This is a genomic window from Sandaracinobacter sp. T42 (genome assembly GCF_059115405.1).
In genome coordinates, this window is sequence record NZ_CM181101.1 from 1,194,003 (window position 1) to 1,247,993 (window position 53,991).

Below are 53,991 nucleotides of genomic sequence, written 5' to 3' on the forward strand. Positions count from 1 at the left end.
AAGCCCGCCGTGATCACGGTCGGCGCCTTCCATGCCGGGTCCAAGCACAACATCATCTCGGATCGCGCCGAGCTTTCCATCACGGTACGCGCCGATGATCTGGAAACCCGCAACCAGCTGATCGACGGCATCAAGCGGATCGCCGTTCAGACCGGCCGCAAATGGGGCCTGCCCGAAGACAAGCTGCCCGTCGTCACCGTGCGGGAGGATGAGCGCGCGCTGCCGAACATCAACGATCCGGAACTCACGCGCCGCCTTCAGAGCGCGTTCGCCACAGCCTATGGCGACAAGATCTTCACCAGGACGCCACGCGAAGGCATGGGGGCGGAAGATTTCCCTTATCTCGTCGGCCCGGGGGTTAAGGGCGTCTATTACAATGTGGGCGGCACCCCGCAGGCCGCGATCGACGCCGAAAAGGCCGGCGGCCCCGCCGTTCCCAGCCACCACAGCCCGCTGTTCAAGGTGGATGGGGAAGCAGCCGTGAAGCTGGGTGCGCAGACGATGACGATCGCCGTTCTGGATCTCGCCGCGAAGCCTGCCCGATAGCGCGGGATGCCGGGCGCTAGGCCGGTCCGCAGCGGCCGGCGCCCGGCCCCTTCACGAAGCGCCCCGGCGTCGCGCCGGTCGGCTCGCCGTCCTTCAGCACCTGCGTGCCGTTCACCCATACATGCGAAACGCCCGTCGCATATTGCTGGGGTTTCGCAAACGTCGCGTGGTCGCGGATCGTGGCCGGATCGAACACCACCATGTCAGCGAACCCGCCCGGCGCCAGCGTGCCCCGGCCTTCGAGCTTCAGCCGCGCGGCGGGCAGGCCCGACAGCCGGTGAATGGCGCTTTCCAGGCTGTCCACCTTCCGATCCCGCACATAATGGCCCAGGAAGCGGGCGACATTGCCATAGGCGCGCGGATGGTCGGAGCTTTCGAGGAACACCCCCTCGATCGCGGGCGCCCCGGCATCCGATCCCAGCGTCACCCAGGGCAGGGCGGCAAAGGCCTCCACATTCTCGTCCGACATCAGGAAATAGACCGTGTCCACCCGGCTTTCATCCTCGATCACCAGGTCGATGATCGTGTCTACCGGGCTGGTGCCGCGCATCGCGGACACCTCGGCCAGCGTCTTGCCGATCAGCGGCCGCAGTTTCGGGTTGCGGAAGCCGATGAACAACACGCGTGAGGCATCGCCGGCGGAGCGATACAGATTCTCCCATCCTTGCGGTTCGGCGCGCATTTCAGCCAGCACCTTCGCCCGGATCGCCGGGTCCTTCAGCCGCTTCACCCATTCCGCGTCGCCGCCGGCCTGCACCCAGGTCGGCATGCTGGCGTCAAGCCCGGTCGCGCCGGCGGGATAGACATACATGTTGGCGCGGATATCCAGCCCCTCGGCCTTCGCCGCCGCGATCTTCGCCAGAATGGCGTCGCGCTTGTCCCAGTTCGCCCGGCCCGAGAGTTTCAGATGGTAGATTTCCGCCGGGCCGCCGCTTTCGCGGGCGATGCGGATCAGCTCGTCCAGCGCCTTTTCGATATTTGCCCCTTCGGATCGCATATGGCTGATGTAGCCGCCGCCGCAGCGCGCGGATTCCGTGGCCAGCGCCACCAGTTCGGGCGTCTGCGCATATCCGCCGGGCGCATAGATCAGGCTTGAGCCGACACCCAGCGCGCCTTCGTTCATCGCCTGCCGCACAAGGGCGCGCATGCGCGTCAGCTGTTCGGGCGTGGGCTGGACATCGCCTTCGCCCAGTTCGTGGATGCGCACAGTCGTCGCCCCCACGAAGCTCGCGACATTGGGGGCGATTCCCCGCGCTTCCAGATGCGCCAGATATTCGCCCAATGTCGTCCAGGGCACGTCGAACTTCAGGCTGGATTGCTGGCCGATCATCGCCTGCCGCATGGGATCCGTCAGCGGGCCCATGGTCCAGCCTTCGCCCATCACCTGCAAGGTCACGCCCTGCTTCAGGTCTGAAAGGCCCCGCCCGTCCACCAGCAGCGATTCGGTCGCCCAGCTCAGCATGTTCACGAAGCCCGGCGCCACGGCCTTGCCGGAGGCGTCCACCGTGCGGACCGCGGCCGGCGGGGCGCCCTTGCCGATCGCGGAGATCCGGTCTCCGTCCACGGCGACCCAGCCCCTGAAGCCGGGCGCACCGGTGCCATCGTAGACGGTGCCGTTGGCGATCACCAGATCATGCGCCGCAAGCGCCGGGCCCGAAACGGCCAATGCCGCAAACGCAAGTCCGAACCGCATCCACATCCCCTTCGTCGCCACATCAGGCGCGGATGCTACACGCGCGGCCGCCGGGGGCAAGTCAGTCCCACAACCGCAGGATCAGGCTCTGGCTGGCGGTGGCGATCAGTTCGCCCGTCTGCGCGAAGATGTGCATGCGGCCATGGGCAAAGCCGTTCGCAACGCCGTGGATCTGCACGTCGCACAGCAGCCAGTCCGTTTCGACCCGGCGGTGGAAGCGAATGGAATTGTCCAGGCTGTTGCCGCCCGCATCGCGGCCCAGCGCAGGGCCCACGCCGCTGGGCACATAATCCGCCACCACCGCGACGAAGGCGGTGTCGATCGGGTGCCCTGGCCCCAGCACGGCCGGGTTGGGCCGCGCCCACATAACCACCCGCCCGTCCTCGGCCAGATGGCCGCCGGCCCGGGGTCCGTGCATGGAGCCCTTTGCAATGCGGAATTCCACCCGGCTGTGGATGTCGTCGGGATGGCGGGCCTCCCACAGCTGGCGCGGGCGGCAATCCTCCGGCGGGGCGACGCGCGGCGCCAGCGTCCACTGGCCCCGCTCGGGCAGGTCGCGCAGCCCCAGCGCGGCAGAGACGTTCAGCACCTCGCGTCCGCCCGCGGTTGCGGAAACCCGCGCCTGGCTCACCTGGTTGCCGCGCACCCGCTCGTCCACGGTGAAGGTCACCGTCTCCCCGGGCCGGGCATAGCTTTCATACTGGGCCGTCGCCCACACGACAGGGCGGCCCGTCACCTGTTCCAGCGCGGTCAGGCTTGCCCCCAGCCCGACGCCGCCGAACATGAACAGCCTGTCGGCGGGTCCGACGGCGATCGGGGGGGTCACGTCCAGTTCGAATGCGGTGGGCCCCGCGGGCTTCAGATTGATCCACATGTGGCCGGATTAGCGCGGCCCGTGCTGCAATGCACCACCCGCTTCAGCCAGCCTCCTGCCAGTGCAGCGCCTGGTACAGCAGCAGCGTGCCCGCCATGGCGACATTCAGGCTGTCGGCCCGCCCGCGCATCGGCATGATCACCAGCTGGTCGCAGTCCGCCATCAGTGCTTCAGGCAGGCCCTGCGCCTCGTTCCCCACCATCAGCAGGGCCGGCGGCGCATAGCGGGCCTGCCGGTAATCCACCGCCCGTGCGTCCAGTGCTGCGCCCGTCAGCGTCGCGCCATGTCGGGCCTTCCATGCCAGGAATTCGGCGGTCGTCGCCGCCACGCACGGCACGGTGAAGAAGGCGCCCATGCTGGCACGCACCGCCTCGATGCTCGTCGGATCGGCGCTTTCGTCCAGCAGGATCAGCGCGCCCGTGCCCGTCGCGTCGCAGGCCCTCAGCAGCGTGCCCAGATTGCCAGGATCGCGCAGCCGCTCGGCCACAAGCGTCCGCGGTCCGGGCACAAGATCGGCAAGCGTCAGCGGACGCGGCCGATAGGCGGCCGCCACGGCCTGCGGATTGTCCTTCCCCGTCACGCCGGAGAGCAGGCCCGGCGTGGTTTCCACCACCTGCCCCCCCCCGGCCAGTGTCGCCTGCGCCAGACGCCGCACCAGCGGATGATCCCCCTTGCCGTGCGCGAACAGAAGCACCTTGGGAACCCAGCCGGCGTCCAACGCCTCGGTGCAGATGCGCAGGCCCTCGGCCAGGAACAGGCCCTCCGCGCGGCGGTACTTCTTTTCCCGCAGGCTGCGCATCCGCTTCAGCGTCGCATTCGACGCAGATGTGATCAGCGCGGCGTTCATAGCGGGGGCGCGTTGTAGCAGTGCCACAGGAACAGGGCCGCAGTGCCCCGGTGCGGCCGCCAGCCGTCCGCCAGTGCCCGCAGCGCCCGTTCCGACGGCCGCGCGCCGTCAAGGAACAGCCGGCCGGCCTGCACCTGCACGGCTAGGTCGCCGGCCGGGAACACATCGGCGCGGCCTTCCGCGAACAGCAGATAGATCTCGGCGGACCAGCGCCCGAGCCCCTTCACCGACGACAGCAGCAGGATCGCTGCCTCGTCGTCGGCCGGAAGCGCGTCGAGCGGCAGGCTGCCATCCAGCACATGCCCGGCCAGGCTGTGCACATAGCCGGCCTTCATCCGCGAAAGGCCGGCTGCGCGCAGATCTTCCGGGCTGGCGGCCATCATGCGGGCAGGATCGTGCAGATCGCCCACCTGCGTTTCCAGCTTGCGCCAGATGCTGCCGGCGGCGGCGGTTGAAACCTGCTGGCTCACGATCGCCCGCAACAGCGTCTCATAACCCGGGGGGCGGATGCGCGGCTCGGGCGGCCCATGGCGTTCGGCCGCCTCCGCGAAGCGTCGATCCGCCGCGGCCAGGTGGGCCATGCCCTCGGAAATCCTCTCAGCCGTCAGCCCCAAGAAACCTCTCCATTCCGTCCATGTCGCCGGCGCGTCGGCCGGGCCGTCTTGCACATGGAATGTCCCACGCTAATAGGCATGCAAACCGTGGGGGTCACGGACAAACCGGAGTACAGGCATGCCAACTCTCATCGTTGTCGATCGCAAGGGCAATGAACGGGCCGTCACGGGCGAAGCGGGCCTGTCGGTCATGGAAGTGATCCGCGACAACGGTTTCGACGAACTGCTGGCCCTGTGCGGCGGCTCCTGCTCGTGCGCGACCTGCCATGTCCATGTCGATGCGGACTGGATCGCCAAGGTCGGCCCCGCGCACGAGGACGAGACGGACCTTCTGGACAGCTCCGACCACCGAGAGCCCAATTCGCGCCTGTCGTGCCAGATCCAGTTCAGCGACGAACTGGACGGCCTGAAAGTGACGATCGCGCCCGAGGACTGAGGCCCGGCAACCGCACCGCGCCCTCTGCCCGTCAGCCCATCACGAAGGCGTTCAGCTTGTTCCCGTCCGGATCGCGGAAGTAACCGGCATAGAAGCTGTCGCCGCGCGGGCCGGGGGGGCCTTCGCAGGTTCCGCCGTTCGCCAGCGCGATCTCGTGCAGGCGGTGCACCTGCTCCTTGTCCCTCGCTTCCAGCGCCACCATCACGCCATTGCCGACCGTGGCCGGGTTGCCGTCGTACGGCTTGGTCAGCCCGATTCCGGCCCCGCCGTCGGGGATGCCCCAGGCGATGAAGCCGTCGAACTCCATCATGCGTGGAACACCCATCTCGGCCGCGAGCGCGTCATAGAATTTCGCAGCACGCTGCAGGTCGTTCGTGCCCAGCGTCACATATCCGATCATGGCGATTCTCCCCTCAGACGGATTGGAACATAAGACGAACGCGCGGGGCTGTCCATCATCGTTCCCGAAACCCGTCGAACCCCGGATCAATCCCCCTCAGCGCCCGTTCGGCGCCCGCCCGCGCGAACGCCAGCGTCACCGCCTTCCGCCGCGCGGGGGCAAGCTTCGCCGCACACGCCTCGCGCAGCCACAGCGCTTCGTGGCGGTCCGCCACCAGCAGGCCGCAGCTGTCCGGCGCGAAGCGTTCCGCCTCCAGCAGTTCCGCCAGGTGCGGCGGCACGGCCCAGGCGAACCGGTCGGCAAAATCCCGGTAATGGTGCCACTTCCGGTCCCCCAGCAGGTCGGCCGCGGAAACCTTGATCTCCACGATCAGGATTTCGCCGCGCCCGTTGATCGCCATGATGTCCGCCCGGCGCCCGTCCGCCAGGGTCACCTCGCACAGCGGGGACCAGCCTTGCAGCCACAGCAGCCGGCAGCTACCCCGGGCCACGTCAACGGCGGTGAGGGGAGTCACCAATGTCCGAAGCCTTTCATATCGGTTTCCTTCTCTGGCCCGGCCTGACCCAGCTCGACATGACGGGCCCGGCCCAGGTGCTGTCGCGCCTTCCCGGGGCGGTGCTGCACTATGCCTGGAAACGCATCGAGCCGATCCCCAGCGACTGCGGCCTGCCGCTGCTGCCCACCGTCACGCTCGCCGATTGCCCCAGGCTCGACATGCTCTGCGTGCCGGGCGGTGCGCCGGTCGTGCCCGTGATGCGCGACGAGGAGGTGCTGCAATGGCTGCGCGACCAGGCCGCCACGGCAGAGCTTGTCACCAGCGTCTGTACCGGCTCCCTCATCCTTGCCGCCGCCGGGCTGCTGCGGGGCTACCGGGCGGGCTGCTACTGGGCGTCGGGCCACCAGCTGCCGCTGTTCGGCGCGTCGTTCGAGGAATCGCGCGTGGTGGTCGATCGCAACCGCATCACGGCGGGCGGCGTCACCTCCGGAATCGATTTCGCCTTCCGCGTGGCCGAACAGCGGTTCGGCCGGGATGTGGCGGAATCGATCCAGCTTTCCATCGAATATGATCCCGAACCCCTTGCAGGCGGCACGCCGCGCACCGCCCGGCCAGAGATCACGGCCCGCGTCCGCGCGATGATGGCCGACAGACTGGCCCGGCGCGAGGCGGAGATTGCGGAGATCGCCAGCCACTTCCGGCCGGCGGATGGCTGATCGGTTCAACATGTTCTCATGATGTTCCGGCCCATGCGGATTGTCCAGCCCGGGGCGGGAACGTCGGCCGGCGTTGATCGGATCCGCCAATGAGACAGACTGATTCATCCGAATTGCAGTGGCGCAACATCGTCCCTACATTGCGCTGACTGGAAAGGTTCCCATGGCAGACAACAACAACCGCAAGCCGCCGTCGCCTCTCGTCCGCAATATCCTGATGTGGGCGGGCATCCTGCTTGCGCTGGTGCTGCTCGTGCAGCTGTTCCAGGGCCCTTCCGAACGCCGCGCCGCAGGGGAAGAGATCGCCTATTCCGAATTTCTCGCCAAGGTCGACGAAGGTCAGGTGAAGGAGGCCGCGATCGCCGGCCGCCAGATCACCGGCAAGCTTTCGAACGACCAGTCGTTCCGTACCTACAACCCCGGCGACATGCAGCTGATCGAACGGCTTCGCAGCAAGAATGTGAAGTTCGACGCCGTGCCGGAAGATCGCCCCAGCCTGTTGCAGCAGGTGATCGTGGGCGCGCTGCCGTTCCTGATCATGATCGGTATCTGGATCTTCTTCATGCGCCAGATGCAGAACGGCCAGGGCCGGGGCGCCATGGGGTTCGGCAAATCCCGCGCGAAGCTTCTCACCGAAAAGCATGGCCGCGTCACCTTCGATGATGTCGCCGGCATCGATGAAGCGCGCGAGGAACTGCAGGAAATCGTCGACTTCCTGAAGGATCCCTCCAAGTTCCACCGCCTGGGCGGCAAGATTCCGAAGGGCGCGCTGCTTGTGGGCCCGCCGGGCACCGGCAAGACGCTTCTGGCCCGCGCCATCGCGGGTGAGGCGAACGTGCCCTTCTTCACCATTTCCGGCTCCGACTTCGTGGAAATGTTCGTGGGCGTCGGCGCAAGCCGTGTGCGCGACATGTTCGAACAGGCGAAGAAGAACGCGCCCTGCATCATCTTCATCGATGAAATCGATGCGGTCGGCCGCCATCGCGGCGCCGGTCTGGGCGGCGGCAACGACGAGCGCGAGCAGACGCTGAACCAGCTGCTGGTCGAGATGGACGGTTTCGACGCTAATGAAGGCATCATCATCGTCGCCGCCACCAACCGGCCCGACGTGCTGGATCCGGCGCTGCTGCGGCCCGGCCGCTTCGATCGCCAGATCACCGTGGGCCGGCCGGATATCGAAGGTCGCATCCGCATCCTGCAGGTGCATATGCGCAAGGTCCCGCTTGCGCCCGACGTGGATGCCCGCACCATCGCGCGCGGCACCCCGGGCTTTTCCGGCGCCGATCTCGCCAACCTCGTGAACGAGGCGGCGCTGCTGGCCGCCCGCCGGTCCAAGCGCCTCGTCGGCATGGCCGAGTTCGAGGACGCCAAGGACAAGGTCATGATGGGCGTGGAGCGCAAATCCATGGTCATGACCGAGGACGAGAAGAAGCTGACCGCCTACCACGAGGCCGGGCATGCCGTCGTCAGTCTGCACGAGCCGGCGTCGGATCCGATCCACAAGGCCACCATCATCCCGCGCGGCCGCGCGCTGGGCATGGTGATGCGCCTGCCGGAACGCGACAGCTATTCCTTCCACCGAGACAAGATGTACGCCAACCTGTCCGTCGCCATGGGCGGCCGCGTGGCGGAGGAACTGATCTTCGGCCACGACAAGGTCACCTCGGGGGCAAGCGGCGACATCCAGATGGCGACCAACCTGGCCAAGGCGATGGTCACCCAGTGGGGCATGTCCGACAAGCTGGGTCCGCTGCTGTATGTGGAAAACCAGGAAGAAGTGTTCCTGGGCCATTCCGTCAGCCGGCAGCAGAATGTCAGCGAAAAGACCGCCGAGATGATCGACGCCGAAGTGAAGCGTCTGGTGATCGAAGGCTATGACAAGGCCAAGCAGATCCTGACCGACCATGCCGGCGAACTGGAAGCTGTCGCGCAGGCGCTGCTGGAATATGAAACGCTGACGGGTGACGAGATCCAGAAGGTGATCCGGGGCGAACAGATCGATCGCCCCGACGCCGCCGACAAGCTGCCCCCGCTGGGCGCAGGTGGCGTTTCCGGCCTTCCCAAGACCGGCCGCCGCCGCGGGTCGGGCCTGGGGGACATCGCGCCGCAGGCCTGATCGGCAGGCACCTGGGCCCGGGAACCGGGGGGCGCACACCCCCCGGGCTGTCACGGCGCCGTCTTCGGCCAGTGTGGTTCAGCCCCCGGCTCGCGCCGCAATCGCTTCGCCGGCTGCAAAGCCACTGGCCCAGGCCCAATGGAAATTATAGCCGCCCAGCCAGCCGGTCACGTCCACCGCTTCGCCGATGCAGTAGAGGCCCGGCATCCGCTTCGCTTCCATCGTGCGCTGGGATAGCCCGTCGGTCGCGATGCCGCCCACCGTCACTTCGGCCTTGGCGAACCCTTCCGTGCCGTTCGGGCGGAAGCGCCAGTCGGCCAGTTGTCGTTCCGCGCCCGCCAGCGCTGCATCCCTGGCGGCATGCAGTTCGCCGACTTCCAGCCTGTCCGCCAGCACATCCGCGAGCCGTTGCGGCAGAAGCCCGCCCAGCACGCTGCGCAGCGCCGCATTCGGCCGCGCCCGCTTGGCTTCCGCCAGCCAGCCCGGCGCTGCATCGGGCAGGAAATCGATGCCGATAGCCTCTCCCGGCTGCCAGTAAGAGGATATCTGCAGGATCGCCGGCCCGGAAAGACCGCGATGGGTGAACAGCGCCGCTTCCCGGAAGGCGGCCTTGCCGGCCCGCGCCACCACTTCGGTCGCCACGCCTGAAAGCTCGCGGAACAGGGCCTCTTCGGCGGGCAGCGTCAGCGGCACCAGCGCCGGGCGCGGCTGCACGATCTTCAGGCCGAACCGGCGGGCGATCCCATAGGCGAAATCGCTGGCGCCCAGCTTCGGAATGGATGGCCCGCCCGTCGCCAGAACCAGGGCCGGCGCCGTCAGTTCCCGCCCGCCCACGCGCACCCGGAACCGCCCGTCCGCATGCGCCACATCCGCAACTGGCTGGCCCAGGGCAAACGCCACGCCGCCCGCTGCGCATTCGTCCATCAGCATCGTCAGGATCTGCCGGGCGGATCCGTCGCAGAACAATTGCCCCAGCGTCTTTTCATGCCAGGCGATGCCGTACCGTTCGACCAGTTCCAGGAAATCCGCCGGCCGGTAACGCCCCAGCGCGCTTTTCGCGAAATGCGGGTTGGCGGAAAGATAGCGATCCGCGCCAGCGCCGATGTTGGTGAAGTTGCAGCGGCCCCCGCCGGAAATCAGGATCTTCCGCCCCGGTTCGGCGCCATGATCCACCAGCATCACCCGCGCGCCGCGCTGGCCGGCGGTCGCCGCGCACATCAGGCCTGCGGCGCCGCCGCCCAGGATGATCGCGTCAAGGTCCGCCAGATCGTGCATAGGCTGGCCCTAGCCGGTTGCCGCCTTCCGAAAAAGCGCTAGCTGCACGGTTGCGCCGGCCCCGGTAGGGCGGGGAAAGCAGGGAGACGCACGATGGAACTCGATCCCGTCATCGCCCAGATGCTGGAAATGGGCAAAGGCCAGCCGGCGCTGGAGACGCAGTCCGTGGCCGAGGCACGCGCGGGGATGGCCCAGCGCGTGGACCTGCTGCGCCCGTTCGCGCCGGATACGGTGGAGACGCGCGATCTTTCGATCCCCACGGCGGCCGGGCTGCTACCCCTCCGCATCTACACGCCGCAGGGCGCGCCGCATCCGCTGCCGACCCTGGTCTGGCTGCATGGCGGGGGCTGGGTGCTTGGCTCCATCGAAACGCACGACAATGTCTGCCGCTTCCTCAGCGCCCATGGTCCGCTGCTGGTGATCAGCGTGGATTATCGCCTCGCCCCCGAAGCAAAGGCCCCGGCCCAGCAGCAGGATGCGGCCGCCGCCCTTCACTGGGCGGCCGCCAATGCCGCAGCGCACGGGGGGGATCCGGCCCGTCTGATCGTTGGCGGCGACAGCGCCGGCGGAAACCTTGCCGCGCTCGCCGCGCTCGCCGCCCGGCAGGATGGCCCTCCGCTTGCCGGTCAGCTTCTGGTCTATCCCGTTACCGATTATCCGGCGGATGCCCATGAAAGCTATGCACTGAATGCGGATTTCGGCCTGACGCGCGAAGCGATGGAATGGTTCTGGGCGCACTGGCTGCCCGATACGTCCGCGCCGGATGCGACGACGGCGCCGCTTCGCGCGGCCGATCTGTCCGGCCTGCCGCCCGCTTATGTGATCACCGCCAGCCATGATGTGTTGCGCGATGAAGGCATGGCCTATGCTGGCCGGCTGCACGCCGCGGGTGTCGAAACCATCCACGATCATGTGGAAGGCACGATCCACGGCTTCTTCTCCATGGGCGGAATCGCCCCCGTCGCCACCGAAACCCTGAACCGCGCCGCCCGCTGGGCCGCATCAATGAAGGCTGTTGCATGAACATCGATCCCCGCACTCCCGTCCTCGTCGGCATCGCGCAGAGCGTCGACCGCACCTCCGAACCCGGGCAGGGCCTCTCCCCGCAGGACATGATGGCGGCCGTTTCCCGCGCGGCGATCGCGGACAGCGGCGCGACCGGCGCGGAAGCGGCGATCGACTGTGTCGCCGTTGTGCGCCTGTTCCAGGATTCCGGCTTCGGCGCGCCCTTCGGGCAGCAGAACAACCTGCCATGGAGCGTGGCCCGACGGATCGGCGCCGATCCGAAGCGGATGCTCTATGGCCCTGTCGGCGGCAACTCGCCGCAGATGCTGGTGAACCACTTTTCCCAGCTGATCACGCAGGGCGCGCATGATGTGGTGCTGCTGACGGGCTGCGAGCCGCTGCGCAGCCAGGCCCGTGCGCAAAAGGCAGGCCTGAAGCTGGACTGGGCAGAGGAAGCGCCCCAGCCCGCCGAACAATGGCCGGACAAGACGCGCTATGCCACCCCGCATGAAATGCAGCACGGCATCGCCCTGCCGGTGAACATCTACCCGTTGTTCGAAAACGCCCTAGGCGCCCATTACGGCCGCGATCCTGTCGCCCACCGCCGGGCCATCGGCGAACTGATGGCCCGCTTCACGCAGGTCGCGGCGAACAACCCCTATGCCCAGCTGCCAGTGGCGCGCACGGCGGAAGAGATCATCACGCCGGAAGGCGACAACCGCTACATCGGCTATCCCTATACCAAATATCTGAACGCCAACATGTTCGTGGATCAGGCCGCCGCCCTTCTGCTGATGAGCAGCGAGGCGGCCGACCGGCTGGGCGTGCCCGCCGGCAAGCGCGTCTATCTGCACGGCAATGCCGACACGCATGAAAAGATCCTGGTGCGCGAGCGGGTGAACTATCATTCGTCCCCCGCCATCCGGATCGGCGCGGCGCACGCGCTGAAGCAGGCGGGCATCACACCGGCCGATCTGGCGCACATGGACATCTACAGCTGCTTTTCCAGCGCCGTGGAGATCGCGGCGGATGAAATCGGAATCGCGCAGGATGATCCCCGCGGCCTCACGCTGACGGGCGGGCTTCCCTATTTCGGCGGCCCCGGCAACAATTACTCCATGCACGGCATTGCCGAAGTGGCAGCCCGTTGCCGGGCCAACCCCGGCAGCTATGGCCTGGTCTTCGCCAACGGCGGCTACCTCACGAAGCACAGCTTCGGCGTGTGGAGCACGACCCCCAAGGCGTTCGAACGCGCCGACCCCGCCGGCTATCAGGCGGACATCGACGCCATGCCCAGCCCCGGCTTCACGGAAAAGCCCGAAGGCGAAGGCACGATCGAAACCTTCACCGTCGTCCACATCAAGGGCGAACCGGCCTTTGCCCTGCTGATCGGCCGGCTGGATGATGGCACCCGCTTCCTCGCCCAGATCCACGAAAATCCGGGCAGCCTGATCGACGTGCCGGTTATCGGCCGCAAGGTGCGCGTGAAGCCGACGGATACGGTCAACATCGCCACCCTGATCTGATCCGGCCCGGCAGAAGGGGGCAGGGTTGCGCACGCATCCATGTTCCCTCTGCAAGGGCTTCGGCAGCACCGGGCCTGTTCAGTCGGCTCCGCTTCCCGGTTTCGCGGGCCTTGCGCCGTTGCTTTTGTCCATATTCTCCGGGCGCAGCGGCAAGTCCGGCAAGCCTGAACCGTCAAGGATTGTTCGCGAGCCCGGCGCGAAAGGCTTGATTAAGACGGGACATCTTGACGCCCGCCGGATTTGACGATCCTTGTTTCTGAATAACATTCAGGGAGCATGAGAAGGAAAATGACAGGCCGGACGTTTCTTGCTGCCATCTGCGTCGCATCCCTTGGGCTCGTGGCGGGTGCCGCAACAGCGCAGACGCAGACGGCGGAAGGCGCGCAGAAATTCCTTTCGGTTGTCATTCAGGGCGGAAATGCCCGCGCCTTTGTCGTGGGTGACTTGAAGGTGCGGCATTTGTGTACAAGCACCACGACCGGCGCCTGTAATGGCTTTCCGGTCGAGGAGACGAGGCGGTATGACTATAACGCCCACACAATCGAGCGAGGCGCCAGTGCCTGTCAGACACGCGCCACCTCCAAACCGGTGAATGTGGCTTACCATAACTCGACCGCCGGTAACATGGTGCATTCGTTCGAGGCTCTGCAGGAACCCGCCATTCTTGTTGCGGATGTGGATTGGGGCAAGGCCATCATCGAGAGAGGAACCTGGTGGCATCAGAAAGGCACCCTTGAGCATAGCAAGTGGCGTCCGGGCGTGCCGAACAGAGTGGCCGTGAGGTCCGGGGGCAAGGCCATCGTGTACGCAACGGAAGATCCGGAGCTACTCGACAGGATCGAATATGCGATGAAGTTCCTGAAACTTAGTTGCGACCTGACGAGGGACACGGGGTTCTGAAGATGAAAGCGCCTGGAAAGCCGACGAGCGCGATCCTGGGCCTGCTGGTCGGCGTAGCCGTCTCGGCATCCGGGCCCGCGGTGGCCGGGGCCGCCGAGGGCGGTGTGGCCGCACCGGCGGCCGTCACGCCACGCAAGCTTTCGGAAGAAGATCTGGCGAAGCTTCGCAAGAGCGTACAGGCCAGCAAGGCGCGCAGCATCGAACTGGCGCGTCAGGCCGAATTGAAACGGCAGGAAGACGCGCGGCGTCAAGAGGAAGCGCAGCGACAGTGGGTGGAATCGCAGCGCATTGCCGCGGCGCAGGAAGCCCAGCGACTGGAAGAAGAGGCGCTGGCAGAAGCCGAGTTCGAGGCCGAACGCGCGCAGAAGGCTGCGGCCTGGAATGCGCAGAAAGCCGCGAATGAACGCGCGCTGGCCAATTCGCTGTCCCGGTTGAACAACACCGTCGCCCGCGTCCAGGCGCAACAGGCCGAAGCCGTCGCGCGCCAGAGAGAGGAAGCCCAGTCCCGGGAACTGGCCGAGCGCCGGCGCCAGGTGGAACTGATCAACCAGGCCACCCAGCGTCAGGATGATGAAGCCCGGCGCCTGGCTGCGCAGCGTCAGCAATCGGAGCAGCAGCGGGCTGCTGCCGATGTGCAGCGCAAGCGCGACGAGCAGCTCCGTCAGCAGGCTGTCGCCGAGCGCGCGCGTCTGCAGCAGCAACGAGCTGCGCAGCAGGCACAGCAGGGCACGGCAACCGCACAGTCCGGAATCACGATTCAGAGCCGCCGCACTGACGAGGTGCCGCCGCCACGCGTGGAACCCGCAAAGCCTGCCGCAGCGCCGACCACCCCGCAGGCTTCGGGCGACCCGACGCGGGTCTTCCTGGGCAGAACCTGCGCTGCCGCCCATGCGGGCGCCGCGACATGGGTGGGCAATGGGTCATTCCAGGTTCAGTCCGAACAGATGGGAAGCGATGGCCTGTGCAGGGTGCTTATCCGCTACCGCAGCGGCAGCGGCACCGGCGTCCGGCAATGATGGCGCGCCGGATGCAGCGTGGCATCCGGGCTGGTGGAATATGGGCCGCAAGTCCTACACGGGTGAACGCCAAGGCATTGATTCCAAAGTGTAGGTCAATGTTCCACGTGGAACAACCAATATGGTAATTGGCTGACGCCGCCCGTTCGGCGCTTACTTCTTCGCGGCCCTCTCCGCTGCCTTCACCATTTCCACCAGCACCACCGCCTGTTCGTCGAACACGCGGAAGGCGTCGCTGAAAGCGGCGGCGGAAATGCCCGGCTTCACCATCGAGATGTCATGGGCCAGGATCGGGTCGCCTTCCTCGTCCAGGCTCAGCGTGGCGAAGCGCTTTTCCTGATTGAACGCGTTCACCTGCGCCAGCGTCAGCTTGTGGACCGTGCCGATCCCCACTTGCAGCCGGATGCCGAGACAGTCCGATCCGTCCTCCATGCAATCGAAGAACCAGATGCGGCCGGCATAGCCGCCGAAGCCGGTGGCGATCGTGGGGTCGCCTGCCTCGTCGGTTTCCAGCAGTCCGGGGCGACCCAGCTGGCGCACCACCTCGGCGATCTTTGCCGGCTGCGCCGCCGTCAGCAGCGCGGTTTCAGGCACTTCCGCCGCTGCCGGAACGGCCAGCAATGCACACAGGATCAGGCCCGCTTTTCCCATCCACCCCGCTCCGTCTGTTGCCAGTAGCTGCGCGTCAACCCTTCGCGGGCGGACAGCGCCTTCCAGTCCAGCCTTGCCCGCTCATGCGCGGGGGTGCCATCCTCGAACAGGTTCAGCACGCGGTCGAACCCGTCCATTCCGCCCGGAACACCCGCCTCAAGTGACAGCAGCAGACGCGCGCCGTTCACCGGCTCCACCGTTTCGGACAGCAGGATCGGCTGGTCGGCGTCCTGGGCGCCGCCGGCCATGCCGTGCGCCAGGAAGCTGTCCGGAATCAGCGTCCACAACGCCTTGTCCAGCGCAGCCAGCCTGTCGGACGCGCCGATCACCAGCAGCCGCTGCCCGCCTTCCAGCGCCTTGGCGGACAGGCGCACGGCCACGTCCGCCACAGGCGCGCGGGTGCAGTGATAGAAACCGATGTCCAGCGGCAAATCAGCCCTCGAAATGGTCGGAAACGAACTTGTCCACCAGTCGAACGCCGAAGCCCGTCGCCCCCTTGTCGTGCAGGGCGCCGGCCTTGGGCCGCCACACCGCGCCGGCGATGTCGATATGCGCCCACTCCACGCCTTCGTTGATGTAGCGCTGCAGGAACTGCGCCGCCGTGATCGAGCCGCCTTCGCGCGGGCCCAGATTCTTCATGTCGGCCACAGGGCTGTCGATGAACTGGTCATAGTGCCCGCCCGGTTCCGACAGCGGCTGGCGCCACACCAGATCGTTCACGGCCTTGCCGGCCCGATCCAGATTGCCCCACAAAGTGTCGGAATTGCTGAACACGCCCGCATAATGATGCGCCAGGCTGATGATGATCGCGCCGGTCAGCGTGGCGAAATCCAGGATCACCTTCGGCTTGTAGTTGGCCTGCGTCCAGGTGAGGCAGTCGTTCAGCACAAGCCGCCCCTCTGCGTCGGTGTTCAGCACCTCCACCGTCTGGCCGGAAAGGCTGGTGACGATGTCGCCGGGGCGCTGGGCGTTGCCGTCGGGCATGTTTTCCACCAGCCCGCACACGCCGACCACGCGCGCCTTCGCCTTGCGGCCCGCCAGCGCCACCATCATGCCGGCAACGGCGCCCGCGCCGCCCATGTCCCATTTCATGTCTTCCATGCCGGCGCCGGGCTTCAGCGAAATGCCGCCGGTATCGAAAGTCACGCCCTTGCCCACCAGCGCCAGCGGCGTGGCGTTCGCATCACCAGTGCCGTTCCATTCCATCGCCAGCAGCCGCGCCGGGCGGACGGAGCCCTGCGCGACCCCCAGCATGGAGCCCGCGCCCAGCTTCGCCAGATCCTTCTCGTCCAGCACCGTCACCTTCACGCCCAGCGGCTCCACCTTCGCCCGCACGCGGGCGACGAAGCTTTCCGGGTAGAGGATATTGCCCGGCTCCGTGACCAGTTCCTTCGTGAAGGCGACGCCTGCTGCCACGGCGGCGAGACGGTCCACGAGCGGCTTCGCGCTGTCTGCCACGCCGATCAGCGTGACGCCCGCAAGTTTGGCCTTCTGTTCGTCCTTGAGCTTGGTGCGATAGGTGTCGAAGCGCCAGTTCCTGAGATCGACGCCATGGGCGAAATGCGCCGCGGCGACATCGGTGCCGACAGCAAGGTCCGCGATGCCGGAAAAGTCCGCCGCCAGTTCCGCGTCGGTTGTCTGCACCCGGGCCGCGATCTCGCCGCCCAGATCCTCGAACACCCGGGCATCCGCCTTGGCGCTTTCCCCGATGCCGGCCAGCAGCACACGGCTGGCCCCAAGGCCCGCCGGCGCCAGGACTTCCAGGATCTTGCCCTTCTTGCCGGTGAAGTTCGCAGCCTTCATGGCGCGCCCCAGCTGGCCGTCGCCGGCCTTGTCCACGGCTTCGGCGGCAGCACTGAACTGGCTGCCGTCGCCCACGAACAGCACAAGCGCGGCCGGGCTCTTTTCATCCCGCGATGCGGCAAAGGTTACGCTGGTCATCTCAATCTCCCCGGTGTTTCACTGCCCGCGCAGCGTTTCTTCAAACAGGAATGGCACGCCCGACGGGGCAGCTGCCAGTTGATTTTCCCACATGGCCGCCTGGCCGCGCAGGATGGTGCCGACGGGCCTGCCCGTCAGCTTCATGCCGGTGAAGGGGGACCATCCGCAACGGCTGGCAAGCCAGCTCTCCTCGATGGTCCATTGCGCCTTCAGATCCACGATGGTGAAATCCGCATCATAGCCGACCGCGATGCGGCCCTTGGCCGTAAGCCCGAACAGGCGCTGCGGCCCCGACGCCATCAGGTCGACCAGCCGCGCCAGCGTCAGCCGGCCTTCGGCCACATGGTTCAGCATCAGCGGCACGATCGTCTGCACGCCGGGCATGCCGGACGGGCTTTCGGGATAGGGCTTCGCCTTTTCCGCCAGCGTGTGCGGGGCATGATCGGATCCCAGCACATCCGGCACGCCCTGGCTCATCCAGTGCCACAGCCCGTCCACATGCCAGCGGCTGCGGATGGGCGGGTTCATCTGGGCCAGTGTGCCAAGGCGGGGATAGGCCTCTTCCCCCGCGAGCGTGAGGTGCTGGGGCGTCACCTCGCAGGATGCGATGTCCTTGTGGCGCGACAGGAATTCCAGTTCCTGCGGGGTGGTGACATGCAGGATGTGCACCCGACGCCGCGCTTCCCGCGCGGCCTTCACCGCCCGCTTCGTGGCCAGAAGCGCGCTTTCGTCGTCACGCCAGACGGGGTGGCTGGAAGGATCTCCGGCGATGCGTTCCCCCATGCGGTCGCGCATGCGGAATTCATCCTCGCAATGGATGGCGACGCGGCGGGTGCCGTGCTTCAGCACGTTCAGCAGGTTCGCGTCGTCGGCCACCAGCAGATCGCCGGTGGAGGCGCCCATGAAGATCTTGACGCCGCAGCAGCCGGGCAGGCGTTCCAGATCCGCCATTTGGGCCGCATTGTCGGCGGTGGCGCCCATGTAGAAGGCATGATCCGTCCACATGCGGCCCTTTGCGCGGGCGACCTTGTCGGCCATCGCCTCGGCCGTATCCGTCAGCGGCTTGGTGTTGGGCATTTCGAACAGGCCCGTCACGCCGCCCAGCACCGCCGCGCGGGAGCCGGATTCCAGATCTTCCTTATGCTCCAGCCCCGGCTCGCGGAAATGCACCTGGGTGTCGATCAGGCCGGGCAGGATCATCAGGCCGGTGCAGTCGCGTGTTTCGTCCGCCGAACCCTGCCCGCGCGGCAGGATGGCGGCCACCTTGCCGCCCGTCACGCCGATATCGGCCTCGACCGGGCCGCCCGGAGTCCACACGGTTCCGTTCGTCCAGAGGCTGTCGAAGGTTGAAGCGCTTGCCATCCCCGCTATCTAGGACGGCGATGCCCCTGTGTCACATGATCAATCGCAAGATTCTGCGGCTTTCCGGCCCGGACGTGCGCCCCTTCCTGCAAGGGCTGCTGACCCAGGACATCGGGGCGCTGACGGATTCGACGCCGCAATATGCCGGCCTGCTGAGCCCGCAGGGCAAGGCGCTGTTCCAGCTGTTCCTGTTTGCCGACGGGGATGACGTGCTGATCGACGTTGAGGCGGCGCAGACCGACGCGCTGGCGAAGCGGCTGACGATGTTCCGTCTGCGCCGGCAGGTGGGGATCGCGCCGGAACCGGGCCTGAAGGTGTTCCAGCAATGGGGCGGGCCCGGCAATGATCCGCGCACCCCGCTGGCGGGCAGCCGCTTCCTCGCAGCGGATGCCGCCGCAGACGCGACGATGGAAGCGTGGCACGCCCATCGCCTGCCGCTGGGCCTGCCCGAAGCGGACGAGATCGGAAGCGACGAGTTGCTGTGGCTGGAAACGAACGCCCGCGAGCTGAACGGGGTGAGCTTCACCAAGGGTTGCTACACGGGCCAGGAAAACACCGCGCGGATGCACCACCGGGATCGTTTGCGGAAGCGGCTGCTGCCGCTCAGGCTTTCCGGGCCTGCGGCGGCGGATGCACAGGTGATGGCGGGCGACCGGGTTGCGGGCGAACTGCGGGGCGCCCGGCATGTGTCCCCTGAAGGAACAGGCGACCTGCAGATGGCGATCTTCCGGACGGACTATCTGGACCAGCCGCTGACGGTGGCGGGCGCGCGGGCGGTGCTGATCCGGCCGGGCTGGCTGCCCGCCGGCGGCTGACCCGCTAGTCCACCGCGGCTTCCACCACCTTTGCGGCGAGCCCGCCCATCTCGCTGACCAGCTCCGCGATCTTCAGCGTGCGTTCGGCTTCCAGCACATGCAGCACTTCCACCATCTTGCCCCGGAAGGTGGCGACCGCCTTGCCTTCGGCCATGGCAAGCCGGTGGGCGTCGATCAGTCCGCGCGCATGATCCACCGCTTCGGGGGAGGGGGCGAACAGGCGGTTGACGGTTTCCAGCTGGCCGGGGTGGATGCAGGTCTTGCCGTCGAAGCCCCATTCCACCGCCTGCCGGGTTTCCAGCGCCAGCCCGGCTTCGTCGCCGATGCCGGTGAAGACGCCGTCGAACGCCAGCTTGCCCGAAGCGCGGGCCGCCAGCACGATGCGGCTGGCGGCATACATCAGCGGCAGCCGGTCTGGCCCCGGCTTCGCGCGCAGATCCTTGGTGAGATCCGCGAACCCCGCCACCAGCGCGGCCACACCCGCCACATCGGCGATCGCATCCACCCGCTGCACCGCGCGCGGCGTTTCCACCATGGCGAACAGCGGCTTGCCGCCGGCCAGCGCCACCGCCTTGGCGGCGTCTTCCGGACCGTCCACCTTGGGCACCACCACGAAGGCGGCGTTCGAAGCCGCGACGGCGGCGAAGTCCGCTTCTGCCCATGGGGTGCCGAATCCGTTCACGCGGATACCCAGTTCGCGCGCGCCGAACCCGTCGGCTGCCGCCGCCACGGCGGCGTCACGGGCGGCGGGCTTCATGTCCGGCGCGACGGCGTCTTCCAGATCCAGCATCACCACGTCCGCGGGCAGGGTGCGGGCCTTTTCGATCGCCCGCGCGTTGGAGGCGGGCAGGTAGAGAAGCGTTCGTCTCGGCCGAAAATCCATCTGCGTCCCTTCCTCTCTTTCCCCGCGCGGATTTTCCGAACACTATCCGGGCAGATTTGTCACCGGAAAGGTCCATGCGTTGGGAACTCTCGTCTTCGCCCTCATCCTCGTTCTGCTGGCGGTGTTCGTGCTGATCAGCTCCGTCACGATCGTCCGGCAGGGCTATGAATATACGCTGGAGCGGCTGGGGAAATACACGACCACGCTGCAGCCGGGCTTTTCGCTGATCATCCCCTTCGTCGACCGGGTGGGCCAGCGGATGAACATGATGGAGCAGGTGCTGCCCATCCCCACGCAGGAGATCATCACCCGCGACAATGCGCTGGTGTCCGTGGATGGCGTTGTGTTCTTCCAGGTGCTGGACGCGGCCAAGGCGGCCTATGAGGTTTCCAACCTGACCGCAGCCGTGACCGCGCTGACGCAGACCAACCTGCGCACGGTGATGGGCAGCCTGGATCTGGATGAAAGCCTGTCCAAGCGGGACGAGATCAACGCCCGGCTGCTGACCGTGATCGACCATGCGACGGCCCCCTGGGGCATCAAGGTGACGCGGGTGGAAGTGAAGGACATCCAGCCCCCGCGCGACATTCAGGATGCGATGGCGCGGCAGATGAAGGCCGAGCGGGAAAAGCGTGCCGTCACGCTGGAGGCGGAAGGCCAGCGCGCCTCCGCCATCCTGCGCGCCGAAGGGGAAAAGCAGGCGCAGATACTGGAGGCCGAGGGCCGGCGCGAGGCCGCCTTCCGCGATGCCGAGGCGCGCGAGCGCGCGGCGGAGGCGGAGGCCGCCGCCACGCGAATGGTTTCGGACGCCATCGCCAAGGGCGACCTGCAGGCGGTGAACTACTTCATCGCGCAGAAATATGTGGACGCGCTGGGCCAGTTCGCCGGTTCGCCCAACGCCAAGACGATCTTCATGCCGCTGGAAGCGTCCAACATTATCGGATCGGTGGGCGGCATCGCGGAACTGATGAAGACGGTGAATGCCGAGGCGCCCGCCCGGACGCGCAGCCGCAGTGCCCTGAAACCCGGTGACGAATGAAGGACGCCGTCCTTTCCTTCCTGTTCTCGCCCTGGGGGTGGCTCTCCGTCGCGGCTGTCGCCGCCGGGCTCGAGATCCTGCTGCCCGGCGCCTTCATGATCTGGCTGGCGGCGGCCGCCGCCGGCACGGCGCTGACCGTCGCCGTCCTGAACGTCGCGCCGGATGGGCAGCTGGCGGCCTTTGCCATCTGGATCGGGATCGCGCTGGCGGGATCGCGACAGCTGAAACGGTTGCGGCCGATCGCCAGCGACGACCCCGCGCTCAACCGGCCGACGACACGCCTGCTGGGCCAGTCGGCGATCGTGACCCAGCCGATCGAGGGCGGGCGCGGGCGGGTGAAGCTGGGGGATGGCGAATGGATCGCCGAAGGCCCGGATGCCCCGGCCGGCGCACGGGTGCGAATCGAGGGCGCCGACGGCGCGATCCTGAAGGTGCGGCTAGACGGCTAGCAGCACCACACGCCCGGTCGCGCCTTCGGGCACGTCGGTTCCGGCCCGGCGCGCCGCGTCCCGCCGGACGAGCGCCAGCACCTCTGCGGGCGTACCGGGCGCATGGACGACCAGATCCGCCTGCGCCAGCAGCCGCAGTTCGCGCAGGGTGAGTCCGTCGGCCCCGTCTTCGCCAAGGTCGATGCGGTCGATCCTGTTTTCGGGCTGACCGGCGCCGGCCAGCGCATCGGCGATGGCGACCGCCGGATCGGAATGCGGGGCCAGCGGATCCAGAACCGCCCCCGGCGCCAGCACATGCGCCCAGAAGGCGCGGCGCGCCGGCACGGTGGCGTGCACGCGGGCGACCGCCGCCCGGGATGCGCGGATCGCCACCGCCAGCGCGCCGAGACCGGGCGGCAGCCACTGCTCCAGCCGTTCCTTCAGTGCCTTGGCGAGGCTTGCGGAGGCGCCGCCGGTGCCGACCGCCAGCAGCACCGGGCTGCGATCCACGATGGCGGGCACGGTGAAGTCGCACAGCTCCGGGCGGTCGACCACATTCACCAGCAGGCCGTCGGCCTTCAGGGCGGACGCCGTCGGTTCCGGATGTTCCAGCGCCACGAACGCCAGCCGCACGTCCGGCCCCGGCTCTTGGACGACGATGCCGCCGGCTTCCCTCACCAGCCGGGCCTTGGCCTCCGCCGCCTCGCCCGCGCCCAGCACCAGGACGGGCCGGCCTGCCAGGCGATGGAACAGCGGCAGGCTTTCCATCAGCAGCCGGCCATCAGAGGTTGCTGTCCATCCAGACCTTCACCGCCGGGCCGATATCCGGCCGTTCCAGCGCCAGCGCGATGTTGGCGGTGATGTGCCCGGCCTTGTCGCCGCAATCGAAGCGGGCGCCCGAATAGGTATGGGCGTGGAAGGGCTGACGGCCGATCAGCTGCGCAAGCGCGTCGGTCAGCTGGATCTCGCCGCCCGCGCCGCGCTTCCCTTCGGAGAGGATCGCCATGCACTCGGGCTCGATCAGATAGCGGCCCACGGCGGCCAGCCGGGAAGGTGCGGTGCCGGGCTTCGGCTTCTCGACGAAGCCCTTCACCTGCGTCAGGCTGCCCTTCGACGCGCCCGGATCGACGATGCCATAGCGGTGCGTTTCGGCTTCGGGCACCTCCACCACCGCGATCACGGTGCCGCCCACCTCGTTGCGGGCGCGAACCATCTGGGCGAGGCAGGGATCGGCCGGATTCCACAGCAGTTCGTCCGGCAGCAGCACGGCGAAGGGTTCATCACCGGTGATGTGGCGCGCGCACCAGACGGCATGACCCAGCCCCGCCGGTTCCTGCTGGCGCACATAGGCGATGTTGCCCGGCGTCAGCTGGGTGCCGTCCAGAACGGCGAGCTCGGCCTGTTTGCCGCGTTCCTTCAATGTAGCGACCAGTTCGCCCGCCACATCGAAATAATCCTCCAGCGCGGATTTTCCCCGCGCCGTCACGAAGATCATCTGCTCGATCCCGGCGGCCAGCGCTTCGTCCACCGCATATTGCAGCAGCGGCTTGTCCACCACGGGCAGCATTTCCTTCGGCACCGCCTTGGTGGCGGGCAGGAAGCGGGTGCCCATGCCGCCCACCGGAAAGACCGCCTTCTTCACTGGCTTCATGCAATCAATCTCCCTGTTTGCCCCGATTGTCAGAGCCAGTCCGGCACCCGGTCCAGCTCCAGCATCTCCTCGATCGTCTGCCGCATGCGGATGACGGAATAACGGTCGCCGTCCACGAGAACCTCCGGCACCAGCGGCCGGCTGTTGTAGGTGGAGGCCATTGTCGCCCCGTAGGCGCCCGCCGTCATCAGGCAGATGAGGTCGCCTTCCTGAACGGTCGTGATGGTGCGATCCTCTGCGAACATGTCGCCGGTTTCGCACACCGGGCCGACGATGGTGGCCACCATTTCGTTCGCGCGGGGGCGCACCGCCCGGATATCGTGATAGACGCCGTAGAGCGTGGGGCGGATAAGATCGTTCATGGCGGCATCCAGCACCACGAAGGACTTGGTCGCGCCGGTCTTCACCGTGACGACCTCTGACAGGAGGACGCCGGCGTTGCCCGCGATCAGGCGGCCGGGCTCGAACATCAGCTGGACATCCCAGCCCTTCGTCACACGGGCGACCATCGCGCCATAGTCCGCGGGCGATGGCGGGGGCGGCAGCTTCGGATCATAGGGGATGCCAAGCCCCCCGCCCAGATCGACACGGGTGACGGGCAGCCCGGCCGCGCGAAGGCGGCGGACGAGATCGCCGAGTTTCGCATAGGCGGCTTCCAGCGGCGCCAGATCGAACAGCTGGCTGCCGATGTGCGCGGCGACTCCCACGGGGCGGATGCCGGGCAGGGCGGCGGCCTCCGCATAGAGCGCCTCGATCCGGTCCAGCGGGACGCCGAACTTGTTTTCCGCCTTGCCAGTGGAAATCTTGGCGAGCGTGCGGGCATCGACGTCCGGGTTCACGCGGATCGCGATTTCGGCCGTCCGGCCCATGGCGGACGCGACGGCGGAGAGGCGGCGGAGTTCGCCTTCGCTTTCGACGTTGAGCTGCAGGATGCCGGCCGCCAGCGCGGCCTGCATTTCAGCCACCGTCTTGCCGACGCCGGAAAAGACGATCCGGCCGGGCGGAATGCCGGCGGCCAGCGCGCGGCGCATTTCCCCCACCGACACGACATCGGCGCCAAGGCCTTCCTGCCCCAGCAGCTTCAGCACGGCGACATTGGGGTTGGCCTTCACCGCGAAGGCGACGAGCGGGGGACGGTCGAGCCCGGCCAGCGCCTGTCGGAACACCTGGGCATGGCGGCGCAGCGTGCCGGCGGAATAGATGTAGGCGGGGGTTCCGACATCGCGGGCGATGGCGGAAAGCGCCACCCCCTCGGCGTGCATCTCGCCGTCCTTCAGGTCGAAGAAGTCCATCAGCGCTCCGGCGTGGCGGGGGTGGCGGCCGGGGCGGGCGGCACGGGCATGGGGCGGCTCTGCTCTGGCGCTTCCTCGCCGGGGAATGGCACCTTGCGGGAGGTCTGCGTGCCTTCGGGCGGCAGGCTGAACGGATCGTCGCGCCGGACTTCCAGCTTCACCGTCAGGTCGTCGACGCGAAGCGGCCGGGCGTCTGCCGCGACCGTGAGGCCTTCGGCCACCATCCGCCTTTCGTCGGCGCGGGCCTGCTTCTGCTGTTCGCGCGAGAGGGCCGGATCGGGCGGCTCCAGCCGGGTGACGGGGCCCTTGTAGCCGCAGGCGGGCAACAGCAGCGCCGCGGCGAGGAGGATGGCCCTCAGTTCCATTGCGGGATCTCCCGGATGGCGGCTTCCGCCGCGGCCTTCACCCGCACGGGTGCGGTGCCGCCCAGGCTGGTGCGGCTGGCAACGCTGGCCTCCACGCTGAGGACGTCGAACACGCGGGCGTCGATGCGCGGATCGACGGCGACCAGTGCCTCCAGCGTCAGGCCGTCCAGCATCACGCCCTTTTCCTCGGCGGCCTTCACGGCGCGGCCGGTGATGTGATGGGCATCCCGGAAGGGCACGCCGGCTTCGCGGACCAGCCAGTCGGCCAGATCCGTCGCGGTGGAGAAGCCGCTGGCGGCGGCTTCGCGCATGCGGGCGGGGACAAAGCGGATCGTTTCCATCATCCCGGCCATGGCCGCGAGGCTGAGTTCGAACAGGTCATGCGCCTGGAAAACGGGTTCCTTGTCGTCCTGCATGTCCTTCGAATAGGCGAGCGGCAGGCCCTTCATCGTGACCATCAGGCCCGTCATCAGGCCCAGGATGCGCCCGGAATGGCCGCGCACCAGTTCGGCGGCGTCCGGGTTCTTCTTCTGCGGCATGATGGAAGAGCCGGTGGACCATTGATCGGGCAGGCTGACCCAGCCGAAGGGCTGGCTGGCCCACAGGATGATCTCTTCCGCCAGCCGCGACAGGTGCAGGGTGCACTGGGTGGCGCTGGTGAGATATTCGATGGCGAAATCCCGATCCGACACGCTGTCGAGCGAATTGGCGGTCGGCCGGTCGAAATCCAGCGCCTGCGCCGTGAAGGCGCGATCGTTGGGGAAGCCGGTGCCCGCCAGCGCGGCCGAGCCCAGCGGGCATTCGTTCAGCCGCACGCGGGCGTCGCGGAAGCGGCCGAAATCGCGCTTCAGCATTTCCACATAGGCCATCAGATGGTGGCCCAGCGTGACGGGCTGCGCCACCTGCAGGTGGGTGAAGCCCGGCATGACGGTGGCGTGATGTTCCAGTGCGCGGGCGGCCAGCACGCCGGCCAGCGTTCGGATCGCGGCCAGATGGCTGTCGATGGCGTCGCGCACCCACAGCCTGAAATCGGTCGCCACCTGGTCGTTGCGGCTGCGCGCGGTGTGAAGGCGGCCTGCATCCGGCCCGACGAGTTCCTTCAGCCGGGTCTCCACCGTCATGTGGATGTCTTCCAGCGACAGGTCCACCGGCACGCCGCCGGTCTGATATTCGGCCTGAACCTGCCCGAGCCCGGCGGAAATGGCATCTGCCGCAGCCTGATCGATGATTCCCTGCCGGCCGAGCATTGCGACATGGGCGAGGGAGCCGCGGATATCCTGCCGCCACAGCCGCTTGTCGAAGGGGATGGAGGCATTTATCTCGGCCATGACGGCGGAAGGCCCGCCCTCGAATCGCCCGCCCCACAGCGCATTGGCGCCAGCCGGTGCAGCCGCGCCAGAGTCGTTGCCGGAGGTTGCCATGAAGCCCGTCTTTTCCCTTGCGATGATCCTGCTGCTGGCGGCCTGCCAGCCCCCGAGCCCTAAGGCGGAAGCAGAGAAGCCGCAACCCGCCGAAGGCGCGGCCCCTGAATCGCAATCCCCGCATGGCGGTTTCGACACCAACTTCGCGGGCACCGCCGCGCCGGATCTGGCGCTGGAAACCGGCCCGGATGGCGCGACGGAAACCATCGCCGACATCCGAAGGGCGAATCCCGGCCAGCCGGTACTGGTGAACCTGTGGGCCACCTGGTGCGCACCCTGTGTGAAGGAACTGCCCACGCTGGACGCACTGGCGGCGGCGACGAAGGGCCGACTGGTGGTGGTGCCGGTCAGCCAGGACATGGAAGGGTGGCGCGCCGTGTCCCCCGCGTTTACGGCCGCGAAATATCCCAACCTGTCCACGCGGGTGGAATCGGGCATGCAGTTCGGGTTCCAGCTGAAGGCGCGCGGGCTGCCGCTGACGATCCTGTATGACGCTGACGGCCGGGAAGTCTGGCGCTACGCCGGCGACCGGGACTGGATGGCGGCGGAAACCCGCAGCCGCCTGGGTGTCTGAAGAACGCTAGCGCCTGCCGAGCCGCCAGCCGGCCCAGAGCTGGCTGCCGCCCAGCAGCGCCACCACCAGCAGGCCCGCCGGGATGGACGGCCATCCGCGATCCGTCCACAGGATCGCGAGCACAAGGGCCGCAAGCGGGGCCAGCGCCACGCCCGCACGCTGCCAGCGGCGGCCGATTCCACGCCGGATCGTGGCGATCCACTGGCCGACGGCGATCATTTGCCAGAGCGACCAGTAGAGCAGCGCCAGCACGGCGACCGCTTCCCCGCCCTGCGGGCCCGCGCCGGGCGTGAACGACAGCGCATAGCGGACGAACCCCGCGATCGGCCACAGCAGCAGCGCCAGAAGCAGCAGCCACAGCTTGCGTGACCAGCTCAATCGTCCACCCCGATCTCCGTGAAGCGCCAGCCTTCCGCCGTTTCGGCGAAGACGAAGATTGTGCCCTGGCAGAAGATCAGCCGAAGCGCCCCGTCGGGCACCACACGGGCCCTGGCGAAGCAGCTGCGCACCGGCGGATCGAACAGGCGCGGCACGGCGGCCCGGAATGCCGGGGCGTCCAGCGCCTTGCCTTCGAACAGGAAGGGGATTTGTGTTCCAGCGGCGATCATTGCGGCATCACCCCTTTCCACCGCCGTGCGGAAGCCTTCGAAGAAGGGTTCGAACGGTGCGGCGGCGGCGGGCGCGGCAAGCAGCAGCAGGGCAAGAGCCAGCCGTTTCATCCGCCGAACGCCTGGACGAAGGTGACAACGGGCCGCCATGTCCAGCCCGCCTCGCGCACGATGCGGATCAGCGGCTGTTTCATGTCGTGCAGGTCGAACCGCCACGGGTGGCCGGCCTTCGGCTTCGGTTCGCCTTCCTCAAGGAACAGGCCGATTTCGCGCCCGGCCTGATATTCGATGAAGCGGATGCCGCGATCCACGCGCCAGTCGAGCATCGCGCCGTCGACGCCCGCGCCCCAGTGCAGCGCGGCGTGGCGATCCTGCGCGCGTACCGTGCGGGTTTCCGGATCCAGGCGCAGCACGATCCGGTGCGCTTCCCTCCGGCCATGGGCCTTCAGCGCATCCAGCCATTTCGCATCATAATATTTCCAGTCGGCCACCAGTTCGTGCGGTTCGCCGCCGCGCGCCAGGGTGAAGGGCTGGTCCAGCGCGGCAAGGCCCAGCAGGCGGGATTCCAGTTCGGCTGCCGGAATGGCCTGTCGGCCCGGCGCCGGCGGCACGGCGGCGGCCCAGCTCACCATGCGGGGGAACAGGAAGGCCTGGAGCAGCACCCAGAAGCCGACGAACCCGAAGGCGATCCACCGCTGGCTGTCGCCGACCACGTTGGGCGCCCCCTCCGGCGCCCGTGCGGGGGCATTCGTCAGGCCAGCCACGGATTCGGCGCGGGCCTCTGCCGTGCCCCTGTCCATTCCCAGCACGATCAGCGCCCGGCCGGGTTCCGCCAGCAGCCGACCCTGCATCCCGTCAATCGTTTTCACATGGCCGTCGGGCGTGGCTTCCGAAACGCGATAGTTGGCGGCGAGGGCGGCGCCCATGTCGCCCGGGCCGACTGCCGCGGCGGCAAGGCTGCCGTCCGGGTTCACGGCCGCCGCTGCGGCGGTTGCGCCCGGCACCACCGCGCGGGCATCGACGACGGGCCCCGCCGCGCCCAGAAGCCGGGCGGCATCGGTGAACCGCCCGGCGGCGACGGCCCATTCCGGGCCATGCCCGGATACGGCCGCGGGCGGCGGCCAATCCAGCGATCCGACCTGCCGCTGATAAAGGGCCAGAAACAGCGCCGGCAGGCCCAGCACGAACAGGCCCATGTAGCCAAGGAAAAAGAAGGCGATCCGCCCGCCGTTCACACCAGCCGTGTCAGACGCCATGCCGCACCCCCGAAGGCACGCAGCATGGCCAATCGGTCAGCGCTTCGCAATCGCCTCTGCGTAGAGCTCGTTCACGCGGCCCCAGTTCACCACGTTCCACCAGTTGCCGAGATAATCGCCACGGCGGTTGCGGTAGGTGAGGTAATAGGCATGTTCCCACACATCGTTCGCGAGGATCGGCGTTCCCTTCACCGGGGCCAGATCCATCAGCGGATTGTCCTGGTTGGGGGTGGCGGTGACGGCAAGCTTGCCGTCCGGCGTGAGGATCAGCCAGGCCCAGCCGGATCCGAATTGCGAAAGGCCGGCCTGCTGGAAGGCCGCCTTGAACTTGTCCATGCCGCCCAGGTCGCGTTCGATCGCGGCGAGCAACTGGGCGGACGGCTGGCCGCGCTTGCCTTCGGGCGCCATCAACGCCCAGAAGAAACGGTGGTTCCAGTGGCCGCCGCCATTGTCGCGGATGGATTTCGGCAAGGTGGACACGCGTGCGAGCAGCTGTTCGAGCGAAAGCGCCTTCAGCGCGGGATCCGCGGTGGGCGCGGTGACGGCGCGGTTCAGATTGTCGACATAGGCGCGATGGTGCTTGCCCCAGTGCAGTTCCATCGTTTCCCTGTCGATCACGGGGGTCAGCGCATCGAACCCGTAGGGCAGGGCGTCCAGCACGAAGGGACCGGCCGGAGCCGGAGCCGGAGCCGCGGCCGGAGCGGTCTGCGCGAAGGCGGCGGGGCTGGCGACGAGAAGCAGGGCGGCGGCGATGGCTTTCAGCATCCTGGGCTCCATTCGAAAAGGTTTGCCTTGTGCTAGCGGATTGTGTCAGCAGCGCAACCTGCAGGCTTCCGGCCGGCCGGGAATCCGTGCGGGCCGCCTCATTCGATGACGGCGACGACATCCCCCCGGTTCACCACGCTTTCCGGCTGGGCCTGGATGCGCAGCGTGCCCGACGCCGGGGCTTCCAGTTCCAGCGTGACCTTTTCGACGAGCACTTCGGCGATCACCTGCCCGCGGGTGACCCAGCTGCCGTCGTCGTGCAGCCACATCAGGGTCGATCCGGTTTCCGAATCCTCTTCCCAGAGGTCTTCGGGGATGGTCACATCAGTCGCCATGGTCGGTCAGCCTTCGTTGCGTGTCGTCCGCCGATCGGGGCATATTGACGGGCGGCCGGCGCAGTTCAAGCGCGACCTTCGCATGGCCGCAGCCCACACTGCGGCCCACCCGCCGACCTCCCCAATCGGCCATGCGCTTCGTCTAGCGCAGCGGCGCGCGTGCCACGCCCTCCCGCTTGTGGCAGCGACATTTTCCGCCTGCGGGAAAAAGGGGCCAGAGACTGCGCCGCCGGAGCGCGGGCCGCGGGGCGGCATCCTTCCCTGACGTGCCCGCACCCTTCCCGAATCCGCCCCTTCCCGAATCCGGCCCGCCTCCGCTAGGCACGGGGGATGGCCGAAGCCGACATCCAGGATCTGCTGATCATCGGCGGCGGCGTGAACGGCGCAGGCGTGGCGCGTGACGCCGCCGGGCGCGGTTTGCGCGTCACCCTGCTGGAAGCAGGGGACATCGGCGGGGCGACGTCTTCGGCTTCGTCGAAGCTGGTTCATGGCGGGCTGCGCTATCTGGAGTTCCGCGAGTTCGCCCTGGTGCGCAAGGCGCTGGCCGAGCGCGAGGTGATCCTGCGCAACGCCCCGCACATCAGCCGGCCCATGCCCTTCCTGCTGCCGCTGGAGCCGCATCTGAGGCCGCGCTGGATGATCGGCCTGGGGCTGTTCCTGTATGACCATCTGGCCCGCCGCCGCGAAGTGCCGGGCAGCCAGACGGTGGAACTGCAGAAGGATGCGGCCGGACCGGCCTTTGCCCGCCACCTTCGCCAGGCCTTCCGCTACTGGGATGGCTGGATCGACGACAGCCGGCTGGTGATCCTGAACGCCCGCGACGCGGCCGACCGGGGTGCGCTGATCGCCCCCCGCGATCCCGTGACCGCCGCCCGGCCGACGGATTTCGGCTGGGAGGTGGAGACGGCTTCCGGCCGCCGGCATGCGGGCCGGCAGCTTCTGAACTGCGCCGGGCCATGGGCGGGGGAGGTGGCCGGACGGCTTATGGGCATGGCCGATGCGCCGCGCCTGTCGCTGGTGCAGGGCGGGCATATCGTGACCCGCAAGGTGAACCGTACGGCGGACGCCTGGATGCTGCAGCAGCCGGATGGGCGGATCATCTTCGTGATCCCCTGGGAGAATGAGTTCAGCCTGATCGGCACCACCGAAACGCCGGTTGCCGATCCCGCGGCGCACAGCCTGACCGGGGCGGAGGAAGCCTATCTGCTGGCGGCGGTGAACCGCAGCCTGGCGAAGCCGCTGTCATCGGCCGACATCGTGCACCGCTTTGCCGGAGTCCGCCCGCTGGTTCTTGAGGAAGGCAAGGGTGCGCGTGAAACCACGCGGGACTGGAAGCTGGTGCCGCACGAGGGCCAGCGGGCGATGACGGTGATCGGCGGCAAGATCACGACCTACCGCCTGCTTTCGGAAGCGGTGCTGAAGCGCCTGTTTCCCGAAACGAAGCCCTGGACTCATGCGGCCCCGCTGCCGGGCGGGGATGTGCCGCGGCTGGGCGGCAGCGCGCGGGCCGATTTCGATCATTGGCTGATGCAGTTGAAGGCGCGGCACAATCTTTACGATCCCGCGATCGTGGCGCGCATGGCGCATCTGTGGGGAACAGAGACGGACAGGATGCTGTCCGAAGGCCTGGGTGCGAACATGGGCGGGCTATTCGAGACGGAACTGCAGCACATGCGCGACCGGGAATGGGCCCGGACAGCGGCGGACGCACTGTGGCGCCGCACGAAGATGGGCCTGCACATGGATGCGCAGGGCCAGGCGCAGGTGTGGGCCTTTTTCGGCGCCTAGATCAGGGGAACAGAAGCCCTTCCGCCCAGCCGTCGGCGGTGCGTGTGAACAGGGTGCGCCAGTGCTGGCGGCCGGGGCGATCCTCCCAGAACTCGATCTTGTCCGGCACCAGCCGGTATCCGCCCCAGTTCCCGGGCCTTGGGACGTCTGCGGGGAAACGGGCGTCCATTTCGGCCAGTCGCGCCTCGAATGTCTCGCGCCGGTCGAGCGGTTCCGACTGGCGCGACGCCCAGGCCGACAACTGGTTGGGGCGGGGACGGCCGGCGAAATAGGCATCGCTTTCGGCAACCGTGGCCCGGCCGATCGACCCCTGCACGCGCACCTGCCGGCGGATGGATTTCCAGTGAAAGCACAGCGCCGCGGTGGGGCATTGCCGGATCTGGCGGCCCTTGGCGCTGTCGTAGTTGGTGAAGACGAGGAATCCGTTGGTGTCGAAGCCGCGCATCAGCACGATGCGCACGTCGGGCCGGGGCAGTCCGTCCGCATCGGGCTCCACTGTCGCCAGGGCGACGGCGCCCGGGTCATTCGGCTCTGCGGCTTGCGCCTCGGCAAACCAGTCTCCAAAAAGCGCGTAAGGATCGGTCGTCATGTCCCCTCGCTAGGCCCGCAGGCCCGGGGCTGCAAGCCGGTGCCTTGCCGCAGGCGGGGACAGCGCCTATATCGAGTGTGACTTTTGTGCAACAGTTTCTGCGCGGAGCCTGTAACAGCTGATGGCAGATCTCTATTCCGAACTGGGGGTGCCCCGCACGGCCGACGCTGCCGCCATCAAGCGCGCCTATCGCAAGCTGGCGAAGGAGCTTCACCCTGACAGGAACAAGGACAATCCCAAGGCGATGGAGCGGTTCAAATCGGTGACCGCTGCCTATGAGATCCTGTCCGATCCGGACAAGAAGGGGAAATACGACCGGGGCGAGATCGACGAGCAGGGCAATCCGAAGTTTACGGGTTTCGGCGGCGGGGCGGGTGGTTATCGCCCGAGCGGGCGGCCCGGCGGACGTGCGGCGCCCGATTTCGATTTCGACTTCGGCGGCGATCCTTCGGATCTGTTTTCCGAGCTGTTCGGCCGCACGGCGGGTGGACGTGCGGGTGGATTCCGCCAGCCGCCCCAGCGCGGGGCCGATGTGAACTACCGGCTGACCGTGCCCTTCGCGGATGCGGCGCTCGCCCGAACCGTGCGGCTGGCGCTGCGGAACGGCAAGACGATCGAACTGGCGATTCCGAAGGGCGTGGAGGACAATCAGCAGGTGCGCCTGCCGGGGCAGGGGGATCAGGGGCCGGCCGGGCCGGGCGACGCCCATGTGACCTTCCTGATCCAGCCGGACGCCCGCTTCACGCGGGACGGATTCGACCTGCGCACCGATGCGATGGTGCCGCTGGAAACCGCGGTGCTGGGCGGCAAGGCGCGGGTGCCCACGCCCGAAGGCGAGGTGATGGCGACGATCGCGCCGGCCACTACGTCGGGCCGACTGCTGCGCCTGAAGGGCAAGGGCTTCACCCGCAAGGACGGCAGCCGCGGCGATCTGCTGGCGCGCGTGCTGGTGGACATTCCGGCCGATCCGGAACTGGCCGATTTCCTGAAGGCCCGGGTGCAGGCCTGAGATGGGGGCCCCCCGCATGCATCCGGGGGGCATGCTTGCCTGGCCGGCGCGGCAGATCGACCGGTTCGCCATCCGGCTGCCGCGCACCTACGCCGTCGCCCGCCGCACGCTGGGCCGCACCCTGCGCGACGGCTATATCCACGCCGGCAATCTTGCCTATCTCAGCCTTGTCACCCTGCTGCCGCTGATCATCCTGATCACGGCGGTGACGGCTGCCTTCGGGCAGACCGCAGCCGGGCAATATGCCATAGACGGCATGCTGCGCGCCTTGCCCGTAACCCTTGCGGACCTGTTCGCGCCCGTGATCGAGGAAGTGCTGCAGGCCCGCACCGGCAACCTGCTGTGGCTGGGCGGGGTGGTGGCGCTGTGGACCGTCACCACCTTCATCGAAACGCTGCGCGACATCATCCATCGCGCCTACGAGGTGCCGCTGGCGCGGAACTTCCTGGAATACCGGCTGATGTCGGTTGGCGGCACGCTGGTTGCGATGCTGCTGGTGATCATCGCCTTCCTGTCGCAGTTCGTGCTGGTCGTTGTGCTGAAATCGCTGCGCCATCTGTTTCCCCACCTGAAGGCGAGCCCCGGCTGGCTGGACTGGTCGCGGCTGCTGGTGCCGGTGTTCATCTTCCTGGCGTTGTGGGGGTTGTTCCGGCTGCTGGTTCCCAAGATGTATGCAAGCAGCGCCAGCTGGCCCGGCGCGCTTGTCACGACGCTGGCCTGGGTTGTCGGCCTGTTGCTGCTGGGCCCGGCCGTGTCCGCCTTCGGGCACATGGGCCTGACCTATGGCACCTTGTCGGGCGTGATGCTGGCCCTCTTGTTCTTCTATGGCGTTGGTTTTGCGCTGGTATTCGGCACCGAACTGAACGCGGCGCTGGCGCAGCCGCCCGAGGATCCCCTCAATAGCCCTTCCATTCAGGCGTCGACGGACTAAAAACGCCCCAAAGTGGAGAAGCACATGGGTTTGATGACGGGTAAGCGCGGGCTCATCATGGGGGTCGCGAATGATCGTTCGCTCGCCTGGGGCATCGCCCAGGCGCTGAGCGCGCAGGGTGCGGAACTCGCCTTCAGCTATCAGGGCGAGGCGCTGGAGAAGCGGGTGCGGCCGCTGGCGGAATCGCTGGGCGCGCCGCTGTTGTTCGATTGCGACGTTTCCTCCGACGAATCGATCGACAAGCTGTTCGACGATCTTGCGGCGTTGTGGCCCACGATCGACTTCGTCGTTCACGCCATCGGCTTTTCAGACAAGAACGAGCTGCGCGGCCGTTATGCCGACACCAGCCGGGCGAATTTCCTGATGTCGATGGACATCAGCTGCTACAGCTTCACCGCCGTCTGCCGCCGCGCGGGCGCGATGATGCCGAACGGTGGTTCGCTGCTGACGCTGAGCTATTACGGCGCGGAAAAGGTGATCCCGCACTATAATGTGATGGGCGTGACCAAGGCGGCGCTGGAAGCCAGCGTGCGCTACCTGGCAGTGGATTTCGGCCGCGACAACATCCGCGTGAACGCCATATCGGCCGGCCCGGTGAAGACGCTGGCCGCCAGCGGCATCGGCGACTTCCGCTACATCCTGAAATGGAACGAGCTGAACGCGCCGCTGAAGCGCAACACCACGCTGGAAGATGTGGGCGGCGCGGGCGTCTATCTGCTCTCTGACCTCGCCTCCGGCACGACAGGCGAGGTGCTGTATGTGGACAGCGGCTATCATGTGGTGGGCATGAAGGCCGAGGACGCGCCGGATATTGCGCTGGCGTGAGGGAGCCTGCGGCATCCAACCGATCCGCCAGAACGATATTGCTGTTCCAAAGCACCAACACATAACCTGCCTGCGCGAGGCGAGGGAGCGCTTTCAGCCGTGCAAACAGCCTATCATGCGACCAAATCCTATCATCTGGTTCCTTCGGTTATTTTTAGATGATTCCCATCTTGCGCTATGTTTACAGCAAAATCTTTGGAACTGGATTGGCGGCTCCATAATCCGCAATATTTATACCATTGCTAAATCGCTCGATGGGCGCACTTGACTTGTAACGCGCCTGCGCCATGCTGATTAGACAATCAACCATCCGACCTCGAATGTCGGACCTAATAAGAGGGGAATCCATATGGTTATTCGTGCCGCGTCTCTTGGCGCGATGCTCTTGGCTGCAAATGTTGCATCTGCACAATCCGGCTATGTTGTCGAAATGAATTCCACTGCCCAACCGGCTGCGCAGTCCGCCGCAATGCCTACTGTCACTCCAACAAAGACAAGAGTGCTGCCAACAAGTACACCTATCAAATTGAATGCACTGGAAGAAGTTAGTTCGAAAACGGTCGAAGTTGGCAATCGAGTTCGCTTCAGTGTGGCAGAAGACGTTGTGGAAGGAGGTGTGGTCGCAATCCCGCGTGGTTCGTCTGCGATGGGCACCGTAAGCTGGAAGACTGGCCGAGCCATAGGCGGCAAATCAGGCAAATTCGAAGTGACGTTCGATGATGTCACAGTGAACGGCCAGCGAGTAAAGCTGATGGGCAAGCATCGTCAGGAAGGGAAGGGAAACACGGTTGGCGCGTTGTTCGGGTCCATCCTGATTTCGGGCAGATCGGCCGTGATGCTTCCCGGCCAGACCGTTAACGCCCTGACAGCAGAGCCGTTCAACTTCTAATGCACAAGGTGCCGGGGTTTGCCCGGCACCTTGCCATTCTGCGTCTGATCCCGCATCCGAAGGCCATGTCGCACAACAGCTTCGGCCATCTCTTCCGTTTCACCACCTGGGGGGAATCCCATGGGCCGGCGTTGGGCGCTGTGGTGGATGGGTGCCCGCCGGGGCTGGCGCTGAGCGAGGGGGATATCCAGCCCTTTCTCGACAAGCGGCGGCCCGGCCAGTCGCGCTTCACCACCCAGCGGCAGGAGCCGGATACGGTCGAGATCCTGTCCGGCGTGTATGAGGGGCGCACCACCGGCACGCCGATCAGCCTGATGATCCGCAATGTGGATCAGCGCTCGAAGGACTATTCCGACGTTGCCGTGAAATACCGCCCCGGCCATGCGGACTATGCCTATGATGCCAAATATGGCTTCCGCGATCCGCGTGGCGGCGGGCGATCCTCTGCCCGGGAAACGGCGGCGCGGGTGGCGGCGGGCGCGGTGGCGCGCGCGGTTCTGGGGCCGGATATCGCCATCAGCGGCTATCTGGTGGAGCTGGGCGGGGACGCCATCGACCGGGCGAACTTCGATGCGGCCGAAATCGACCGCAACCCCTTCTTCTGCCCCGATGCGAAGGCCGCCGCGCGCTGGGAAGCCGCGCTCGATGCCGCGCGCAAGTCGGGCTCCTCTCTGGGGGCGGTGGTGGAAGTGGTGGCGGAGGGCGTGCCGGCGGGCTGGGGCGCGCCCCTCTATCACAAGCTGGACGGGCAGCTGGCCGCCGCCATGATGTCCATCAATGCGGTGAAGGGCGTGGAGATCGGGGACGGCTTTCACGCCGCGAAGCTGCGCGGGGAGGAGAATGCCGACGCGATGCGCCCCGGGCCGGGCGGCAAGCCGCTGTTCCTGGCGAACCATGCCGGCGGCGTGGCGGGCGGGATCAGCACGGGCCAGCCGGTGGTGGTGCGACTGGCGCTGAAGCCAACGAGTTCCATCCTGACGCCCGTGGAAACGGTGACACAGCACGGGGAGGCGGCCGAGATCGTGACGAAAGGGCGGCACGATCCCTGCGTGGGTATCCGCGCGGCGCCGGTGGCAGAGGCGATGATGGCGCTGGTGCTGGCGGATGCGATGCTGATGCACCGCGGACAGACGGGGCGCTGATCACGCGTTTCCCTTGATGAGCCTGCCTTAGAGTCGGGCGGGTTATTCGTCCGCGCTCAGGTCGTCCTCGCCCCAGTCGCTGTCGAGGTCCGACAGGTCGCTGTCCAGATCCGGGATCGACTCGAGCGCGTCGTCGCCAGGGTCGGTGTCGCCCAATATGTCTTCCTCGTCGTCGTGCATCGGCTCGCCTTCGAAGGCGCCGGTGTCGATCTCGCCCGATTCCACCATTTCGCGCATCACGTCGACAAGGTCGTCCGGCTCGTCGTCGTAGAGGCTGGTCGGATCGGACGGGCCATGCACGCTGTCCTGCAGCACCGGGCCGGGGTTGAGCGCATCTTCCGCCACGTCCTGTGCCTGCGGGCCATCATCCTGTTCGCTGTTGAAGGCTTCGGGGGCTTCGTCGGCGTCCTTGGGGCGCGGGCTCATCGCGGTGATCCTTTCCTCAGACGAACCAGGTTGTCACATTCTGGACGGGTTCATGCCGTTGCGCAGCCATCAGGCTCTTGATGGCGCGGGCGGCGAACCAGATGGCGACCAGCGGGAACAGCGCCCAGGCGAGAAGCCCGAGCGTCAGGATGGCGCCGATGAGCGCCACGAACGACCAGACGAAGCCGATCCAGAAGGTGCGGATATGATAGCGGAAGTGGCTGTCCTGCCAGCTTTCGTGCGCCTCCCCGTTCCAGACATAGGCCAGGATGACGCCGATGATGGAGGTGACGCCGGCCAGGAAGCTGCCGACATAGAGGAGGCTGATGATCGTCGGCCGGTTCATGTCGAAATCGTTCGTCTTCACGGGTTCGTCTGCCAAGGCGCCCTCCTGTATCCTGCCCCGCAACCTTGACCTTTCCGTCGCCGGCGCACAAGTAAAAGCGGTGCCAGAGGCCTGGGCGGCCGCGTCCCCGCAAGGGATCGAGGAAAGTCCGGGCTCCAAGGATCGACGGTGGCGGGTAACGCCCGCCGGGGGTGACCCCAGGGACAGTGCCACAGAAAGCAGACCGCCTTCCGGCCCCCCGGGGTGAAGGCAAGGTCGAAAGGGTGCGGCAAGAGCGCACCGCGCGGCTGGCAACAGGCGCGGCACGGCAAACCCCACCGGGAGCAAGACCGAATAGGCGCATCGTGCCGAGAGGCGGGCCTGATCCGGCCTGGATGTGCGGGTTGGTTGCTGGAGGTGCGTGGCGACACGCATCCGAGATGAATGGTCGCCGCCCCCGCAAGGGGAACAGAACCCGGCTTACAGGGCCTCTGGTACTTTATGGTTTGTCCCTCAGGCGCCGGGCGCGGGCATCCGCCCGCTTGGCTTTCCTCCGCTGCGCTCCGGGCGGCCGGTCGGCCTTGCGGTGGCTGCGCCACCGGTTGTGGACTGGCCCTCAGGCGCCGGGCGCGGGCATCCGCCCGCCTTGGCTTCCTCCGCTGCGCTCCGGGCGGCCGGTCGGCCTTGCGGTGGCTGCGCCACCGGTTGTGGTTGGGCCCCCCTCAGGCGCCGGGCGGGCCGGGTTGGGTTTGGGCATGTGGGCGTCGGGTGGCCTTGTGCGTTGCACCATGCTCGGCTAAAGGCCGCCGCCAATTTCCCAGCAACGCACAGGATATCTGCAATGGCCGTCACCCGGACCTTTTCGATCATCAAGCCCGACGCCACGCGCCGGAACATTACCGGCAAGGTGACGACCATGCTGGAAGAAGCCGGCCTGCGTGTTGTCGCTTCGAAGCGCATCCACATGACGAAGGCGCAGGCCGAAGGCTTTTACGCCGTGCATGCCGAGCGTCCCTTCTTCAACGACCTTGTGGCCTTCATGACGTCCGGCCCGGTCGTGGTTCAGGTGCTGGAGGGCGAGGACGCCGTGGCGCTGAACCGCCGCGTGATGGGTGCGACGAACCCGGCGAACGCCGACGCCGGCACCATTCGCCGGGAACTGGCCGAAAGCATCGAGGCGAACACGGTGCATGGTTCGGACAGCGAGGAGAATGCCGCGATCGAGATCGCCTTCTTCTTCAAGCCGGACGAAATCGTCGGCTGAAGCCGGCCAGGGCCGGGGCCCGCAGCCCCGGCCTGTGCCGCCCCCTGCAAGCCAGACTTCCAGTTCGGCTAGGCTTCCAGTTCGGTATCCCAGTAGAGATAATCCCGCCAGGTTTCGTGGCAGTAGTGGGGCGGGAAGCCCCGGCCGTTTTCCTGAAGCTGGTGGGCGGTGGGCTGCACCGGCCGGTTGCGGGGCAGCATGTGCGCCTCGGCCGGCGTGCGCCCGCCCTTCCGGAGGTTGCAGGGCGCGCAGGCGGTGGTGACATTCTGCCAGGTGGTCCGCCCGCCATAGGCCCGCGGGACGACATGATCGAAGGTGAGATCATGTGTCGAGCCGCAATACTGGCAGCTGAAACGGTCGCGCAGGAACAGGTTGAAGCGGGTGAAGGCCGGGTTCTGGCTGGGCTTCACATACTGGCGCAGCGCCACCACGCTGGGCAGGCGCATCGAGAAACTGGGGGAGCGGATCTCCCGCTCGTAGCGGGCGATCACATCCACCCGTTCCAGAAACGCGGCCTTGATCGCGTCCTGCCAGCTCCAGAGGCTGAGCGGATAATAGGACAATGGCGTATAATCCGCGTTCAGCACCAGCGCCGGGCAGGCCTGCGGGCTCTGCCAGCGGCCCTGATCATGCCCGGGGCGCCATCGTTCCTGAATCACATCGGGATGATACATGGCCGCCGCTCCTCATCTCCGTCGGAGCAGGCCTGTCCGCCACCATCCCTATCGCACTTCGGGCAGCCGCTTTCACGCCTGCGCTTCATGGCGCCCCCTATACCAGAGGCTGTATGTCTTTGGTATGACAGCACCAGATATTGTTGAGGTCAAGCGCCGATGCAGGCTGCACACCCGGTTACCCGTTTTGCCCCTTCGCCAAGCGGATTGCTGCACCTGGGCCATGCCTTGTCCGCCGTGCTGGGCGCGCGGCTCGCACGGGCGGGTGGCGGGCGCTGGCTGCTGAGGATCGAGGATATCGACTCGACGCGCTGTCGGCCGGAATTCGTGGCGGCTATTCAGGTCGATCTCGACTGGCTGGGCCTGAAGCCGGACGGGGTGCTGCGGCAGACGGACCGGCGCGCGGCCCATCTGGCGGCGCTGGCCGAACTGACGGCGATGGGGCTGACCTATCCCTGCTTCTGCACCCGCGCCGATATCGCCGCCGCCGCCGCCGCGCCGCACGGGGCGCAGCCGCTCTATCCCGGCACCTGCCGGGCGATGGACGCCGCCGAAGCGGCGAAGCGGGCCGCGAACCGCGATCCGGCGATCCGGCTGGACGTGGCGAAGGCAGCGGCGATCGCCGGGCCGCTGACATGGCTGGAGACGGGGCGGGGCCCTTTGGCGGCCGATCCGCTGACGGGCGGCGACATCGTGCTGGCGCGCAAGGACATCGGCGTGGGCTATATGCTGGCGGCGGTGGTGGACGACGCCTTCCAGGGCGTGACCGACATCGTGCGGGGGCGCGACCTGATCGACGCGACGCCGATGCAGCGGCTGCTGCAGGCGCTGCTGGGGCTGCGACCACCGCGCTATCATCACCATCGGCTGCTGCTGGCGCCGGACGGGCGGCGGCTGGCGAAGCGCGACCGGGCCGAAACGCTTGCCGCGCTGCGGGCGAGGGGGGTGGATGGCCCGGAACTGGCCGCGCGGCTGGCCGAACTGGCGCCGGATGGCCCGGACTGCGTCTTTCTGCCCTGAATTCTTGGGGTGCGCTCACACGCGGGCGCTGGTAGGAAGGGCCCATGAACGGACTTCTGATTGCGCTTATCGTGCTGGCTGCCGGCGCCACAGCCTATGTGCTGATCCGCGGGATCATCACCATGGCGCAGGGCAAGGATATCAGCGGCCAGCAATCCAACAAGTACATGTCCATGCGGGTCGGCCTGCAGGCGCTGACCATCCTGCTGGTGATCCTGCTGCTCGTGATCGGCGGGCGCGGCCTTTCCGGCGGCTGACAGGCCTGATCGGCATGGTGAAACTGAACAGGATCTACACCCGCACGGGTGACGACGGCACGACCGGGCTGGTCGACGGAAGCCGTATCAGCAAGGACAGTCCGCGCGTGGCCGCCTATGGTACCGCCGACGAAGCGAACAGCGTGCTGGGGCTGGCCCGGCTGCATGCCCGTGGCGAGCATCTGGCGATGATCGGGCGGATCCAGAACGACCTGTTCGATCTGGGCGCCGATCTGGCGACCCCGGGCGATGACTGGCGCGACGACAAGGCGCTGCGCGTGGTGCCCGCGATGGTGAGTCGGCTGGAAGCCGAGATCGACGCGATGAACGCCGAACTGGCGCCGCTGAACAGCTTCATCCTGCCCGGCGGCACGCCGCTGGCCGCGCATCTGCACCAGGCGCGCACGGTGGTGCGCCGGGCCGAGCGGGAGGCCGTGATGGCGCAGGGCGAAGGGCCGGTGAACCCGGTTGCGATCCAGTATCTGAACCGGCTGAGCGACCATCTGTTCGTGATGGCCCGGCACGCCAACCGGGCCGAGGGCGGCGGCGACATCCTCTGGGTGCCTGCCGCCAATCGCTGACTGCCAACCGCCCGTGCCGATACGGGCCTTCCGGGAGACTCCATGACCTGTCTTTCTGCTTTCGCGCGCCTGTCCGCCGTGCTGCTGCTTTCCGCCGCCCCGCTGGCCCTTGCCCCTGCCATAGCCGAAACCGCCGCCCGCCCCGACGGACCCCGGTTGGGAACCTTCGGGGTGGATGTGTCGGGCATGGACAAGGCTGTGAAGCCCGGTGACAATTTCGTCGCCTATGTGAACGGCACCTGGGACCGGAACACGGAGATCCCCGCGGATCGGGCTTCGTGGGGCATGTTCGACGTTCTGCGCGAGCTTTCGCTGACGCGGACGCGCGCCATCGTGGAAGAAGCCTCTGCCAACCCGCAGGCCGCCGGCAACCTGAAGAAGGTGGGCGATTTCTATGCCACGCTGATTGACCAGGCCGCGATCGAGGCAGCCGGGCTTGCCCCCCTGAAGCCGGAACTGGACGCGATCGCCGCCATCGCCACCCGCAAGCAGCTTTCGGATGCGTTCGCCCGCGCCAACCGCGAGGGCGGGCCTGCGCCTTTCCGCATGGGCATTTCGCAGGATCTGAAGGATCCGTCGAAAATGACGGTGAGCCTTGTGCAGGCCGGCCTGGGCATGCCCAACCGGGATTATTATCTGGATGAGCGTTTTGCGCCGCAGAAGGCCGCCTATGAAGCGCATGTCGCCCGGATGCTGCAGCTTTCGGGTGTGCCGGAGGCGGATGCGAAGGCGCAGGCCGCCCGCGTCCTGGCCCTGGAGACGGAGATCGCCCGGGTTCACTGGACGAACGTGGAGAACCGGCAAGCCGAGAAGCGCTACAATCCGGTGCCCGTCGACGATCTTGCCTCAGGCTTTCCGGGGGTGGACTGGGCGGCGTTCCGCGCCATCACCGGCATTGCAGGGGAAGCAAGCCTGAACGTGAACCAGCCGTCTGCGCTGAAGGGAATCGCGCGGCTCGCCGAAACAGCGCCCGTCGCCGACTGGCAGGCCTGGATGCGGTATCACACGCTGCGCAGCGCGGCACAGCTGCTGCCCAAGGCCTATCGGGACGAGAATTTCACCTTCTATGGCAAGACCCTGTCGGGCACGCCCCTGCAGGAAGACCGCTGGAAGCAGGCCGTGAACATGACGACCGGCGCGCTGGGCGAGGCGGTCGGCCAGGAATATGTGGCGCGCCATTTCCCGCCGGAAGCCAAGGCACAGATGGATGAGCTGGTTTCCAACATCATCGCCGCCATGGACAAGCGCCTGAAGAATCTTGCCTGGATGGATCCGAAGACTCGCGAAGCAGCGCGCTTCAAGCTGTCGCGCTTCACGCCGAAGATCGGCTATCCCGACGTGTGGCGGGATTACAGTGCGCTGGAGGTGGTTCGCGGCGATGCCGTTGGCAATGCCCGCCGCGCCTATGCGTTCGAATATGACCGCAACCTGGCCAAGCTGGGCAAGCCGATCGACCGCAGCGAATGGTTCATGACCCCGATGACGGTGAACGCCTATGCGAACCCCACCTGGAACGAGATCGTGTTCCCGGCCGCCATCCTGCAGGCGCCCTTCTTCGACCCGAAGGCCGATCCTGCGGTGAACTACGGGGCGATCGGCGCGGTGATCGGGCACGAGATCACCCACCATTTCGACGACCAGGGCCGCAAGTATGACCCGGACGGCAAGCTGTCCGACTGGTGGACGCCAGCCGACGTGGAGCGGTTCACGAAGCTGTCCGACGTGCTGGTGCGGCAGGTGGAGACCTATGAGCCGCTGCCGGGCAAGCGGATCAACGGCAAGCTTTCGCTGGGTGAGAACATCGGCGACATCGCCGGTCTGAACATCGCCTGGGATGCCTATCAGATGAGCCTGAAGGGCCGGAAGGCCCCGGTGATCGACGGCGTGACGGGGCCGCAGCGCTTCTACCTGGGCTTCGGGCAGATCTGGCGCAGCAAATATCGCGATGCGGCGATGGAGCGGCAGTTGACGGTGGGACCGCACAGCCCCGGCAACTGGCGACCGCTGACGACCCGCAACCATGCACCCTGGTACGAGGCGTTCAACGTCAGGCCCGGCGACAAGATGTACCTGCCCGAGGAAGAGCGGGTGAACATCTGGTAGCGCGCCGGGCGGCGGCCGCCGCCTCAGGCGCATGCCATCTCGTTCAATCCCCCCGGTTCGTCCGGGGGGAACAGCCTTCGGGTGAGTCTGCCCGAAAACCGGGGCGGTTCAGAGCCCGAGTTCGGCAGGCGCGAGACCGAGCTCTTTCAGCAGCGCATCATGGGCGGCATGGCACTGTCGCCACAGATCGGGGCTGGCGAGATCGGCCGGGGCGATCGCCTCTGGCCACCACTGGCCGACCAGCCGTTCCAGCCGGTCGATTTTCGCTTCGTCGAGCAGGAAACGCGGATCCACGGCGGCAAGCGCTTCGCCGGACAGGGGCACGCGCAGGCGCAGGCAGGCGGGGCCGCCGCCGTTCTTCATGCTTTCCCTGAGATCCAGCACATGCAGATGGTTGATCGGGTTCGCCGCATCCTGCTTGACCCGCTGAAGCCAGCGCCAGACGCTCTCCGTTTCTTCCGCCTCTTTCGGGAGGATCAGCGCCATCTCTCCGCCACCGACGGAAACGAGCGCGGCGTTGAACACATAGGAGGCGATCGCATCGGCCAGCGGCACGTCCGCGGCGGGCGCTTCCACCAGCGTGAAGCCCGGCACGCGCGCCTGCAGCGCCGCGATCGTGGCGGCGCGGTCCGCAAAGGCCTGTTCATGGGCGAACAGGACCTGTTCGTTGCTGACGGCGACGACATCATTGTGGAACGCGCCGGCCTGGATCGCGACATCGGATTGTTCAAGGAACAGCGCCTGCTTCACCCCATGGGTGCGGGCGACGGCCTGGCTGGCGCGCACATGCTGGCGCGCCGGGAAGGCCCCGCCCCGGTTGCGGCCATAGACAAAGGCTTCGACGCCTTCGCTTTCGTGGCCCGTGCAGAAGCGCATGTGGTTCGCTGCACCTTCATCCCCGAAACCGGGGGGCACCGGCCAGTGGACCGCGAAATGCCGCTCGTCCGCGAAGGCGAGCTTCAGCAGGGCCATGGTTTCCGGCCATTCCTGGCTGCGGTGCGCCATGGTGACGAGGTTGGAAACCGTGAAATGGGTGCGGCCGTCGGCGGTGTCGGCGGCCGGGCTGACGGTGGCGGCGTTCGCCGTCCACATGCTGCTGGCGGAAAAGGCGGCGGCCAGAAGCTGCGGATCCTCGGCGGCGCAGTCGGCCAGCACACGGGCATCGTCACCCTCGAAGCCCAGGCTGCGCAGGAAGCGGGTGGCGGGGCGGCGGTGCGGGGGCAGCAGCCCTTGCGGCACGCCCAATGAGACGAGCAGCCGCATCTTGGCGAGGCCCTGAAGCGCGGCACGGCGCGGGGCGCTGGTGGCGCCCGCGTTGCGTTCCGCCGCGAGGTTGCCAAGGCTGAGGCCGGCATAGTTGTGGCTGGGGCCGACAAGGCCGTCGAGATTGAGTTCGGGCATCAGCGCGCGGCCCCTGCATTTGCCGCCGCAACGCCGGGCGGGGTGGCGATGAAGGGACGGGCGGCCTCCACGCTCGCCACCGGCCAGGCGCAATAATCGGCGGCATAATAGGCGCTGGGGCGGTGGTTGCCGGACAGGCCCACGCCGCCGAACGGCGCGTTGGAGGCCGCGCCGTTGGTGGGGCGGTTCCAGTTGACGACGCCGGCGCGGCTGTCCGCCCAGAACCAGTCATAGAGGGCGCGATCCCCGCCGAGCAGGGCGGCGGACAGGCCGAAGCGGGTGGCGTTGGCGCTGGCGATGGCCTGTTCGAAGCTGGAGACCCGCTGCAACTGCAGGAAGGGGCCGAACAATTCCTCGTCCGGCACATCAAGGCCTGTCACGTCCACCAGGCCGGGGGTCAGGAAGGGCAGGCCTTCCCTCAGCCGCAGCAGGGGGCGGATCGTCTTGCCGTGGATCGAGCCGGCGCGGGCCAGCAGGCTGTCTGCCGCTCGGTTGGAGATGACGCAGCCCATGAAGGGTTGCGGATCCGCAAAGGGCTGGTCGATGACGAGGCCGTCCAGGATGGAAAGGAGGGCATCGACCAGTCTGTCATGCGCGCCCTCCCGCAGGATCAGGCGGCGGGCGCAGGTGCAGCGCTGCCCGGCCGACAGGAAGGCGGACTGGGCGATGACGAGGGCGGCAGCTTCCACGTCGGCGTCGTCCAGATCCCACACGACGAGCGGGTTGTTTCCGCCCATTTCCAGCGCGAGGATCCGGTGCGGGGTTTCCGCGAACTGGCGGGCCAGCGCGGCGCCGGTAGGGGCGGAACCGGTGAACAGCAGCCCGTCCGTATCGGCGGCGGCAAGCGCGCGGCCGGTCGCGCCCGCGCCCTGCACGAGCGTCAGCACCCCATCGGGGAGGCCGGCCTTCGCCCACAGCCCGGCCATGAAGGCGCCGGTGGCGGGGGTGAGTTCGCTGGGCTTGAAGACGATGGCGTTGCCCGCGATCAGCGCCGGCACGATATGGCCGTTGGGCAGATGGGCCGGGAAATTGTAGGGGCCCAGCACCGCCAGCACGCCGTGGGGCTTGTGCCTGAGCGCCTGCATTGCGCCGGCCGGATCGGCCGCGAAGGGGGCTTCGCGGCTGCCCGTCCGTTCGGCATGGGCGGTGACGGAGATTTCCACCTTGGCGGCGACGCTGCCGACTTCCGTCCGCGCTTCCCAGAAGGGCTTTCCGGTTTCCTGGGCGATCAGGCAGGCGAAGCTGTCCGCTTCTGCCTCGACGGCGGCCCTGAAGGCGCGGACGACGGCGATCCTGGCATCCAGCCCGGCTGCGGCCCAGCCGGGCTGGGCGGCGCGGGCGCGCGCCACGGCCGCCGCCACATCGGACTGCGATGCGACGGTGCCTTCCCACAGCAGGCTGCCGTCATGGGGGCGGATGCTCTGCAGGGTTTCAGAAATGGGCATGCAACACCTCGTCTTCGACGCTGAATGGTCCTTCGGCGCCGGCCAGCAGTTCGCCATCGTCGGACATGCGAAGCGGAAGGGCGGCGCAGCGGAAATCCTTCAGCCGGCCGCCGGCGACCAGCCGCACCGTGCCGCCATGGCCATTGGCCGTTCCCGTGACACGGGCGGGCACGGCTTCGCGCACCGTGCGGATGTCTGCCACCCGGGTATCCAGCGTCGGCCCGCCATCGAAGATGTCGACATAGCCGTGGAAGGCGAACCCCTCCGCCTGAAGCATGCGCATTGCGGCCTGCCCCTGTTCGTGCGGCTGGCCCAGCGCATCCCGGGCCTCTTCGGGCAACAGGGCCACATAGACGGGATATTTGGGCATCAGATCCGCGATGAACTGGTTGCCCTTCGTGGCGTTGAAGGCATCGGCTTCCTGAAAGCCCATGCCGAAGAACTTGCCCGCAAGGCCATCCCAGAAGGGGGCGCTGCCATCGGGGCGCATGCGCCCGCGCAGTTCGGCCAGCACCCTGTCCCCGAACCGGGGGCGGTGCAGGGCGAGGAACAGATAGCGGCTGCGGGCCAGAAGGCGGCCGAGCCCGCCGGTGCGCAGATCAGGGTGAAGGAACAGCCCGCCGACTTCGCTGGCGCCTTCGAAATCATTCACCAGATGCAGCACCTGGGTGCGGAAGGTGCGGCCAAGCTCCTGCGAGTGCATCGAAAGGGTCGTGAGCTTGTAGGAATAGAATGGCCAGCGCACGCCGACCCGGCTGAACAGGCAGGCGGTGCCGCCGATGCGGCCGGACGGCACATGTTCGAGGACGAGAAGATAATTCTCGTCCTCCGGTTCGGTGATGCGGGCGGCATAGCTGGCTTCGGAGCGTTCGATGCGCGCCGCGAGGGCGGCGCGATCGTTGGGCAGGTTGGTGAACCCGCCCCCCGTCAGTTCCGCAAGCGCCTTCAGGCCGCAGAGATCCCCCGGCCCGGCCGGACGGACACGCCATTCGGAGAGATTCACTTCAGCTGTCGCCATGCCCCTTCTTGCCCCACGGGGTGGAACCGGGGTAACGAAAGAATGCGGTGCAAACCGAATTTTCTGCGGCGGAGACACAAGTGGACAGCATCGATCGGATCGACCGCAAGATTCTGGCTGTCTTGCAGCGAGACGGGCGAATCACCAACGCCGCGCTGGCCGAGGAAGTCGCGCTGTCGCCCAGTGCCTGCCTGGCTCGGGTGCGGCGGCTGGAGCAGATCGGGATCATCACCGGTTATCGTGCGGACATCGCGGTGGAAAAGCTGCGTGCCGCGCTGCTGATCTATGGCGAAGTCACGCTGAAGCGGCACCTGCCGGAGGATTTCCGGGCGCTGGAAGCGATGTTCGCGGCCGATCCGCGCGTGCTGGAGGCAGCCGAGATCAGCGGCAAGAGCGACTATCTGGTGAAGGTGCTGGTGACGGACATGGCCGAATGGCGCGACCTGACCGCCGCGTGGACCGCCGGCCCCTGGCAGATCGAGCGGGTGTCGAGCAGCGTGGCCATGCACCGGACCAAGGCGTTTTCGGGCTATCCGCTCTAGGGTCAGGACCCCGGGCCGTCCTCAGCGCCGCTTGCTCTTGAACACGCCGGGGATGGCGGGGCGCTGGACGGGCGCGGGCTTCACCGGTTCGGGCCCTGCCTCCACGCTGCGGCGCGCGGCCTGCGCCAGCCCGCGCGCCAGCGCCACGGCGCCGGCAAGGCGGGCTTCCGGGCCGCCGAAATCGCGGGCGAGGAACAGCTTCTGATCCGGCCGGAGCTTCGCCTGCCCCTTCAGGCGCTGGATCCATTCCACAAGGCCCGCCGGGTTGGGGAACTGATCGTTCACGAAGGTGACGAGCGCGCCCTTCGGCCCAACCTCGATCTTCTGCACATTGGCCTTTCTGGCGGCGTTGCGCGCCTCCACGATCTTCAGCAGGTTGGCGGCACCCTCTGGCAGCGGGCCGAAACGGTCGATCATCTCGGCGGCGAAGCCTTCGATCCCGGCCTTGTCGGACAAATCCGCCGCGCGGCGGTAGAGCGCCATGCGAAGCGCGAGATCGGGGACATAATCCTCCGGGATCATCACCGGCGCATCGACGGAAATGGTGGGCGAGCCGGGATCTTCCGGCGGGCGCAGACCGCGCGCTTCGGCCTTGGCGGCGACGATCGCGTCCTCCAGCATGGACTGGTAGAGTTCGAAGCCCACTTCGCGGATGTGGCCCGACTGTTCGTCGCCCAGAAGATTGCCGGCGCCGCGCTGGTCGAGATCGTGGGAGGCGAGTTCGAAGCCCGCGCCCAGCGAATCCAGGCTTGCCAGCACCTGCAGCCTTTTTTCGGCGGCGGCTGTCAGCGTGCCGTCGGCCGCCGTCGTCAGCAGCGCATAGGCGCGGCGCTTCGCGCGCCCCACACGCCCGCGCAGCTGGTAGAGCTGGGCGAGGCCGAACATGTCCGCGCGGTGGATGATGAGGGTGTTGGCGTTGGGAATGTCGATGCCGGATTCGACGATGGTGGTGGAAACCAGCACGTCGAAGCGCTGATCGGTGAAGGCCGTCATCCGGTCCTCGATCTCGCTGGCCGCCATCTGGCCGTGCGCCGTCACGTAGCGCACCTCGGGCACGTCCTCGCGAAGGAAGGCCTCGATGTCGGGCAGGTCGGATATGCGCGGCACCACGAGAAAGCTCTGCCCGCCGCGATAATGTTCGCGCAGCAACGCCTCGCGCACGACCACCGGATCCCAGGGCGAAACCGTGGTGCGCACGGCGAGGCGATCGACCGGCGGGGTTGCGATAACGGACAGTTCGCGGATGCCCGAAAGCGCCATCTGCAGGGTGCGCGGGATCGGCGTGGCCGTCAGCGTCAGCACATGCACATCGTGCCTGAGTGCCTTCAACCGTTCCTTGTGGGTGACGCCGAAGCGCTGCTCCTCGTCGACGATCACGAGGCCCAGGCGCTTGAATTCCACGCCCTTGGCGAGGATGGCATGCGTGCCCACCACGATGTCCACGCTGCCGTCCGCCAGGCCTTCCCGCGTGGCCCTGGCCTCTGCGGCGGGGACGAGGCGGGACAGGGCGCCGACCTTCAGCCCGGTTTCGGCAAAGCGTTCGCGGAAGGAGGCGGCATGCTGGCGGGCCAGAAGCGTGGTCGGGCAGACCACCGCCACCTGCGATCCGTTGGACGCCGCCACGAAGGCCGCGCGGAGCGCAACCTCCGTCTTGCCGAAGCCGACGTCGCCGCAGATCAGCCGGTCCATCGGGCGGCCCGCGCCCAGATCCTCGATCACGTCGGCGGTGGCCTTCAGCTGGTCGTCGGTCTCGGCCCAGGGGAATTTGTCGAGGAAGGCGGCATAGCCCTGGGCATCCAGTTCGAAGGCGTCGGCTTCGCGGGTGGCGCGCAGCGCCGCGGTTTTCAGCAGTTCGTGCGCGATCTCGCGGATGCGCTCCTTCATGCGCGCCTTGCGCTGCTGCCAGCCGGTGCCGCCCAGCTTGTCGAGCGTCACGCCCTCGTTTTCGCTGCCGTAGCGGGAGAGGACGTCGAGATTCTCGACCGGCACATAGAGTTTGTCACCGCCGGCATATTCCAGCGCGACGGTGTCGTGCGCGGCACCCGAGACGGTGATGGGCACCAGCCCGATGTAGCGACCGATGCCATGATCCTGATGGACGACCAGCTCGCCGGTTTCCAGTGTCTGCAGGTCCTTCAGGAAGGCGTCGGCCTTGCGGGCGGAACGGCGCCGGACGAGCCGGTCGCCCAGCATGTCCTGCTCGGTCCAGATTTCCGCATCCGGATGGCGGAAGCCGCTGTCGAGGCCGAGGACGACCATGGGGACGGCGCCCTTGGCGGCCATTCCCAGCGCCTCCTGCCAGCCGGCGGCGGGGCGCAGCGATTTGGCGCCCTGTTCCGCCAGCAGGCCGGAAAGCCGGTCCCGCGAGCCTTCCGAATAGGCGGCGAGCACGGGTTTGCGGCTGTCGGCGCGAGCCGCTTCGATCCGCTCGGCGATGGCCTTGTAGACGGGCGGGCCGCCGGCGGCGGCGGCCACGCGCGCGGGGGCGAAATCGATCGCCGGCAGGCCGCCAAGATCAAGCCCGTCATCCGACGGCAGGGGCGTGGTGGCGTGGGCGGCGGCGAGGTGGCCGGCCCACTCCTCGGGGGAGAGGTAGAGCGCGTCGGGCGGCAGGGGGCGGTAGATTGCGGCCCCCAGCTTCGCCTTGCCCTTGGGCGGCGATTTCAGCGCCTCCACCCGGTTCTGATGGTAATCCGCGATGGCTTCGAAACGGGCGTCTGCGGCGGCCTGGGCGCCGCTGTCGGTGACGAGGATGTCCGTCGGGGCCAGCCAGTCCCACAGGGTGACCATGGCGGTTTCGAACAGGGGCAGGAAATGATCGAGCCCGGCGGCGCGGCGGCCTTCGCTGGCGGCCTGGTAGAGCGGATCCGAAGTCGCCCCCGCGCCGAAGCGTTCCAGCCAGCCGGAGCGGAAAGCCCGGATGCGCGCGTCATCCAGCAGCAGTTCGGAAACCGGCAGCAGGGTGAAGCCGGCCGACCTGCCGGTGGTGAGCTGGGTGAGGGGATCGATGGTGCGGATCACATCCACTTCGTCGCCGAAGAAATCGAGCCGCACCCCCGATCCCAATCCCGGCGGGACCAGATCGACGAGCCCGCCGCGCACGGCGAAATCGCCGGCGTCGGCCACGCTGTCCACGCGGGAATAGCCCGCGCGCAGCAAGGTTGCGACCAGTTCGTCGCGGCCGATGCGGGCGCCGGGGCGGATTTCCAGCGTGGCGCCGGCGACCACATCCTTCGGCAGCAGCCGCTGGCTGGCGGCGCTGACGGTGGTGACCAGCAGTTCCGGCCCGGCCGGGGCCTTCGCCAGCGCGGCGAGGCCTGCCAGCCGCTCGGCCAGGTTGCGCTGGCCAGGGCTGGCGCGATCATAGGGCAGGCAATCCCAGCCCGGCAGCCAGATGGGGGTGATATCGGGCGCAAAGAAGGGCGCTGCTTCCACCACGGCGCGGCCAGCCGCTTCATCGGCCGCGATCAGCACGGCGCGGCGGCCATCCAGCCCGCCCGCGCGGGCCAGACCCGCCATCAGCAGCGGCAGCAGCCCGGCGGGCGCGCCCGTCAGCCTGAGCGCGCGGGTGGCCCTGGCGATCTCGTCGATGGGGAGCATCAGCGCGGCGCCAGTTTCAGATAATCCTTGGCGGCGAGTCGCTGCATCCATTCGCCCGCCAGCCGTTCGGGCGGCTGCGCGGTGCCGAAAGCCCAGGCCAGGATGTCCACATCCTGTTCTTCCAGCAGCGCCTCGAACCAGCGGCGGCCGTCTTCGCCAAGCTCGTCGATCCAGCGATCGGCGAATCCGCCGACCAGCATGTCGGCCTCTTTGGTGCCGCGATGGTGCGCCCGCCACAGGGTGCGCTTGCGCCAGGCTTCGCCGTCCATATTCGCTCCACGCCAGAATGGGCGGCGCGCTGAAATTGCGGGCCGCCTGAAGGGTTGCTACCCCGCCTAACGATGCGTCCCGACCGGCTCAACCCCCTGTTTGCGGAGACCGCCACCCTTCCGGGCGTGGGGCCTGCGGCCGTGCGCGCGCTGGAACGGCTGGAGATCGGCCGGGTGAAGGACCTGCTGTTCCATTTTCCGGTCGGCTGGCGGGAGACCCGCCGTGCGGAAAGCCTGGCCGGCGCGCGCGAGGGAGAGCGAATCGCGGTTCCGGTGCGAATCACGGCGCATGAGCCCGCACGTGGTCGGGGGCCGTTCCGCATCCTGGCCGACGATGCCTCGGGAATCGGGTTGCTGCTGGCATTCTTCGGCCAGAAGGGGGCAGCACTTGCGGGGCGTTTTCCGATCGGAGCCGAGGTGATCGTTGCGGGGCGGCTGGAGCTTTGGAACGGACGATTCCAGATCATCCACCCGGAACTGCGCAAGGCGGACGCCGCAGAGACGGAGCCCGTCTATCCGATGACGGAGGGGCTCAATTCGAAACGGATCGCGGCGCTGGTGAAGGCCGCGCTGGAACGGGTTCCGGCCCTGCCGGAATGGGTGGAGCCCGGCTTGCTGGCGCAGCGGCGCTGGCCCGGGTTCGCAGCGGCGCTGGGGCAGGTGCATGGCGCGGCCGACAGCGCCGCCGCGCGCGACCGGCTGGCCTATGACGAACTGCTGGCGGCGCAACTGGCCTGGGCCCTGGTTCGGGCGCGGCGGCGGCGGCAGCGGGGGCAGCCCCTGGCCGGCACGGGGCGGCTGACGGATGCACTGCTGCGCCAGCTGCCATGGCCGCTGACGGGCGCGCAGAGCCACGCCGTTTCCGAAATTGCGGGCGACATGGCGCAGCCGCGCGCCATGCTGCGGCTGCTGCAGGGGGACGTGGGTGCCGGAAAGACGCTGGTGGCGCTGATGGCGCTGCTGATCGCGGTGGAAGGCGGCGCGCAAGGGGCGATGCTGGCGCCCACCGATCTGCTGGCGCGGCAGCACCTCGCGACCCTGCAGAAGCTGCTGGGCGACCTTCCGGTGCGGCTTGGCTTCCTGTCCGGCCGGGAAAAGGGACGCATGCGTGAGGCGGTGCTGGCGGCGCTGGCCGCAGGCGACATCGACATCCTTGTCGGCACGCACGCCATCTTTTCGGGATCGGTGCAGTATCGGCGGCTGGGGCTGGCGGTGGTGGACGAACAGCACCGCTTCGGCGTGGCGCAGCGGATGATGCTGGCGGAAAAGGCGGACGCGCCGCCGCACCTGCTGGTGATGACGGCGACGCCCATTCCGCGCACGCTGGCGCTGGCGCAGTTCGGGGAAATGGATGTGTCCCGGCTGTCCGAACGGCCGCCAGGGCGGCAGCCGGTGGACACGCGGGTGACGGCGCTGACCCGGCTGGACGAGGTGCTGGACGGGCTGGCGCGCCATATCGCAACCGGGGCCCAGGCCTATTGGGTGTGCCCGTTGCTGGATGGCGGCGCGGACGAGGAGGTTCTGTCGGATCCCGGGGGCGCGGCCCCGGCCGTGGCGCGGGCGGCGGCGCTTCGCGCGCGCTTCGGCGACAGGGTGGCGCTGGTGCATGGCAAGCTGCAGGGCGCGGCGCGCGATCGGGAGATGGCGCGTTTCCAGACAGGTGAGGCGTCCATCCTGGTGGCCACGACCGTCATCGAGGTGGGGGTGGATGTGCCGAACGCTTCGCTGATGGTGATCGAGGGGGCAGAGCGCTTCGGACTGGCGCAGCTGCACCAGCTGCGCGGCCGGGTTGGGCGGGGCACGGCGAAATCGACCTGTCTGCTGCTGCGCGGCGAATCGCTTTCCGAAACCTCAAGGGAACGATTGCGGATGATGCGGGCGACCGACGACGGATTCGCGATCGCCGAGGCCGATCTGAAACTGCGCGGCGCCGGCGAGTTGCTGGGCACACGGCAATCGGGGGAGCAGGGGTTTGTCGTGGCGACGCCGGAGCAGGTGGAACGGCTGCTGGAGACGGCGCATCAGGACGCGCGGCTGCTGATCGAAC

56 protein-coding genes and 1 other RNA gene (2 of these 57 running past the window's edge) are annotated in these 53,991 nt (G+C 67.8%); 26 read left to right on the top strand and 31 right to left on the bottom strand.

Going from position 1 to position 53,991, the window contains the following annotated elements:
- Window positions 1-546 carry the final stretch of an amidohydrolase gene (locus ACW9TV_RS05690; RefSeq protein ID WP_494304882.1) on the top strand. 783 nt of this gene lie to the left of the window's left edge, so 546 of the gene's 1,329 nt are visible here — the last part of the coding sequence; its start codon lies beyond the left edge, outside the window; it ends in the stop codon at window positions 544-546.
- A gap of 16 nt (window positions 547-562) precedes the next feature.
- Here the strand turns inward: ACW9TV_RS05690 and ACW9TV_RS05695 are convergent, their stop codons facing one another.
- From ACW9TV_RS05695 to ACW9TV_RS05710, 4 genes are all read right to left on the bottom strand, one after another.
- Entirely contained in the window at window positions 563-2,239 is a 1,677-nt protein-coding gene (locus tag ACW9TV_RS05695; protein WP_494304883.1) for an N-acyl-D-amino-acid deacylase family protein, read from the bottom strand.
- Between the two features lie 61 nt (window positions 2,240-2,300).
- A complete protein-coding gene (locus tag ACW9TV_RS05700) occupies window positions 2,301-3,113 on the bottom strand; it encodes an acyl-CoA thioesterase (protein ID WP_494304884.1) in 813 nt (270 codons plus the stop codon).
- Window positions 3,114-3,156: 43 nt separating this feature from the next.
- Window positions 3,157-3,960, bottom strand: coding sequence for a TrmH family RNA methyltransferase (locus ACW9TV_RS05705; protein WP_494304885.1), 804 nt, complete (start codon window positions 3,958-3,960; stop codon window positions 3,157-3,159).
- Window positions 3,957-4,574 carry a DNA-3-methyladenine glycosylase family protein gene (locus ACW9TV_RS05710; protein WP_494304886.1) on the bottom strand — a complete coding sequence of 206 codons (618 nt, stop codon included), beginning with the start codon at window positions 4,572-4,574 and terminating at the stop codon, window positions 3,957-3,959. Before ACW9TV_RS05710 ends, ACW9TV_RS05705 begins: the two co-directional genes overlap by 4 nt.
- 118 nt (window positions 4,575-4,692) lie before the next feature.
- On the opposite strand from ACW9TV_RS05710, the gene ACW9TV_RS05715 reads away from it, so the two are divergent.
- Window positions 4,693-5,010: a 2Fe-2S iron-sulfur cluster-binding protein gene (locus ACW9TV_RS05715; protein WP_494304887.1), complete on the top strand. Its 318-nt coding sequence runs from the start codon at window positions 4,693-4,695 to the stop codon at window positions 5,008-5,010.
- A 31-nt stretch (window positions 5,011-5,041) separates the two neighbouring features.
- Here the strand turns inward: ACW9TV_RS05715 and ACW9TV_RS05720 are convergent, their stop codons facing one another.
- Together ACW9TV_RS05720 and ACW9TV_RS05725 are read right to left on the bottom strand one after the other, a co-directional pair.
- Window positions 5,042-5,410 (bottom strand): VOC family protein, encoded by a 369-nt coding sequence (locus tag ACW9TV_RS05720; RefSeq protein ID WP_494304888.1) that lies wholly within the window; start codon window positions 5,408-5,410, stop codon window positions 5,042-5,044.
- A gap of 55 nt (window positions 5,411-5,465) precedes the next feature.
- The gene (locus ACW9TV_RS05725) at window positions 5,466-5,924 is read right to left on the bottom strand and encodes an MmcB family DNA repair protein (protein ID WP_494305044.1); all 459 of its coding nucleotides are present in this window, start codon (window positions 5,922-5,924) and stop codon (window positions 5,466-5,468) included.
- Window positions 5,925-5,926: 2 nt separating this feature from the next.
- On the opposite strand from ACW9TV_RS05725, the gene ACW9TV_RS05730 reads away from it, so the two are divergent.
- Together ACW9TV_RS05730 and ftsH are read left to right on the top strand one after the other, a co-directional pair.
- Complete coding sequence (locus ACW9TV_RS05730; protein ID WP_494304889.1) at window positions 5,927-6,622, top strand: DJ-1/PfpI family protein; 696 nt, start codon at window positions 5,927-5,929, stop codon at window positions 6,620-6,622.
- A gap of 163 nt (window positions 6,623-6,785) precedes the next feature.
- On the top strand, window positions 6,786-8,738 hold the full coding sequence (gene ftsH / locus ACW9TV_RS05735) for an ATP-dependent zinc metalloprotease FtsH (RefSeq protein WP_494304890.1): 1,953 nt from the start codon (window positions 6,786-6,788) through the stop codon (window positions 8,736-8,738).
- A gap of 78 nt (window positions 8,739-8,816) precedes the next feature.
- Here the strand turns inward: ftsH and ACW9TV_RS05740 are convergent, their stop codons facing one another.
- Entirely contained in the window at window positions 8,817-10,013 is a 1,197-nt protein-coding gene (locus ACW9TV_RS05740; protein WP_494304891.1) for a BaiN/RdsA family NAD(P)/FAD-dependent oxidoreductase, read from the bottom strand.
- A 93-nt stretch (window positions 10,014-10,106) separates the two neighbouring features.
- Here ACW9TV_RS05740 and ACW9TV_RS05745 point away from each other — a divergent pair, with 93 nt between their 5' ends.
- From ACW9TV_RS05745 to ACW9TV_RS05760, 4 genes are all read left to right on the top strand, one after another.
- Window positions 10,107-11,036, top strand: a complete 930-nt coding sequence (locus ACW9TV_RS05745; RefSeq protein ID WP_494304892.1) for an alpha/beta hydrolase — start codon at window positions 10,107-10,109, stop codon at window positions 11,034-11,036.
- On the top strand, window positions 11,033-12,544 hold the full coding sequence (locus tag ACW9TV_RS05750) for an acetyl-CoA acetyltransferase (protein WP_494304893.1): 1,512 nt from the start codon (window positions 11,033-11,035) through the stop codon (window positions 12,542-12,544). The genes ACW9TV_RS05745 and ACW9TV_RS05750 overlap by 4 nt, the downstream gene beginning before the upstream one ends.
- A gap of 276 nt (window positions 12,545-12,820) precedes the next feature.
- The gene (locus ACW9TV_RS05755) at window positions 12,821-13,444 is read left to right on the top strand and encodes a hypothetical protein (protein WP_494304894.1); all 624 of its coding nucleotides are present in this window, start codon (window positions 12,821-12,823) and stop codon (window positions 13,442-13,444) included.
- An 80-nt stretch (window positions 13,445-13,524) separates the two neighbouring features.
- Window positions 13,525-14,460 carry a hypothetical protein gene (locus ACW9TV_RS05760; RefSeq protein ID WP_494304895.1) on the top strand — a complete coding sequence of 312 codons (936 nt, stop codon included), beginning with the start codon at window positions 13,525-13,527 and terminating at the stop codon, window positions 14,458-14,460.
- Window positions 14,461-14,613: 153 nt separating this feature from the next.
- Here ACW9TV_RS05760 and ACW9TV_RS05765 read toward each other — a convergent pair whose 3' ends face one another.
- The 4 genes from ACW9TV_RS05765 to ACW9TV_RS05780 are packed head-to-tail and all read right to left on the bottom strand — an operon-like array spanning window position 14,614 to window position 18,414.
- Window positions 14,614-15,111, bottom strand: coding sequence for a YbjN domain-containing protein (locus tag ACW9TV_RS05765; protein WP_494304896.1), 498 nt, complete (start codon window positions 15,109-15,111; stop codon window positions 14,614-14,616).
- Complete coding sequence (locus ACW9TV_RS05770; protein WP_494304897.1) at window positions 15,093-15,542, bottom strand: DNA polymerase III subunit chi; 450 nt, start codon at window positions 15,540-15,542, stop codon at window positions 15,093-15,095. Before ACW9TV_RS05770 ends, ACW9TV_RS05765 begins: the two co-directional genes overlap by 19 nt.
- Before the next feature lies 1 nt (window position 15,543).
- Window positions 15,544-17,052, bottom strand: a complete 1,509-nt coding sequence (locus tag ACW9TV_RS05775) for a leucyl aminopeptidase (protein ID WP_494304898.1) — start codon at window positions 17,050-17,052, stop codon at window positions 15,544-15,546.
- A gap of 18 nt (window positions 17,053-17,070) precedes the next feature.
- Entirely contained in the window at window positions 17,071-18,414 is a 1,344-nt protein-coding gene (locus ACW9TV_RS05780) for a dihydroorotase (RefSeq protein WP_494304899.1), read from the bottom strand.
- 35 nt (window positions 18,415-18,449) lie between these two features.
- On the opposite strand from ACW9TV_RS05780, the gene ygfZ reads away from it, so the two are divergent.
- The gene (ygfZ, locus tag ACW9TV_RS05785; RefSeq protein WP_494304900.1) at window positions 18,450-19,229 is read left to right on the top strand and encodes a CAF17-like 4Fe-4S cluster assembly/insertion protein YgfZ; all 780 of its coding nucleotides are present in this window, start codon (window positions 18,450-18,452) and stop codon (window positions 19,227-19,229) included.
- Window positions 19,230-19,233: 4 nt separating this feature from the next.
- Here the strand turns inward: ygfZ and ACW9TV_RS05790 are convergent, their stop codons facing one another.
- Window positions 19,234-20,112 carry an HpcH/HpaI aldolase/citrate lyase family protein gene (locus tag ACW9TV_RS05790; RefSeq protein WP_494304901.1) on the bottom strand — a complete coding sequence of 293 codons (879 nt, stop codon included), beginning with the start codon at window positions 20,110-20,112 and terminating at the stop codon, window positions 19,234-19,236.
- 79 nt (window positions 20,113-20,191) lie between these two features.
- Between ACW9TV_RS05790 and ACW9TV_RS05795 the strand changes: the two genes are divergently transcribed.
- Both ACW9TV_RS05795 and ACW9TV_RS05800 read left to right on the top strand, forming a co-directional pair.
- Complete coding sequence (locus ACW9TV_RS05795) at window positions 20,192-21,151, top strand: SPFH domain-containing protein (RefSeq protein WP_494304902.1); 960 nt, start codon at window positions 20,192-20,194, stop codon at window positions 21,149-21,151.
- On the top strand, window positions 21,148-21,600 hold the full coding sequence (locus ACW9TV_RS05800; RefSeq protein ID WP_494304903.1) for an NfeD family protein: 453 nt from the start codon (window positions 21,148-21,150) through the stop codon (window positions 21,598-21,600). The genes ACW9TV_RS05795 and ACW9TV_RS05800 overlap by 4 nt, the downstream gene beginning before the upstream one ends.
- On the opposite strand, the gene ACW9TV_RS05805 is transcribed toward ACW9TV_RS05800, so the two are convergent.
- Genes ACW9TV_RS05805 through argH form a run of 5 tightly spaced genes read right to left on the bottom strand, consistent with a single transcriptional unit; the run spans window position 21,589 to window position 26,308 of the window.
- Window positions 21,589-22,347, bottom strand: a complete 759-nt coding sequence (locus ACW9TV_RS05805) for a precorrin-2 dehydrogenase/sirohydrochlorin ferrochelatase family protein (protein ID WP_494304904.1) — start codon at window positions 22,345-22,347, stop codon at window positions 21,589-21,591. The two genes, ACW9TV_RS05800 and ACW9TV_RS05805, sit on opposite strands and share 12 nt — an antisense overlap.
- A gap of 13 nt (window positions 22,348-22,360) precedes the next feature.
- Window positions 22,361-23,230, bottom strand: a complete 870-nt coding sequence (locus ACW9TV_RS05810; RefSeq protein WP_494304905.1) for a UTP--glucose-1-phosphate uridylyltransferase — start codon at window positions 23,228-23,230, stop codon at window positions 22,361-22,363.
- 29 nt (window positions 23,231-23,259) lie between these two features.
- Window positions 23,260-24,522 (bottom strand): diaminopimelate decarboxylase, encoded by a 1,263-nt coding sequence (gene lysA, locus ACW9TV_RS05815; protein ID WP_494304906.1) that lies wholly within the window; start codon window positions 24,520-24,522, stop codon window positions 23,260-23,262.
- Window positions 24,522-24,887 carry a hypothetical protein gene (locus tag ACW9TV_RS05820; protein ID WP_494304907.1) on the bottom strand — a complete coding sequence of 122 codons (366 nt, stop codon included), beginning with the start codon at window positions 24,885-24,887 and terminating at the stop codon, window positions 24,522-24,524. Before ACW9TV_RS05820 ends, lysA begins: the two co-directional genes overlap by 1 nt.
- Window positions 24,878-26,308, bottom strand: a complete 1,431-nt coding sequence (gene argH, locus ACW9TV_RS05825; RefSeq protein ID WP_494304908.1) for an argininosuccinate lyase — start codon at window positions 26,306-26,308, stop codon at window positions 24,878-24,880. Before argH ends, ACW9TV_RS05820 begins: the two co-directional genes overlap by 10 nt.
- Between argH and ACW9TV_RS05830 the strand changes: the two genes are divergently transcribed.
- Window positions 26,307-26,882: a TlpA family protein disulfide reductase gene (locus ACW9TV_RS05830; protein ID WP_494304909.1), complete on the top strand. Its 576-nt coding sequence runs from the start codon at window positions 26,307-26,309 to the stop codon at window positions 26,880-26,882. The two genes, argH and ACW9TV_RS05830, sit on opposite strands and share 2 nt — an antisense overlap.
- 6 nt (window positions 26,883-26,888) lie before the next feature.
- Here ACW9TV_RS05830 and ACW9TV_RS05835 read toward each other — a convergent pair whose 3' ends face one another.
- The 5 genes from ACW9TV_RS05835 to ACW9TV_RS05855 form a co-directional block, all read right to left on the bottom strand.
- Window positions 26,889-27,260 (bottom strand): hypothetical protein, encoded by a 372-nt coding sequence (locus tag ACW9TV_RS05835; RefSeq protein ID WP_494304910.1) that lies wholly within the window; start codon window positions 27,258-27,260, stop codon window positions 26,889-26,891.
- Window positions 27,257-27,601: a hypothetical protein gene (locus ACW9TV_RS05840; protein WP_494304911.1), complete on the bottom strand. Its 345-nt coding sequence runs from the start codon at window positions 27,599-27,601 to the stop codon at window positions 27,257-27,259. Before ACW9TV_RS05840 ends, ACW9TV_RS05835 begins: the two co-directional genes overlap by 4 nt.
- Window positions 27,598-28,746: a hypothetical protein gene (locus ACW9TV_RS05845; RefSeq protein ID WP_494304912.1), complete on the bottom strand. Its 1,149-nt coding sequence runs from the start codon at window positions 28,744-28,746 to the stop codon at window positions 27,598-27,600. The genes ACW9TV_RS05840 and ACW9TV_RS05845 overlap by 4 nt, the downstream gene beginning before the upstream one ends.
- A 36-nt stretch (window positions 28,747-28,782) precedes the next feature.
- Complete coding sequence (locus ACW9TV_RS05850) at window positions 28,783-29,511, bottom strand: superoxide dismutase (protein WP_494304913.1); 729 nt, start codon at window positions 29,509-29,511, stop codon at window positions 28,783-28,785.
- Window positions 29,512-29,609: 98 nt separating this feature from the next.
- Entirely contained in the window at window positions 29,610-29,846 is a 237-nt protein-coding gene (locus tag ACW9TV_RS05855) for a biotin/lipoyl-containing protein (RefSeq protein ID WP_494304914.1), read from the bottom strand.
- A 330-nt stretch (window positions 29,847-30,176) separates the two neighbouring features.
- Here ACW9TV_RS05855 and glpD point away from each other — a divergent pair, with 330 nt between their 5' ends.
- Window positions 30,177-31,634 carry a glycerol-3-phosphate dehydrogenase gene (gene glpD / locus ACW9TV_RS05860; protein WP_494304915.1) on the top strand — a complete coding sequence of 486 codons (1,458 nt, stop codon included), beginning with the start codon at window positions 30,177-30,179 and terminating at the stop codon, window positions 31,632-31,634.
- 1 nt (window position 31,635) lies between these two features.
- Here glpD and pdxH read toward each other — a convergent pair whose 3' ends face one another.
- Window positions 31,636-32,223 (bottom strand): pyridoxamine 5'-phosphate oxidase, encoded by a 588-nt coding sequence (gene pdxH / locus ACW9TV_RS05865; protein WP_494304916.1) that lies wholly within the window; start codon window positions 32,221-32,223, stop codon window positions 31,636-31,638.
- A gap of 121 nt (window positions 32,224-32,344) precedes the next feature.
- Here pdxH and ACW9TV_RS05870 point away from each other — a divergent pair, with 121 nt between their 5' ends.
- The 5 genes from ACW9TV_RS05870 to aroC all read left to right on the top strand — a co-directional run bounded on the left by ACW9TV_RS05870 (window position 32,345) and on the right by aroC (window position 37,019).
- The gene (locus tag ACW9TV_RS05870) at window positions 32,345-33,232 is read left to right on the top strand and encodes a DnaJ C-terminal domain-containing protein (protein WP_494304917.1); all 888 of its coding nucleotides are present in this window, start codon (window positions 32,345-32,347) and stop codon (window positions 33,230-33,232) included.
- 31 nt (window positions 33,233-33,263) lie between these two features.
- Entirely contained in the window at window positions 33,264-34,163 is a 900-nt protein-coding gene (locus tag ACW9TV_RS05875) for a YihY/virulence factor BrkB family protein (protein ID WP_494304918.1), read from the top strand.
- A 33-nt stretch (window positions 34,164-34,196) separates the two neighbouring features.
- Entirely contained in the window at window positions 34,197-34,988 is a 792-nt protein-coding gene (gene fabI / locus ACW9TV_RS05880; protein ID WP_494305045.1) for an enoyl-ACP reductase FabI, read from the top strand.
- 349 nt (window positions 34,989-35,337) lie between these two features.
- Window positions 35,338-35,877 (top strand): hypothetical protein, encoded by a 540-nt coding sequence (locus ACW9TV_RS05885; RefSeq protein ID WP_494304919.1) that lies wholly within the window; start codon window positions 35,338-35,340, stop codon window positions 35,875-35,877.
- A gap of 65 nt (window positions 35,878-35,942) precedes the next feature.
- The gene (gene aroC / locus ACW9TV_RS05890) at window positions 35,943-37,019 is read left to right on the top strand and encodes a chorismate synthase (protein WP_494304920.1); all 1,077 of its coding nucleotides are present in this window, start codon (window positions 35,943-35,945) and stop codon (window positions 37,017-37,019) included.
- 42 nt (window positions 37,020-37,061) lie between these two features.
- On the opposite strand, the gene ACW9TV_RS05895 is transcribed toward aroC, so the two are convergent.
- Both ACW9TV_RS05895 and ACW9TV_RS05900 read right to left on the bottom strand, forming a co-directional pair.
- Window positions 37,062-37,445, bottom strand: coding sequence for a hypothetical protein (locus ACW9TV_RS05895; protein WP_494304921.1), 384 nt, complete (start codon window positions 37,443-37,445; stop codon window positions 37,062-37,064).
- A 16-nt stretch (window positions 37,446-37,461) separates the two neighbouring features.
- Window positions 37,462-37,827 (bottom strand): DUF4870 family protein, encoded by a 366-nt coding sequence (locus ACW9TV_RS05900; RefSeq protein ID WP_494304922.1) that lies wholly within the window; start codon window positions 37,825-37,827, stop codon window positions 37,462-37,464.
- Between the two features lie 67 nt (window positions 37,828-37,894).
- Between ACW9TV_RS05900 and rnpB the strand changes: the two genes are divergently transcribed.
- Window positions 37,895-38,269, top strand: an RNA gene (gene rnpB / locus ACW9TV_RS05905) — RNase P RNA component class A.
- A 342-nt stretch (window positions 38,270-38,611) separates the two neighbouring features.
- Complete coding sequence (ndk, locus tag ACW9TV_RS05910) at window positions 38,612-39,034, top strand: nucleoside-diphosphate kinase (RefSeq protein WP_494304923.1); 423 nt, start codon at window positions 38,612-38,614, stop codon at window positions 39,032-39,034.
- Between the two features lie 68 nt (window positions 39,035-39,102).
- Here ndk and ACW9TV_RS05915 read toward each other — a convergent pair whose 3' ends face one another.
- Window positions 39,103-39,708 (bottom strand): HNH endonuclease, encoded by a 606-nt coding sequence (locus ACW9TV_RS05915; protein WP_494304924.1) that lies wholly within the window; start codon window positions 39,706-39,708, stop codon window positions 39,103-39,105.
- 159 nt (window positions 39,709-39,867) lie between these two features.
- Here ACW9TV_RS05915 and gluQRS point away from each other — a divergent pair, with 159 nt between their 5' ends.
- Genes gluQRS through ACW9TV_RS05935 form a run of 4 tightly spaced genes read left to right on the top strand, consistent with a single transcriptional unit; the run spans window position 39,868 to window position 43,669 of the window.
- Complete coding sequence (gene gluQRS / locus ACW9TV_RS05920) at window positions 39,868-40,728, top strand: tRNA glutamyl-Q(34) synthetase GluQRS (protein ID WP_494304925.1); 861 nt, start codon at window positions 39,868-39,870, stop codon at window positions 40,726-40,728.
- Between the two features lie 44 nt (window positions 40,729-40,772).
- On the top strand, window positions 40,773-40,985 hold the full coding sequence (locus ACW9TV_RS05925) for a twin transmembrane helix small protein (protein ID WP_494304926.1): 213 nt from the start codon (window positions 40,773-40,775) through the stop codon (window positions 40,983-40,985).
- A 14-nt stretch (window positions 40,986-40,999) separates the two neighbouring features.
- Window positions 41,000-41,566 carry a cob(I)yrinic acid a,c-diamide adenosyltransferase gene (locus ACW9TV_RS05930; protein WP_494304927.1) on the top strand — a complete coding sequence of 189 codons (567 nt, stop codon included), beginning with the start codon at window positions 41,000-41,002 and terminating at the stop codon, window positions 41,564-41,566.
- 42 nt (window positions 41,567-41,608) lie between these two features.
- A complete protein-coding gene (locus ACW9TV_RS05935; protein ID WP_494304928.1) occupies window positions 41,609-43,669 on the top strand; it encodes a M13 family metallopeptidase in 2,061 nt (686 codons plus the stop codon).
- A gap of 108 nt (window positions 43,670-43,777) precedes the next feature.
- Here ACW9TV_RS05935 and ACW9TV_RS05940 read toward each other — a convergent pair whose 3' ends face one another.
- The 3 genes from ACW9TV_RS05940 to ACW9TV_RS05950 are packed head-to-tail and all read right to left on the bottom strand — an operon-like array spanning window position 43,778 to window position 47,533.
- Entirely contained in the window at window positions 43,778-45,070 is a 1,293-nt protein-coding gene (locus tag ACW9TV_RS05940) for an N-succinylarginine dihydrolase (protein WP_494304929.1), read from the bottom strand.
- Window positions 45,070-46,509, bottom strand: coding sequence for a succinylglutamate-semialdehyde dehydrogenase (gene astD, locus ACW9TV_RS05945; protein ID WP_494305046.1), 1,440 nt, complete (start codon window positions 46,507-46,509; stop codon window positions 45,070-45,072). The genes ACW9TV_RS05940 and astD overlap by 1 nt, the downstream gene beginning before the upstream one ends.
- Window positions 46,502-47,533: an arginine N-succinyltransferase gene (locus ACW9TV_RS05950; RefSeq protein WP_494304930.1), complete on the bottom strand. Its 1,032-nt coding sequence runs from the start codon at window positions 47,531-47,533 to the stop codon at window positions 46,502-46,504. The genes astD and ACW9TV_RS05950 overlap by 8 nt, the downstream gene beginning before the upstream one ends.
- Window positions 47,534-47,613: 80 nt before the next feature.
- Here ACW9TV_RS05950 and ACW9TV_RS05955 point away from each other — a divergent pair, with 80 nt between their 5' ends.
- The gene (locus ACW9TV_RS05955) at window positions 47,614-48,075 is read left to right on the top strand and encodes an Lrp/AsnC family transcriptional regulator (protein ID WP_494304931.1); all 462 of its coding nucleotides are present in this window, start codon (window positions 47,614-47,616) and stop codon (window positions 48,073-48,075) included.
- Window positions 48,076-48,096: 21 nt separating this feature from the next.
- Here ACW9TV_RS05955 and mfd read toward each other — a convergent pair whose 3' ends face one another.
- Together mfd and ACW9TV_RS05965 are read right to left on the bottom strand one after the other, a co-directional pair.
- Window positions 48,097-51,675 carry a transcription-repair coupling factor gene (mfd, locus tag ACW9TV_RS05960; protein ID WP_494304932.1) on the bottom strand — a complete coding sequence of 1,193 codons (3,579 nt, stop codon included), beginning with the start codon at window positions 51,673-51,675 and terminating at the stop codon, window positions 48,097-48,099.
- Window positions 51,675-51,944, bottom strand: coding sequence for a succinate dehydrogenase assembly factor 2 (locus tag ACW9TV_RS05965; RefSeq protein WP_494304933.1), 270 nt, complete (start codon window positions 51,942-51,944; stop codon window positions 51,675-51,677). Before ACW9TV_RS05965 ends, mfd begins: the two co-directional genes overlap by 1 nt.
- 72 nt (window positions 51,945-52,016) lie before the next feature.
- On the opposite strand from ACW9TV_RS05965, the gene recG reads away from it, so the two are divergent.
- A protein-coding gene (gene recG, locus ACW9TV_RS05970; protein ID WP_494304934.1) for an ATP-dependent DNA helicase RecG crosses the window boundary here: on the top strand, window positions 52,017-53,991 show its 5' portion. 98 nt of this gene lie beyond the right edge of the window; the window shows 1,975 of its 2,073 coding nt (coding positions 1-1,975); its start codon is at window positions 52,017-52,019; its stop codon lies off the right edge, out of view.

What these genes read in the sequence shown, in the direction of transcription:
- ACW9TV_RS05935 (WP_494304928.1), top strand. Translation starts at nt 41,609, where the DNA reads ATGACCTGTCTTTCTGCTTTCGCGCGCCTGTCCGCCGTGCTGCTGCTT.
- ACW9TV_RS05940 (WP_494304929.1), bottom strand. Translation starts at nt 45,070, where the DNA reads ATGCCCGAACTCAATCTCGACGGCCTTGTCGGCCCCAGCCACAACTAT.
- gluQRS (WP_494304925.1), top strand. Translation starts at nt 39,868, where the DNA reads ATGCAGGCTGCACACCCGGTTACCCGTTTTGCCCCTTCGCCAAGCGGA.
- ACW9TV_RS05715 (WP_494304887.1), top strand. Translation starts at nt 4,693, where the DNA reads ATGCCAACTCTCATCGTTGTCGATCGCAAGGGCAATGAACGGGCCGTC.
- ACW9TV_RS05780 (WP_494304899.1), bottom strand. Translation starts at nt 18,414, where the DNA reads ATGGCAAGCGCTTCAACCTTCGACAGCCTCTGGACGAACGGAACCGTG.
- ACW9TV_RS05850 (WP_494304913.1), bottom strand. Translation starts at nt 29,511, where the DNA reads ATGCTGAAAGCCATCGCCGCCGCCCTGCTTCTCGTCGCCAGCCCCGCC.
- ACW9TV_RS05730 (WP_494304889.1), top strand. Translation starts at nt 5,927, where the DNA reads ATGTCCGAAGCCTTTCATATCGGTTTCCTTCTCTGGCCCGGCCTGACC.
- ygfZ (WP_494304900.1), top strand. Translation starts at nt 18,450, where the DNA reads ATGATCAATCGCAAGATTCTGCGGCTTTCCGGCCCGGACGTGCGCCCC.
- ACW9TV_RS05915 (WP_494304924.1), bottom strand. Translation starts at nt 39,708, where the DNA reads ATGTATCATCCCGATGTGATTCAGGAACGATGGCGCCCCGGGCATGAT.
- ACW9TV_RS05745 (WP_494304892.1), top strand. Translation starts at nt 10,107, where the DNA reads ATGGAACTCGATCCCGTCATCGCCCAGATGCTGGAAATGGGCAAAGGC.
- ACW9TV_RS05895 (WP_494304921.1), bottom strand. Translation starts at nt 37,445, where the DNA reads ATGAGCCCGCGCCCCAAGGACGCCGACGAAGCCCCCGAAGCCTTCAAC.
- ACW9TV_RS05800 (WP_494304903.1), top strand. Translation starts at nt 21,148, where the DNA reads ATGAAGGACGCCGTCCTTTCCTTCCTGTTCTCGCCCTGGGGGTGGCTC.
- ACW9TV_RS05720 (WP_494304888.1), bottom strand. Translation starts at nt 5,410, where the DNA reads ATGATCGGATATGTGACGCTGGGCACGAACGACCTGCAGCGTGCTGCG.
- ACW9TV_RS05885 (WP_494304919.1), top strand. Translation starts at nt 35,338, where the DNA reads ATGGTTATTCGTGCCGCGTCTCTTGGCGCGATGCTCTTGGCTGCAAAT.
- ACW9TV_RS05695 (WP_494304883.1), bottom strand. Translation starts at nt 2,239, where the DNA reads ATGCGGTTCGGACTTGCGTTTGCGGCATTGGCCGTTTCGGGCCCGGCG.
- ACW9TV_RS05965 (WP_494304933.1), bottom strand. Translation starts at nt 51,944, where the DNA reads ATGGACGGCGAAGCCTGGCGCAAGCGCACCCTGTGGCGGGCGCACCAT.
- fabI (WP_494305045.1), top strand. Translation starts at nt 34,197, where the DNA reads ATGACGGGTAAGCGCGGGCTCATCATGGGGGTCGCGAATGATCGTTCG.
- ACW9TV_RS05700 (WP_494304884.1), bottom strand. Translation starts at nt 3,113, where the DNA reads ATGTGGATCAATCTGAAGCCCGCGGGGCCCACCGCATTCGAACTGGAC.
- ftsH (WP_494304890.1), top strand. Translation starts at nt 6,786, where the DNA reads ATGGCAGACAACAACAACCGCAAGCCGCCGTCGCCTCTCGTCCGCAAT.
- aroC (WP_494304920.1), top strand. Translation starts at nt 35,943, where the DNA reads ATGTCGCACAACAGCTTCGGCCATCTCTTCCGTTTCACCACCTGGGGG.
- ACW9TV_RS05840 (WP_494304911.1), bottom strand. Translation starts at nt 27,601, where the DNA reads ATGAAACGGCTGGCTCTTGCCCTGCTGCTGCTTGCCGCGCCCGCCGCC.
- ACW9TV_RS05950 (WP_494304930.1), bottom strand. Translation starts at nt 47,533, where the DNA reads ATGGCGACAGCTGAAGTGAATCTCTCCGAATGGCGTGTCCGTCCGGCC.
- glpD (WP_494304915.1), top strand. Translation starts at nt 30,177, where the DNA reads ATGGCCGAAGCCGACATCCAGGATCTGCTGATCATCGGCGGCGGCGTG.
- ACW9TV_RS05775 (WP_494304898.1), bottom strand. Translation starts at nt 17,052, where the DNA reads ATGACCAGCGTAACCTTTGCCGCATCGCGGGATGAAAAGAGCCCGGCC.
- ACW9TV_RS05925 (WP_494304926.1), top strand. Translation starts at nt 40,773, where the DNA reads ATGAACGGACTTCTGATTGCGCTTATCGTGCTGGCTGCCGGCGCCACA.
- lysA (WP_494304906.1), bottom strand. Translation starts at nt 24,522, where the DNA reads ATGGACTTCTTCGACCTGAAGGACGGCGAGATGCACGCCGAGGGGGTG.
- ACW9TV_RS05765 (WP_494304896.1), bottom strand. Translation starts at nt 15,111, where the DNA reads ATGGGAAAAGCGGGCCTGATCCTGTGTGCATTGCTGGCCGTTCCGGCA.
- ACW9TV_RS05870 (WP_494304917.1), top strand. Translation starts at nt 32,345, where the DNA reads ATGGCAGATCTCTATTCCGAACTGGGGGTGCCCCGCACGGCCGACGCT.
- ACW9TV_RS05830 (WP_494304909.1), top strand. Translation starts at nt 26,307, where the DNA reads ATGAAGCCCGTCTTTTCCCTTGCGATGATCCTGCTGCTGGCGGCCTGC.
- ACW9TV_RS05790 (WP_494304901.1), bottom strand. Translation starts at nt 20,112, where the DNA reads ATGGATTTTCGGCCGAGACGAACGCTTCTCTACCTGCCCGCCTCCAAC.
- pdxH (WP_494304916.1), bottom strand. Translation starts at nt 32,223, where the DNA reads ATGACGACCGATCCTTACGCGCTTTTTGGAGACTGGTTTGCCGAGGCG.
- ACW9TV_RS05805 (WP_494304904.1), bottom strand. Translation starts at nt 22,347, where the DNA reads ATGGAAAGCCTGCCGCTGTTCCATCGCCTGGCAGGCCGGCCCGTCCTG.
- ACW9TV_RS05750 (WP_494304893.1), top strand. Translation starts at nt 11,033, where the DNA reads ATGAACATCGATCCCCGCACTCCCGTCCTCGTCGGCATCGCGCAGAGC.
- ACW9TV_RS05810 (WP_494304905.1), bottom strand. Translation starts at nt 23,230, where the DNA reads ATGAAGCCAGTGAAGAAGGCGGTCTTTCCGGTGGGCGGCATGGGCACC.
- ACW9TV_RS05820 (WP_494304907.1), bottom strand. Translation starts at nt 24,887, where the DNA reads ATGGAACTGAGGGCCATCCTCCTCGCCGCGGCGCTGCTGTTGCCCGCC.
- ACW9TV_RS05930 (WP_494304927.1), top strand. Translation starts at nt 41,000, where the DNA reads ATGGTGAAACTGAACAGGATCTACACCCGCACGGGTGACGACGGCACG.
- ACW9TV_RS05855 (WP_494304914.1), bottom strand. Translation starts at nt 29,846, where the DNA reads ATGGCGACTGATGTGACCATCCCCGAAGACCTCTGGGAAGAGGATTCG.
- ACW9TV_RS05755 (WP_494304894.1), top strand. Translation starts at nt 12,821, where the DNA reads ATGAGAAGGAAAATGACAGGCCGGACGTTTCTTGCTGCCATCTGCGTC.
- mfd (WP_494304932.1), bottom strand. Translation starts at nt 51,675, where the DNA reads ATGCTCCCCATCGACGAGATCGCCAGGGCCACCCGCGCGCTCAGGCTG.
- argH (WP_494304908.1), bottom strand. Translation starts at nt 26,308, where the DNA reads ATGGCAACCTCCGGCAACGACTCTGGCGCGGCTGCACCGGCTGGCGCC.
- ACW9TV_RS05875 (WP_494304918.1), top strand. Translation starts at nt 33,264, where the DNA reads ATGCTTGCCTGGCCGGCGCGGCAGATCGACCGGTTCGCCATCCGGCTG.
- ACW9TV_RS05740 (WP_494304891.1), bottom strand. Translation starts at nt 10,013, where the DNA reads ATGCACGATCTGGCGGACCTTGACGCGATCATCCTGGGCGGCGGCGCC.
- ndk (WP_494304923.1), top strand. Translation starts at nt 38,612, where the DNA reads ATGGCCGTCACCCGGACCTTTTCGATCATCAAGCCCGACGCCACGCGC.
- ACW9TV_RS05705 (WP_494304885.1), bottom strand. Translation starts at nt 3,960, where the DNA reads ATGAACGCCGCGCTGATCACATCTGCGTCGAATGCGACGCTGAAGCGG.
- ACW9TV_RS05845 (WP_494304912.1), bottom strand. Translation starts at nt 28,746, where the DNA reads ATGGCGTCTGACACGGCTGGTGTGAACGGCGGGCGGATCGCCTTCTTT.